Annotated in this window: 52 protein-coding genes and 3 pseudogenes (2 of these 55 cut by a window edge); 30 read left to right on the forward strand and 25 right to left on the reverse strand. The window is 68.6% G+C overall.

Annotated elements, in window-relative coordinates; translation table 11 throughout:
- Positions 1-621: the 3' portion of an ATP12 family chaperone protein gene (locus FMM06_RS09765; RefSeq protein ID WP_144237223.1), read on the forward strand. The gene continues 69 nt to the left of window position 1, outside the view; 621 of the gene's 690 nt are visible here — the last part of the coding sequence; its start codon lies off the left edge, out of view; the stop codon is at positions 619-621.
- On the opposite strand, the gene FMM06_RS09770 is transcribed toward FMM06_RS09765, so the two are convergent.
- Positions 618-1,145, reverse strand: coding sequence for a hypothetical protein (locus tag FMM06_RS09770; protein WP_144237224.1), 528 nt, complete (start codon positions 1,143-1,145; stop codon positions 618-620). The genes FMM06_RS09765 and FMM06_RS09770 overlap by 4 nt on opposite strands.
- 74 nt (positions 1,146-1,219) lie before the next feature.
- On the opposite strand from FMM06_RS09770, the gene FMM06_RS09775 reads away from it, so the two are divergent.
- The 4 genes and pseudogenes from FMM06_RS09775 to FMM06_RS09790 all read left to right on the forward strand — a co-directional run bounded on the left by FMM06_RS09775 (position 1,220) and on the right by FMM06_RS09790 (position 7,824).
- Positions 1,220-2,746: an acyl-CoA carboxylase subunit beta gene (locus FMM06_RS09775; protein WP_144237225.1), complete on the forward strand. Its 1,527-nt coding sequence runs from the start codon at positions 1,220-1,222 to the stop codon at positions 2,744-2,746.
- 195 nt (positions 2,747-2,941) lie between these two features.
- Positions 2,942-4,075: pseudogene (locus FMM06_RS17370) on the forward strand (type IIL restriction-modification enzyme MmeI); the annotation flags it as partial.
- Between the two features lie 94 nt (positions 4,076-4,169).
- On the forward strand, positions 4,170-5,789 hold the full coding sequence (locus FMM06_RS09785) for a DNA methyltransferase (RefSeq protein WP_144237227.1): 1,620 nt from the start codon (positions 4,170-4,172) through the stop codon (positions 5,787-5,789).
- Positions 5,790-5,835: 46 nt separating this feature from the next.
- Entirely contained in the window at positions 5,836-7,824 is a 1,989-nt protein-coding gene (locus FMM06_RS09790) for an acetyl-CoA carboxylase biotin carboxylase subunit (protein WP_144237228.1), read from the forward strand.
- Here FMM06_RS09790 and FMM06_RS09795 read toward each other — a convergent pair.
- Genes FMM06_RS09795 through FMM06_RS09805 form a run of 3 tightly spaced genes read right to left on the reverse strand, consistent with a single transcriptional unit; the run spans position 7,821 to position 10,770 of the window.
- Entirely contained in the window at positions 7,821-9,461 is a 1,641-nt protein-coding gene (locus FMM06_RS09795; RefSeq protein ID WP_144237229.1) for a hypothetical protein, read from the reverse strand. The two genes, FMM06_RS09790 and FMM06_RS09795, sit on opposite strands and share 4 nt — an antisense overlap.
- Positions 9,458-9,937 (reverse strand): VOC family protein, encoded by a 480-nt coding sequence (locus FMM06_RS09800; protein ID WP_144237230.1) that lies wholly within the window; start codon positions 9,935-9,937, stop codon positions 9,458-9,460. The genes FMM06_RS09795 and FMM06_RS09800 overlap by 4 nt, the downstream gene beginning before the upstream one ends.
- A gap of 17 nt (positions 9,938-9,954) precedes the next feature.
- Positions 9,955-10,770, reverse strand: a complete 816-nt coding sequence (locus tag FMM06_RS09805; RefSeq protein ID WP_144237231.1) for a LytTR family DNA-binding domain-containing protein — start codon at positions 10,768-10,770, stop codon at positions 9,955-9,957.
- Between the two features lie 108 nt (positions 10,771-10,878).
- Between FMM06_RS09805 and FMM06_RS09810 the strand changes: the two genes are divergently transcribed.
- Complete coding sequence (locus tag FMM06_RS09810; RefSeq protein WP_144237232.1) at positions 10,879-12,054, forward strand: acyltransferase family protein; 1,176 nt, start codon at positions 10,879-10,881, stop codon at positions 12,052-12,054.
- Here the strand turns inward: FMM06_RS09810 and FMM06_RS09815 are convergent.
- On the reverse strand, positions 11,975-13,063 hold the full coding sequence (locus tag FMM06_RS09815; RefSeq protein WP_144237233.1) for a bifunctional transcriptional activator/DNA repair enzyme AdaA: 1,089 nt from the start codon (positions 13,061-13,063) through the stop codon (positions 11,975-11,977). The genes FMM06_RS09810 and FMM06_RS09815 overlap by 80 nt on opposite strands.
- Positions 13,064-13,230: 167 nt before the next feature.
- Between FMM06_RS09815 and FMM06_RS09820 the strand changes: the two genes are divergently transcribed.
- Entirely contained in the window at positions 13,231-13,704 is a 474-nt protein-coding gene (locus FMM06_RS09820; RefSeq protein WP_144237234.1) for a BLUF domain-containing protein, read from the forward strand.
- Positions 13,705-13,716: 12 nt separating this feature from the next.
- Here the strand turns inward: FMM06_RS09820 and FMM06_RS09825 are convergent, their stop codons facing one another.
- A complete protein-coding gene (locus tag FMM06_RS09825) occupies positions 13,717-15,171 on the reverse strand; it encodes a Do family serine endopeptidase (RefSeq protein ID WP_144237235.1) in 1,455 nt (484 codons plus the stop codon).
- 67 nt (positions 15,172-15,238) lie between these two features.
- Here FMM06_RS09825 and FMM06_RS09830 point away from each other — a divergent pair, with 67 nt between their 5' ends.
- Entirely contained in the window at positions 15,239-15,856 is a 618-nt protein-coding gene (locus FMM06_RS09830; RefSeq protein WP_144237236.1) for a glutathione S-transferase family protein, read from the forward strand.
- On the opposite strand, the gene FMM06_RS09835 is transcribed toward FMM06_RS09830, so the two are convergent.
- Positions 15,843-16,142 carry a DUF952 domain-containing protein gene (locus tag FMM06_RS09835; protein ID WP_144237237.1) on the reverse strand — a complete coding sequence of 100 codons (300 nt, stop codon included), beginning with the start codon at positions 16,140-16,142 and terminating at the stop codon, positions 15,843-15,845. The genes FMM06_RS09830 and FMM06_RS09835 overlap by 14 nt on opposite strands.
- Positions 16,143-16,207: 65 nt before the next feature.
- On the opposite strand from FMM06_RS09835, the gene FMM06_RS09840 reads away from it, so the two are divergent.
- Positions 16,208-17,713: an acyl-CoA synthetase gene (locus FMM06_RS09840; protein WP_144237238.1), complete on the forward strand. Its 1,506-nt coding sequence runs from the start codon at positions 16,208-16,210 to the stop codon at positions 17,711-17,713.
- On the opposite strand, the gene FMM06_RS09845 is transcribed toward FMM06_RS09840, so the two are convergent.
- Both FMM06_RS09845 and FMM06_RS09850 read right to left on the reverse strand, forming a co-directional pair.
- Complete coding sequence (locus FMM06_RS09845) at positions 17,710-19,137, reverse strand: carotenoid oxygenase family protein (protein ID WP_144237239.1); 1,428 nt, start codon at positions 19,135-19,137, stop codon at positions 17,710-17,712. The two genes, FMM06_RS09840 and FMM06_RS09845, sit on opposite strands and share 4 nt — an antisense overlap.
- Positions 19,138-19,148: 11 nt before the next feature.
- A complete protein-coding gene (locus FMM06_RS09850; protein WP_144237240.1) occupies positions 19,149-19,562 on the reverse strand; it encodes a DUF2141 domain-containing protein in 414 nt (137 codons plus the stop codon).
- Between the two features lie 170 nt (positions 19,563-19,732).
- Between FMM06_RS09850 and FMM06_RS09855 the strand changes: the two genes are divergently transcribed.
- Both FMM06_RS09855 and FMM06_RS09860 read left to right on the forward strand, forming a co-directional pair.
- Positions 19,733-20,452: a LytTR family DNA-binding domain-containing protein gene (locus FMM06_RS09855; protein ID WP_207790278.1), complete on the forward strand. Its 720-nt coding sequence runs from the start codon at positions 19,733-19,735 to the stop codon at positions 20,450-20,452.
- 23 nt (positions 20,453-20,475) lie between these two features.
- A complete protein-coding gene (locus tag FMM06_RS09860; RefSeq protein WP_185965138.1) occupies positions 20,476-21,327 on the forward strand; it encodes a TraB/GumN family protein in 852 nt (283 codons plus the stop codon).
- On the opposite strand, the gene FMM06_RS09865 is transcribed toward FMM06_RS09860, so the two are convergent.
- Positions 21,305-21,934, reverse strand: coding sequence for an RBBP9/YdeN family alpha/beta hydrolase (locus FMM06_RS09865; protein WP_144237243.1), 630 nt, complete (start codon positions 21,932-21,934; stop codon positions 21,305-21,307). The genes FMM06_RS09860 and FMM06_RS09865 overlap by 23 nt on opposite strands.
- A 346-nt stretch (positions 21,935-22,280) precedes the next feature.
- Between FMM06_RS09865 and FMM06_RS09870 the strand changes: the two genes are divergently transcribed.
- Together FMM06_RS09870 and pth are read left to right on the forward strand one after the other, a co-directional pair.
- Complete coding sequence (locus FMM06_RS09870) at positions 22,281-22,937, forward strand: 50S ribosomal protein L25/general stress protein Ctc (RefSeq protein ID WP_144237244.1); 657 nt, start codon at positions 22,281-22,283, stop codon at positions 22,935-22,937.
- A 20-nt stretch (positions 22,938-22,957) separates the two neighbouring features.
- Positions 22,958-23,533 (forward strand): aminoacyl-tRNA hydrolase, encoded by a 576-nt coding sequence (gene pth, locus FMM06_RS09875; RefSeq protein ID WP_144237245.1) that lies wholly within the window; start codon positions 22,958-22,960, stop codon positions 23,531-23,533.
- On the opposite strand, the gene FMM06_RS09880 is transcribed toward pth, so the two are convergent.
- Positions 23,530-24,780: a tetratricopeptide repeat protein gene (locus FMM06_RS09880; RefSeq protein ID WP_144237246.1), complete on the reverse strand. Its 1,251-nt coding sequence runs from the start codon at positions 24,778-24,780 to the stop codon at positions 23,530-23,532. The genes pth and FMM06_RS09880 overlap by 4 nt on opposite strands.
- 114 nt (positions 24,781-24,894) lie before the next feature.
- Here FMM06_RS09880 and yaaA point away from each other — a divergent pair, with 114 nt between their 5' ends.
- Positions 24,895-25,680, forward strand: coding sequence for a peroxide stress protein YaaA (yaaA, locus tag FMM06_RS09885; RefSeq protein ID WP_144237247.1), 786 nt, complete (start codon positions 24,895-24,897; stop codon positions 25,678-25,680).
- 57 nt (positions 25,681-25,737) lie between these two features.
- On the opposite strand, the gene FMM06_RS09890 is transcribed toward yaaA, so the two are convergent.
- The 3 genes from FMM06_RS09890 to FMM06_RS09900 form a co-directional block, all read right to left on the reverse strand.
- Positions 25,738-26,088: a hypothetical protein gene (locus FMM06_RS09890; RefSeq protein WP_144237248.1), complete on the reverse strand. Its 351-nt coding sequence runs from the start codon at positions 26,086-26,088 to the stop codon at positions 25,738-25,740.
- 89 nt (positions 26,089-26,177) lie between these two features.
- Positions 26,178-28,862 (reverse strand): DNA gyrase subunit A, encoded by a 2,685-nt coding sequence (gene gyrA, locus FMM06_RS09895; RefSeq protein ID WP_268900676.1) that lies wholly within the window; start codon positions 28,860-28,862, stop codon positions 26,178-26,180.
- Between the two features lie 95 nt (positions 28,863-28,957).
- A complete protein-coding gene (locus tag FMM06_RS09900; RefSeq protein WP_144237249.1) occupies positions 28,958-29,839 on the reverse strand; it encodes a LysR family transcriptional regulator in 882 nt (293 codons plus the stop codon).
- 161 nt (positions 29,840-30,000) lie between these two features.
- Between FMM06_RS09900 and FMM06_RS09905 the strand changes: the two genes are divergently transcribed.
- The 5 genes and pseudogenes from FMM06_RS09905 (at position 30,001) to FMM06_RS16815 (ending at position 33,587) form a co-directional block, all read left to right on the forward strand.
- Complete coding sequence (locus FMM06_RS09905; RefSeq protein ID WP_144237250.1) at positions 30,001-30,483, forward strand: hypothetical protein; 483 nt, start codon at positions 30,001-30,003, stop codon at positions 30,481-30,483.
- 326 nt (positions 30,484-30,809) lie between these two features.
- Positions 30,810-31,775 (forward strand): annotated as a pseudogene (locus tag FMM06_RS17195) (phage tail protein); the annotation flags it as partial.
- 108 nt (positions 31,776-31,883) lie between these two features.
- Positions 31,884-32,039, forward strand: a pseudogene (locus FMM06_RS17415) (PEPxxWA-CTERM sorting domain-containing protein); the annotation flags it as partial.
- A gap of 45 nt (positions 32,040-32,084) precedes the next feature.
- Positions 32,085-33,404 carry a methylenetetrahydrofolate--tRNA-(uracil(54)-C(5))-methyltransferase (FADH(2)-oxidizing) TrmFO gene (gene trmFO, locus FMM06_RS09915; RefSeq protein WP_144237252.1) on the forward strand — a complete coding sequence of 440 codons (1,320 nt, stop codon included), beginning with the start codon at positions 32,085-32,087 and terminating at the stop codon, positions 33,402-33,404.
- Between the two features lie 39 nt (positions 33,405-33,443).
- The gene (locus tag FMM06_RS16815; protein ID WP_185965139.1) at positions 33,444-33,587 is read left to right on the forward strand and encodes a hypothetical protein; all 144 of its coding nucleotides are present in this window, start codon (positions 33,444-33,446) and stop codon (positions 33,585-33,587) included.
- Position 33,588: 1 nt separating this feature from the next.
- Here the strand turns inward: FMM06_RS16815 and FMM06_RS09920 are convergent, their stop codons facing one another.
- From FMM06_RS09920 to ettA, 3 genes are read right to left on the reverse strand one after another with little or no spacing between them, the layout of a single operon-like run.
- Entirely contained in the window at positions 33,589-34,068 is a 480-nt protein-coding gene (locus FMM06_RS09920) for an EF-hand domain-containing protein (RefSeq protein ID WP_144237253.1), read from the reverse strand.
- Positions 34,069-34,120: 52 nt separating this feature from the next.
- Entirely contained in the window at positions 34,121-34,747 is a 627-nt protein-coding gene (locus tag FMM06_RS09925) for a squalene/phytoene synthase family protein (RefSeq protein ID WP_185965140.1), read from the reverse strand.
- A gap of 5 nt (positions 34,748-34,752) precedes the next feature.
- The gene (ettA, locus tag FMM06_RS09930; RefSeq protein WP_144237255.1) at positions 34,753-36,429 is read right to left on the reverse strand and encodes an energy-dependent translational throttle protein EttA; all 1,677 of its coding nucleotides are present in this window, start codon (positions 36,427-36,429) and stop codon (positions 34,753-34,755) included.
- Positions 36,430-36,642: 213 nt separating this feature from the next.
- On the opposite strand from ettA, the gene FMM06_RS16820 reads away from it, so the two are divergent.
- The 8 genes from FMM06_RS16820 (at position 36,643) to FMM06_RS09965 (ending at position 45,299) form a co-directional block, all read left to right on the forward strand.
- Positions 36,643-36,810: a hypothetical protein gene (locus tag FMM06_RS16820; RefSeq protein WP_185965141.1), complete on the forward strand. Its 168-nt coding sequence runs from the start codon at positions 36,643-36,645 to the stop codon at positions 36,808-36,810.
- Between the two features lie 51 nt (positions 36,811-36,861).
- Positions 36,862-37,230 carry a winged helix-turn-helix domain-containing protein gene (locus FMM06_RS09935; protein ID WP_144237256.1) on the forward strand — a complete coding sequence of 123 codons (369 nt, stop codon included), beginning with the start codon at positions 36,862-36,864 and terminating at the stop codon, positions 37,228-37,230.
- Between the two features lie 60 nt (positions 37,231-37,290).
- Positions 37,291-38,064 carry a molybdate ABC transporter substrate-binding protein gene (modA, locus tag FMM06_RS09940; protein WP_235889263.1) on the forward strand — a complete coding sequence of 258 codons (774 nt, stop codon included), beginning with the start codon at positions 37,291-37,293 and terminating at the stop codon, positions 38,062-38,064.
- Positions 38,054-38,758 carry a molybdate ABC transporter permease subunit gene (gene modB / locus FMM06_RS09945; protein WP_235889264.1) on the forward strand — a complete coding sequence of 235 codons (705 nt, stop codon included), beginning with the start codon at positions 38,054-38,056 and terminating at the stop codon, positions 38,756-38,758. The genes modA and modB overlap by 11 nt, the downstream gene beginning before the upstream one ends.
- Entirely contained in the window at positions 38,748-39,365 is a 618-nt protein-coding gene (locus FMM06_RS09950) for a molybdenum ABC transporter ATP-binding protein (protein WP_144237257.1), read from the forward strand. Before modB ends, FMM06_RS09950 begins: the two co-directional genes overlap by 11 nt.
- Before the next feature lie 78 nt (positions 39,366-39,443).
- Positions 39,444-40,505, forward strand: coding sequence for an AI-2E family transporter (locus tag FMM06_RS09955; protein WP_144237258.1), 1,062 nt, complete (start codon positions 39,444-39,446; stop codon positions 40,503-40,505).
- Between the two features lie 272 nt (positions 40,506-40,777).
- Positions 40,778-42,844, forward strand: coding sequence for a TonB-dependent receptor (locus FMM06_RS09960; RefSeq protein WP_144237259.1), 2,067 nt, complete (start codon positions 40,778-40,780; stop codon positions 42,842-42,844).
- A gap of 124 nt (positions 42,845-42,968) precedes the next feature.
- On the forward strand, positions 42,969-45,299 hold the full coding sequence (locus FMM06_RS09965; protein WP_144237260.1) for a TonB-dependent receptor: 2,331 nt from the start codon (positions 42,969-42,971) through the stop codon (positions 45,297-45,299).
- Between the two features lie 62 nt (positions 45,300-45,361).
- On the opposite strand, the gene FMM06_RS09970 is transcribed toward FMM06_RS09965, so the two are convergent.
- The 6 genes from FMM06_RS09970 to FMM06_RS09995 are packed head-to-tail and all read right to left on the reverse strand — an operon-like array spanning position 45,362 to position 50,339.
- Positions 45,362-45,889: a nuclear transport factor 2 family protein gene (locus FMM06_RS09970; protein ID WP_144237261.1), complete on the reverse strand. Its 528-nt coding sequence runs from the start codon at positions 45,887-45,889 to the stop codon at positions 45,362-45,364.
- Positions 45,889-46,635, reverse strand: a complete 747-nt coding sequence (locus FMM06_RS09975) for an SDR family oxidoreductase (protein WP_144237262.1) — start codon at positions 46,633-46,635, stop codon at positions 45,889-45,891. Before FMM06_RS09975 ends, FMM06_RS09970 begins: the two co-directional genes overlap by 1 nt.
- Positions 46,632-47,498 (reverse strand): SDR family NAD(P)-dependent oxidoreductase, encoded by an 867-nt coding sequence (locus FMM06_RS09980; RefSeq protein WP_144237263.1) that lies wholly within the window; start codon positions 47,496-47,498, stop codon positions 46,632-46,634. The genes FMM06_RS09975 and FMM06_RS09980 overlap by 4 nt, the downstream gene beginning before the upstream one ends.
- A 37-nt stretch (positions 47,499-47,535) precedes the next feature.
- The gene (locus tag FMM06_RS09985; RefSeq protein WP_144237264.1) at positions 47,536-48,486 is read right to left on the reverse strand and encodes a winged helix-turn-helix transcriptional regulator; all 951 of its coding nucleotides are present in this window, start codon (positions 48,484-48,486) and stop codon (positions 47,536-47,538) included.
- Positions 48,487-48,507: 21 nt separating this feature from the next.
- A complete protein-coding gene (locus FMM06_RS09990; protein WP_144237265.1) occupies positions 48,508-49,818 on the reverse strand; it encodes an MFS transporter in 1,311 nt (436 codons plus the stop codon).
- A 35-nt stretch (positions 49,819-49,853) separates the two neighbouring features.
- On the reverse strand, positions 49,854-50,339 hold the full coding sequence (locus tag FMM06_RS09995; protein WP_144237266.1) for an SgcJ/EcaC family oxidoreductase: 486 nt from the start codon (positions 50,337-50,339) through the stop codon (positions 49,854-49,856).
- A gap of 143 nt (positions 50,340-50,482) precedes the next feature.
- Here FMM06_RS09995 and FMM06_RS10000 point away from each other — a divergent pair, with 143 nt between their 5' ends.
- Entirely contained in the window at positions 50,483-51,985 is a 1,503-nt protein-coding gene (locus FMM06_RS10000; RefSeq protein WP_144335430.1) for a carotenoid oxygenase family protein, read from the forward strand.
- Positions 51,986-51,995: 10 nt separating this feature from the next.
- Here the strand turns inward: FMM06_RS10000 and FMM06_RS10005 are convergent, their stop codons facing one another.
- A complete protein-coding gene (locus tag FMM06_RS10005; RefSeq protein ID WP_185965142.1) occupies positions 51,996-52,781 on the reverse strand; it encodes a metallophosphatase domain-containing protein in 786 nt (261 codons plus the stop codon).
- 97 nt (positions 52,782-52,878) lie between these two features.
- On the opposite strand from FMM06_RS10005, the gene FMM06_RS10010 reads away from it, so the two are divergent.
- Positions 52,879-53,799 (forward strand): alpha/beta hydrolase, encoded by a 921-nt coding sequence (locus FMM06_RS10010; RefSeq protein ID WP_144237268.1) that lies wholly within the window; start codon positions 52,879-52,881, stop codon positions 53,797-53,799.
- On the opposite strand, the gene FMM06_RS10015 is transcribed toward FMM06_RS10010, so the two are convergent.
- Positions 53,765-55,447: a class I adenylate-forming enzyme family protein gene (locus FMM06_RS10015; protein WP_144237269.1), complete on the reverse strand. Its 1,683-nt coding sequence runs from the start codon at positions 55,445-55,447 to the stop codon at positions 53,765-53,767. The genes FMM06_RS10010 and FMM06_RS10015 overlap by 35 nt on opposite strands.
- 91 nt (positions 55,448-55,538) lie before the next feature.
- Between FMM06_RS10015 and FMM06_RS10020 the strand changes: the two genes are divergently transcribed.
- A protein-coding gene (locus FMM06_RS10020; RefSeq protein WP_144237270.1) for an NAD(P)H-dependent amine dehydrogenase family protein crosses the window boundary here: on the forward strand, positions 55,539-55,632 show its 5' portion. Its footprint extends 947 nt past the window's final position; only the first 94 of its 1,041 coding nucleotides appear in the window; its start codon is at positions 55,539-55,541; the stop codon falls past the right edge of the window.

A 55,632-nucleotide genomic window follows, 5' to 3' on the forward strand; every position in this document is an offset into this window, starting at 1 on the left:
CGCGCGGTGCGGACCCCGGCGCGGGCACCGCTGCTGCTGCCGACCGAGGCGCTGGCGCAGGCGGTCGCGGGCGAATGGGCGGCGCAGGGTGAAGAGATCAAGCCGCTGACCATGCCGCTGACCGGCCTCTCGAACGCCGCGATCGACCGCGTCGCGCCCGACCGCGCGACCTTCGCGGCAGGTCTGGCAGCCTATGCCGAGACCGAGCTTCTCGCCTATCGCGCCGATTATCCGCCGGCGCTGATCGCCCGGCAGGCGGCGGAGTGGGACCCGCTGCTCGCCTGGGCGCGGACGCGCTACGACGTCGCGTTCACGGTGACCACGGGCATCGTCCATGTTGCGCAGCCTCCGGCCACGCTGGCGCGCATCGCCGCGGCGTTCGCGGCGCTCGACGCCTTCCGGCTGGCGGCGCTCAACCAGGCGGTGACGATCACCGGCTCGGCGGTCATCGCGATGGCGCTGAACGAGGGACAGATCGATGCCGCGTCAGCGTACGCCGTGGGGCATCTGGACGAGCTGTGGCAGGCCGAACAATGGGGCAGCGACCCGCTGGCCGAGGCCCCGCGCGCCGAGCGCCAGGCGAATCTGGCTGCGGCGGCGCGGCTGCTCGAACTCCTCTAGGCGCGCCGCCGCAGCCACCACGTCATTACCAGCCCACCGACCGCGAGGCTGGTGAAATCGGCGACCGCGAAGAACGCCGCGGTCTGCCAATTGTAGCTCCACCAGATCGGGCCGCCGAAGTGGATGAACAGCACCGCGACCCCCGCCATGCCGAAGGCCACGCCGCTGCGCGCGCCGCGCTGGACCCCGCCGAGCACTGCGCCGAGCAGCGCCGCGACGAGCAGATAATGCGCGAAACCCTTCGCCAGCGTCATCGGATCGAACACCGGGCGCCCGGCCAGCCGGACATGCACGAACGCCGTCGGCCCTGTCAGCATGCCGGCTGCATCGGCGGCGGTCAGCGGGTTGGGGATCGCGTAGAAGCCGTCGCGCGGCAGGCCGCGCAGCGCAGCCTGGATCTGCGCGCCCGTTGCGTCGCTGGCCTTGGACACCGCGGTCTCGCTCAGCGGCGTGGCATAGAAGCCGAAACCGACCAGGAACATCGCGACCGCTGCGAGTACCCAGCCCAGGATCATGCGCATCATGTCTCTCCCCCCAGAGCGCGGACATTATGCCGCAGGCGTGACAGCTTCGCCAGCCCCCTGCTAGGGATGCTGCCATGCTCAAGACCCTTGCCGAACTCGACCGCCGCCGCGACGCCGCCCGCATGGGCGGGGGCCAGAAGCGCATCGACGCGCAGCACGCCAAGGGCCGCCTGACCGCGCGCGAGCGGCTCGACGTGCTGCTCGACCCGGGCAGCTTCGAAGAGGTCGACATGTACGTCGAGCACAACTGCGTCGACTTCGGCATGGCCGAGCAGAAGATCCCCGGCGACGGCGTCGTCACCGGCAGCGGCACGATCAACGGTCGCCTCGTCTATGTCTTCAGCCAGGATTTCACCGTCTTCGGCGGCTCGCTCAGCGAGCGCCACGCCCAGAAGATCTGCAAGATCATGGACACCGCGATGAAGGTCGGCGCGCCGGTCATCGGCCTCAACGACAGCGGCGGCGCGCGCATCCAGGAGGGCGTCGCGTCACTCGGCGGCTATGCCGAGGTCTTCCAGCGCAACGTGCTGGCGAGCGGGGTCGTGCCGCAGATCAGCCTGATCATGGGCCCCTGCGCCGGCGGCGCGGTCTATTCACCTGCGATGACCGACTTCATCTTCATGGTGAAGGATTCGTCCTACATGTTCGTCACCGGCCCCGACGTCGTGAAGACGGTGACCAACGAGATCGTCACCCAGGAGGAATTGGGCGGCGCGCTGACCCACAGCACCAAGTCCGGCGTCGCCGACCTCGCGTGCGAAGACGATATCGACGCGCTGCTGCGGACGCGGACCTTCTTCGACTTCCTTCCGCTCAACAACCGCGACGGCGTGCCCTTCCGCCCGTCCGCCGACGACGGCGAGCGGCTCGAGCCAAGCCTCGACACGCTCGTCCCGGCCTCCGCCAACCAGCCGTACGACATGAAGGAACTGATCGCGAAGGTCGCCGACGAGGGCGCCTTCTTCGAGGTCCAGCCCGGCCACGCCGCCAACATTGTCATCGGCTTCGCGCGCATCGAAGGCCACACCGTCGGCATCGTCGCCAACCAGCCGATGGTGCTGGCGGGCGTCCTCGACATCAACTCGGCGAAGAAGGCGGGGCGCTTCGTGCGCTTCTGCGACGCCTTCGGCATCCCGATCGTCACCTTCGTCGACGTCCCCGGCTTCCTGCCCGGCGTGGCGCAGGAACTCGGCGGCATCATCAAGCACGGCGCCAAACTGCTCTTCGCCTATGCCGAGGCGACCGTCCCCAAGATCACCGTGATCACCCGCAAGGCCTACGGCGGCGCCTATGACGTGATGGCGTCGAAGCACCTGCGCGGCGACCTCAACTACGCCTGGCCGACCGCCGAGATCGCCGTGATGGGCGCCAAGGGCGCGGTCGAGATCATCTTCCGGGGCAAGTCACCCGAGGAGATCGCCGAGCGCACCGCCGAGTACGAGGCACGCTTTGCCAACCCCTTCGTCGCGGCCAGCATGGGCTTCATCGACGAGGTCATCATGCCCCACTCCACCCGCCGCCGGATCGCGATCGGCCTGCGCAAGCTGCGGACGAAGAAGCTGGAGAACCCCTGGAAGAAGCACGACAACATCCCGCTGTGAGGGCGGGCATTCCAGAACATATCGCTCTGGGTACGGTAGAACGGCCCGATCCGTAACGGGGCCGAAGATGAACAACTAAGCGAGTTTGACACCCGGGACGGGGTTTGGAACGCCGCGCGGGAATAGGAACCAGATGGGTTCCTATTTGTCTAGGGTGATCAGGGCGCTCGACCGCCCGTAGCTTGCTCGCTACTGATGTTCGCGGGGGGTACGCGCGTGCAGCGTTTGAGTTGGGACGTTATTCGAGCGCGCGCGGTGGCCTTTGCGCAACGCCACGCCGAAAGCCGCGACGAACACCGCCACACCCAGACCTTCTACAACGAGTTCTTCGGCATCTTCGGCATCGACCGGCTGCGCCTCGCCACCTACGAGCACCGCGTCCGCCTGCACACCGAGAAATACGGCTTCATCGACCTGTTCTGGCCCGGCGTGCTGCTCGTCGAGCAGAAAAGTTCGGGCCTCGATCTCGGCAAAGCGGGCAGCCAGGCGCTCAACTACATCGCCGGGCTGAAGGAGCCGCGCGATCACCCGCGCTATCTGCTGACCTGCGATTTCCAGACGTGGAACCTCCTCGACCTCGAAAAGGGCGGGCCGCCGCTCGTCTTCAGGCTCGCCGACCTGCCCGAGCATATCGAGGCCTTCGCCTTCATGCTGGGGCGGCGGCAGGATTTCGGCAGCCAGCCCGCGGTCAACATCGCCGCGGCCGAATTGATGGGCCGCCTCCACGATGCGCTGGCCGCGTCGGGCTATGACGGTCACGACCTCGAACGCCTGCTCGTCCGCCTGCTGTTCTGCATGTTCGCCGACGACACCGGCATCTTCGAACCCCGCGACATCTTCCTGCAGTATATCTTCGCCGACACCGCGCCCGACGGCAGCGACCTGGGCGAACGGCTTAACAAGATCTTCGACGTCCTCGACACGCCGCCCGAGCGGCGCGGCAAGCTGCTGCGCGACGAGCTGCGCCAGTTCCCGCACGTCAACGGCGCGCTGTTCGCGGGCGCGCTGCGCCCCGCCGACTTCGACCGCGACATGCGCGAGATGCTGCTCGACGCCTGCCGCTTCGACTGGAGCAAGGTCAGCCCAGCGATCTTCGGGTCGCTGTTCCAGTCGGTGATGAACCCCGGCGAGCGCCGCAAGGCAGGCGCACACTATACCAGCGAGCCCAACATCCTGAAGGTCATCGGGCCGCTGTTCCTCGACGATCTGCGTGCCGAGCTGGGCCGGCTGCTCGTCCGCGCCACGGGGCGAGAGCGCGGACTGCAGGAGTTCGTCCGCAAGCTGCGCCGCCTCAACTTCCTCGATCCGGCATGCGGCTGCGGCAATTTCCTCGTCGTCGCCTATCGCGAGCTGCGCGCCATCGAGTTGCAGGCGCTGCGTGCGCTGTATCTCGATCAGCGCGTGCTGACCGGCTTCGACGGGGATGAGCCAGGTCGACGTCGACCAGTTCCACGGCATCGAGATCGGCGAATTTCCCGCGCGCATCGCCGAGGTGTCGATGTGGATGGCCGACCACCTTGCCAACAACGCCTTCGACGCGGTGTTCGGCATGACCCCGCCGCGCATCCCGCTCAAACAGTCCGCCAACATCCGCCACGGCGACGCGCTGGAGGTCGATTGGGCCGAGGTGCTGCCCGCCGAACGGTGCAGCTATGTCATGGGCAACCCGCCGTTTATCGGCGCAAAGTTCCAGACCGAGGCGCAGCGCGCGCAGGTCCGCAGCATCGCCGGGCTGCCGGGCAGCGGCGGCACGCTCGATTATGTTTGCGCGTGGTTCCTGAAGGCCGTCGCCTATCTCGGCCGCAGCCAGGCGCGTATCGGCTTCGTCGCGACCAATTCGATCTGCCAGGGGGAGCAGGTCGCGCAGCTCTGGCCGCCGGTATTTCGCGCCGGGTGGGAGATCGCCTTCGCGCACCGAAGTTTCGTCTGGGACAGCGAGGCGCGCGGCAAGGCGCACGTCCATGTCGTCGTCGTCGGGCTCGCGCATGCCGAAGCCCAGCCTGCCGAAAAGCGCCTGTTCAGCTATCCCGACGCGAAGAAGCCCGCCGAGGAGACACGGCACGGGGCGCTGACGGCGTATTTGTTCGAGGCGCGGATCGCGAGCGCTCGCCATTTGGTCGTTACAAATGCATCCGCGCCACTAGGCAACGCGAAGCGGCTAGATATCGGCAGTCAAATCATCGACGACGGGATCATGACGTTCTTGCCGGGCGCAAAGCGCGACTTCATTGCAGCAGAGCCGCAGTCGAGACCATATTTCCGTCCACTGATCGGTGCCGACGAGTACATCAACGGGACCGAGCGATGGGTTCTGACACTCCGCGATGCACCTGCAACGCTTATTAACGCTTCCTCCCTGATTAAGGAGAGGTTGGCTGCAATCAGGGCCTTCCGTTTGAAGAGCGCTCGAAAGAGCACCCTAGCATCGGCTGAATACCCGAGCCGATTTGCTCTTGAGAATATCCCCGACGAGCCATTTCTCGTGCTGCCTCGTGTGTCGAGCGAGCGCCGGGACTATGTGCCTTTCGGCTGGCAGTTACCGCCTGCTATTCCGACCGACGCCGTGATTATCATGCTTGGCGCAGCTCCTTACGACTTCGGCGTCCTCACCAGCCGGATGCACATGGCGTGGCTCAGCCACATCGGCGGAAGGCTCAAATCAGATTTCCGCTATTCGATCGGCCTCGTCTACAACACCTTCCCTTGGCCAACCCCAACCGACGCGCAGCGCACCAAGGTCGCCGCCCTCGCCGACGCCGTGCTCGCCGCGCGGGCCTGCCATCCGACCGCGAGCCTCGCCATCCTTTACGACCCGCTGACCATGCCCGCCGACCTGCGCGCCGCGCACACTGCGCTCGACCGCGCCGTCGACCGGCTGTACCGGCCCGAGCCGTTCGCGTCGGACCGCGACCGCGTCGAGCATCTGTTCACCCGCTACGCCGCGCTCGTCGACCCGCTGCTCGCCGCTGGACCGGGGGCGAATGCGCGCACCGCGCGCCGGACGAAGGCCGCGGGCGCAAGCGCCTTGGCCCGCCGCGCTTGACGCCCCTGCCGTCGCGCGCTTCAACGGCGCGCGAGGGAGCCGCCAGTTGTTCAAGAAGATCCTGATCGCCAATCGCGGCGAGATCGCCTGCCGCGTCATGCGCACCGCGCGCGCCATGGGGATCGCCACCGTCGCGGTCTATTCGGACGCCGACGCGGGCGCGCTGCATGTCGAGATGGCCGACGAGAGCGTGCGGCTCGGACCGCCCCCGGCTGCCGAGTCCTACCTGCTTGGCGATGCAATCATCGCGGCGTGCAAGGCCACGGGCGCCGAGGCCGTGCATCCGGGTTATGGTTTTTTGAGCGAACGCGCGTCGTTTCGCGAGGCGTGCGACGCCGCCGGCATCGCCTTCATAGGGCCGCCCACCAAGGCGATCGCCGCGATGGGTGACAAGATCGAATCGAAGAAGCTGGCGAAGGCGGCGGGCGTGTCGGTCGTGCCGGGCTTCATCGGCGAGATCGACGGCACCGAGCATGCTGTCCGCATCGCCACCGAGATCGGCTACCCGGTGATGATGAAGGCGTCGGCCGGCGGCGGCGGCAAGGGCATGCGGCTCGCGTGGTCCGAGGCCGACGTGCGCGAGGGCTTCGAGGCGACCAAGCGCGAGGGGCTGGCGAGCTTCGGCGACGACCGCGTGTTCATCGAAAAGTTCGTCGAGCAGCCGCGCCACATCGAGATCCAGGTGCTCGGCGACCAGCACGGCGGGCTCGTGTACCTCGGCGAGCGCGACTGCTCGATCCAGCGGCGGCACCAGAAGGTCGTCGAGGAGGCGCCCTCCCCGTTCGTCACGCCCGAGATGCGGAAGGCGATGGGCGAGCAGGCGGTCGCGCTGGCGCGGGGCGTTGGATACTTCAGCGCGGGCACGGTCGAGTTCATCGCCGGGGCCGACCGCAGTTTCTACTTCCTCGAGATGAACACGCGTCTGCAGGTCGAGCATCCGGTGACCGAATGCATCACCGGACGCGACCTCGTCGCCGACATGATCCGCGTCGCCGCCGGAGAACCGCTGGGGTTCGCGCAGGACGACGTGAAGTTGTCCGGACATGCGATCGAGACGCGCGTCTATGCCGAGGACCCCTACCGCGGCTTCCTGCCCTCGACCGGGCGGCTGACGCGGCTGGTGCCTCCGCAAGGCGAAGGCGTTCGCGTCGACACCGGCGTCGTCGAGGGCAGCGAGATCAGCCGCTTCTACGACCCGATGATCGCCAAGCTGATCACTCACGCGCCGACCCGCGCGCAGGCGATCGCCGAGCAGGCCGCCGCACTCGACGCCTATCTGGTACGCGGGATCAGCCACAACATCGACTTCCTGGCGAGCCTTATGCACCACCCGCGCTTCGTCGCGGGCGAGGCGGTCACGACCGCCTTCATCGCCGAGGAGTATCCGGATGGGTTTCACGGCAACCCCGCCACCGACGCGACGCGCGACACCGTCGTGGCGGTTGCCGCCGTGCTCCACGCCACCGCGAGCGAGCGCGCCCAGCTGATCGACGGGCAGCTGAACGGCCACGGCGCGGCGTTCGGCACCGACTGGATCGTGCAGCTCGACGGCACCGACCATGAGGTGACGGTCGAGGATGCCGGCGGCGGCTTTGCGGTGACGATCGACGGCACCGACCATATGCTGAGCACCGAATGGCGCGTCGGGGAGCCGCTGCTGCGCGGCCGCTTCGACCGGCGCGACATCGCCGTCGGCGTCGACGCCCTGCCCGTCGGCTATCGCCTGACCACCGCCGGCGCGAGCCACGCCGTGCGCGTCCTGACCCCCCGCGCCGCCGCGCTCGCGAAGCACATGATCGCCAAGGTGCCCCCCGACCTGTCGCGCTTCCTGCTGTGCCCGATGCCCGGGCTGATCGTGAAGCTCGACGTGGCCGCAGGCGACAAGGTCGAGGCTGGCCAGCCGCTCGCCACAGTCGAGGCGATGAAGATGGAGAACATCCTGCGCGCCGAGAAATCGGCGACCGTGAAGGAAGTGCGCGTCAAGGCGGGCGAAAGCCTCGCGGTCGACGCGGTGATCCTGGAGTTCGAGGTCTAGGGCTGAGGTTTATACTCCGGCCCCAGCACCCGCTCGACATCGTCGACGGCGATCGTCCGGTCGCTCTCGTCGCGCAGCTCGGCAGGCAGGCTGGCGGGATCGACGAACGCCACGTCGAGCTGCGTGACATAGCCCGCGGGCGTCGCCGGGCCCATCGGCGTGCCGTTCCGCGTCAAGGTGCTCGTCCGCTGCAGGTCGCGCTTGTCGAGCACGACGAACGCCGGCTTGCCCGCCTCCCGCGCCAGGTCGGCGGCGCGCAGCAGTGTCATCTCCTCGGTCGCCAGCGCCGACGAGGTATCGCCGATGAACTCGATCGTCGTGCCGCGCCCGTCGGCGAGCTGCTTCTCCTTGAAGCCGCCCGCCTTGAAGAAGCCGCGGCTCTTCGAATAGCTGTTCCGGCCCGCCTGCGCGCTGCGCAGAAGACTGCCGCCCATCAGCACCTCGCCGACCCCGCCGCCGCCGCCCGTCTTGCCCTCGTAGCGGGGCAGCAGCACGAGCACGCGCAGCGGGTCGACCTCACCCGCCGGCGTGCGCGGCGGCACCGGCTGACCGCGCACCAGGGCGGCAAGGCGCAGCGTCGCATCGTCGTCGGGCAAGGGTGCGGCCGCAGCCAGCAACGACTGCGCGGCGTCCTTGCGACCGGCGGCATGCGCCTCGGCGACCTCGACCAGTTCCAGCCGCCGCGTCAGTTCGGCGATCGCACGCTCGCGGTCGTACATCTGCGCGAGCATGCCACCCATCGGCGGCAGCGCCGCGGTCTTGGTCTTCGCCTCGGCAATCCACTCCCGCCCTTGAGCGGCGTCGCCTGCCAGTGTCGCGGCGATCGCCGCCGCACCGACACGGGCGGGATCGATCGTCTTGACCGGGAAGCCGGGCATGCCGACCACGATCGAGTTGGGAAATTTGACATAGACCGTCGTCACGTCGGTGACGCTGGGCCGCACGCGGCGCCAGTCTGTCAGCGCGCCGGCATGATCGCCCGCGGCAAAGCGCAGCCGCGCGCGCCGCTCGCGGCCCTTGACGTCGATCAGCACGAGCCGCTGCGCCACCGCCACCTGCTCGGCCGTGGCACCCGGCACCTGTGCAAGCAAGGTCTCGGCGACACCCTGCACCCGCCCGCTCCACGGTCGTGCGGCGGCCGCCCGGCCGTAGAAGCGCGCGGCCTCGGGCGTCCCCAGCTTCGCGTGCGCCAGTCCGCGCAGGAAGTCGCTGGCAACCGTCGTGGTCCGCGCGACCTCGGCCGGGTCGGCAGCCGCGGGCACGACCTGCGCGACCGTGTCGAGATCCTTCAGCGCACCCGCGGCGTCGCCCGCCGCGATCCGGTGCGCCGCCTGCGCCTGGAGCAGGCTGACGCGCCGCGGCCATTCCTGGGGCGTCAGGTCGGGACTGGCGAGCGCCTTGGCGCAGGCGTCGAGCGGCGGCATCCGGGTGCCGGGCGCGAGATTGGTCCAACCGCTGCGGTTGCCGCGCAGCGCGTCGAGTGCCCCCGCTTCCTTGCCGAGTTCGAACCAGCGTTTGGTCGCCAGCAGGCCCGCCTTGGGGTCGGTGCCGAAATCGCACGCCGTCCACTCGGGATCCTCGCGCGCCGCCAGCGGGCTCGCGAGCATCAGCGCGACGAGCAATATGGCGCGCTTCATTCCGCGACGGCCGATTCCAGCGCCGCGATGTCGATCTTCACCATCGTCATCATCGCTTCCATCGCGCGCTTCGCCCGCGTGCTGTCGGGGTCGGTCATCAGCTCGTTGAGGCGGCGCGGCACGATCTGCCACGGGATGCCCCAGCGGTCGTTGAGCCAGCCGCACTGGATCTCCTTGCCGCCGTCGGCGGTCAGCGCGCTCCACAGCCGATCGGTCTCGGCCTGGTCCTCTGTTTCCACCACGACCGATGCCGCGCTCGAGAACTCGGCCATCTTGGTGCCGCCGTTGAGCCCCTGCATAGCCTGGCCGGCGAGAGTGAATTCGACCAGCACCGGATCACCAGCCTTGCCGGCCGGATAGTCGGTCGGCGAACGCCAGACGCGGTCGATGCGACTATCGGGCAGCAGCGAGCAGTAAAACGCCGCTGCAGCCTCCGCATCGCGTTCAAACCACAGGCAAACTGCAACTTTCGGCATGACGACTCTCCCCGCCGCTATTCCAGCACGGACCGGAAGCGGCGGCTACCCGAAACCATTGCACCGCTGGCCAAGGTCGCCTCGAAATCGCCCGATGGCGTGGTCCTGACACCGGTGACCGCGGCTTGCCGCACGAGCCGCGAGCGGTGGATGCGGACGAAGCCATGCCCGGACAATTCGGCCTCGACGCCGCTCAGCGTCGCGCGGTGCAGGACGGTGCCCGTGGCGGTGTGGAGCTCGACATAGTTGCCCGCTGCCTCGACCCGCTCGATGTCGCCCGGCGCGAACCATTGGACGCGCGCGCCGTCGCGGACTTCGAGGCGAAAGGGCGGCTGCGGGGCAGCGGGCGGAGCGATGCTCCAGCGGTCGCCGACGAACGCGATGACCCCGAAAACGGCGACCGACAGCAGATCCTTGCGCCATTCGTAGACGAGGTGCGTGACGCTGAAATCATAGTCGTGCGACGCGCCCAGCGCCCAGTAGGCCGCGCTCCGCGTCGCCGCGAGCCACGCGACGTGCAGCGCGCATACCGGCAGGCTGAGCGCCACGTGCGCCGCGATCGCCGCCGGCCAGCCGAGCGCGGGCGGGCGCAGGCGGCGCGACGCCGCGACGATCGGCAGCGCGGCGGCGATCCAGAACGCCGCGCTGGTCAGCTCCCACACCCAGGGCTCCCACGCGTCGAAGCCGACGCCGGAGTCGCGCAGGTCGTCGGCGACGGTCAGCGCATTGACCACCGCGAACGCCAGGGTCAGCACAGTGACGAGCGCGAGGATGCGAGGCGCAGGCAGCCGCCCGCCGCTCGTCACGCCTGCCCCGCCGCTCGTCCCCGCCATGCCCCCGGCCGTCCCTCCCGCGCCGCCGTCCGTACCGCCGCCGATGACGGCGCGTGCCCGCTTTCCCTAGCGTCGGCGCAAGCTTAGGCAAGGCGCGAGGGCGGGCCAATGACACGACGCTATGATCTCGACTGGCTGCGCATCGGCGCGTTCGGGCTGCTGATCCTCTACCACATCGGCATGGTGTTCGTGCCGTGGGAGTTCCACATCAAGACCGCGCGCCCGATGCAGTGGGTCGAGGCGCCGATGCTGCTGCTCAACGCATGGCGGCTGTCGCTGCTGTTCCTGATCTCGGGCGTCGCGTCGCGGATGATGCTGCGGAAAGGCGGAAGCTTCGGCTGGGGGCGGACCAAGCGGCTGTTCATCCCGCTGGTCGCCGGCATGGCGCTGTGGATCGCGCCGCAGGCGTGGGTCGATCTGCGGGTCAATTACAACTACCCTCACGGCTTCGTCTATTATTGGCAGCACGACAACTGGCGCTTCGACGACAGTCTCGGCATCGACACGCCGACGTGGAACCAGCTGTGGTTCGTCGCCTATCTGTGGGTCTATTCGATGGTGCTGGCGCTGGTCGCGCTGGCGCCGGCGGCGTGGCGGGAGCGTGCGCAATCCGCCTTCGACACGCTGTTCGGCGGCTGGCGGCTGATCGTGCTTCCGGTAGCGGTCTATGCCCTCACGCGCATCCTGCTCGCCGACCGCTTCCCCGAGACGCACGGCCTGGTCGACGACTGGTACGCGCACAGCATCTACGCCTTCGCCTTCTTCTTCGGTGTCGGGCTGGGCGGTACGCGTACCCTGTGGCCGCTGATCGCACGCGTTTGGAAGCCATGCGCCATCGCCGCCCTGATCGCCTGGGTCATGGTCGCGGCGGTGTTCGTGCCGCTGCCTGAGGGTGCGGAGTTGCCCCCGCTGCAGACCGCGGCAATGCGCGTCGTGCGCGCGGTGCAGGCGTGGGGGGCGATCATAGCGCTGCTGGGCTTCGCGCAGGCGTTCCTCAACCATGATCACCCATGGCGCACGACGCTCAACGAGGGCGTGTTTCCAGCGTATATCGCGCACCAGACGGTGATCCTGGTGGTGATGTACTGGCTGCTGCCCCTCGGCCTGTCGGCGCTGACGGAGTTCGCCATCCTCGTCGCCGCGACGGTCGTCGGATCGGTGCTGTTCTACCTGATCGGGCGCGAAATCCCCGGCCTGCGCCCGCTCATAGGATTGCGCGGGCTAGAGCGCCCTCGTGCTCGAGCAGCCAGCGTTTCCGCTCCACCCCGCCCGCATAGCCCGTGAGCGTGCCGTTCGCGCCGATGACGCGGTGGCACGGCACGACGATGCCGACCGGGTTCGACCCGTTCGCCAGCCCCACCGCGCGCGCTGCCCCGGGCTTGCCGAGCATCGCCGCCAGCGCGCCATAGCCTGTCGTCGTGCCCGCCGGGATCGCCCGCAGCGCCGCCCAGACGCTGCGCTGGAACTCGCTGCCCCCGGTCTTGACGGTCAGCCCGTCGAGCGCCGTCGCATCGCCGGCGAAGTAGGCGTCGAGCGCGGCAACGACTGCAGGCGGCGCAGGCCCGTCGGTCAGCGTCACCGCGCCGTAGTGGCGGCCAAGCAGCGTCCGCATCCGCGCCTCGTAATCGGCGAAATCGAGCGCGCGCAGCGCCCCCTCGGCATCGGTGACGATCAGCAGGTCGCCGACGGGGGCGGTATGGCGGGTCAGGGTCAGTTGCACGGGTGTTCCCTTCGCGATGCGGCGGCGGCGCGCGGCGGGCGTCTCGCCGTGCACCCCCGCCCAGACTTCGTTGAAACGGCGGATGCTGCCGAACCCCGCCGCGAGCGCGACCTGCGCCATCGGCATGGTGCCTTCGTCGATCAGCGGTGCGGCCGCCGCGAGCCGCTTCGCCTGCGCCACCACGACCGGCGGCGCGCCGACGTGCTGTTTGAACAGCCGCCGCACCTGCCGCTCGCCCAGCCCCAGCCGGTCGCCGAGCGCATCGACGCGGGTCTCGTCGAGCCCGCCCTTCTCGATCAGCGTCAGCGCCCGCGCGACGCTGGCCGCACTCCCCGTCCACGCCGGGCTGCCCCGCGCAGTCTCCGGCCGGCAGCGCTTGCACGCCCGGTACCCCGCCGCCACCGCATCGGCAGCGGTCGCGACGAAGCTGACATTCTTCAGGAACGGCGTCCGCGCCGGGCACACCGGCCGGCAGAAGATGCCCGTCGTCCGCACGCAGACGAAGAACCGCCCATCGGCCGCGGGATCGCGGATCAGCATCGCGGCGTAACAGGCTTGCGGGTCGGTGTGCATGGCCAAGGTTTACGCCCGCCCGCGCACGCTGTCTGGCGGTTTTCGGACGTGGCCGTAACCCGGGCCGAAGGCCGAGACTTCCTTACCCAAAATCACAAAGATGCGCTAACCTGCTGCCAAGCTACCGCGTGGCACGACCGCCCGGCGTAGACAAAGCGAGCCAATCCATGTTCGACGAACCCGGTTTTCCAGGCGGCCCTGACTTGGATGACGACGCGCCGATCCTGGATACCTTCGTCTATTGCAGTCGCGCCGCCGAAGGTGTCGACGACGTCGAGGTCGACCGCATCATCGAATGGTCCCAGCGCCGCAACGCCAAGTGCGAGATCACCGGCGTGCTGGTGTTCGGAAGCGGCGTGTTCTTTCAGTGGATCGAGGGGCCGCCCGCCGAGGTGAAGAAGCTGATCGCGAGCCTTCACGGCGATCCGCGCCACTACGACATCGTCACCCTCGACCGGAACGTGGAACAGCGCGAGCGTCTGTATCCGAACTGGGAGATGGAGCGGGTCGGACCCGACGACATCCGCGCGGTGCTGCTGGACGCGCTCGACAGCGCCGAGGACCAGAACAACATCGCTGCCCTGACGCGCATCGTGGCGCACCTCGATTCAGGGCCGCTGGACACGCTCGGGCGAACCTGACCCGGCGGCCTTTCAGCTCTGGCAGGCCAGCTGACCCCCCGTCACGCCGCAGATCGCGCGCTGGCCGCCGCGGTTGAAGCGCACGCTCGGCACGCCGGTCTGCGTGGCGCGGGCGACGTCAGCGGCGGTGCGAACCGGTTGGCCGTTGACCGCCTCGATCAGGTCGCCGGGCTTCAGGAAGCCGAAGCGCGCGGCGGGCGCGGTGCCGGCGATCTCGAACACCACGACGCCCTTTTCGGGGAGGCCCGCGCCGATCTCCTGCGCGAAGGCGGGCGACAGGTTGGCGACGGTGACGCCAGTCAGCAGATTGTCGCCGCTGATCCGCGTCAGCGCGCGCGGCGGGTTTTCGGGCGGCGAGGCGAGCGTCATCGCGAAGGTCCGCCGCTCGCCGGCGCGGAGCACGTCGACGTCGACCGCCTTGCCGACGCCTTGGACGGCGATGCGGTAGCGCAGCTGGCCGGGGTCGACGACTTCCTTGCCGTCGACCGCGACGATGATGTCGCCGGGCTTGATGCCCGCCGCCGCCGATGGCGACCCCGGGCTGACCTCAGTGACCAGAACGCCGCCGGGGCGGTCGAGGCCGATCTGCGCGGCCGACGCGGTGGTCAGCGCCTCGCCCTCGGCGCCGATCCAGCCAGTGACCATCTTGCCGTTCTTCGCAGCACCCACGAAGACCCGCACCATGTTCGCGGGGATCGCGAAGCCGACGCCCGTCGAGCCGCCCGACGGCGACGCGATCGCGGTGTTGATGCCGAGCAGGCGGCCCTGCATGTCGAGCAGCGCGCCGCCCGAATTGCCCGGATTGATCGCCGCGTCGGTCTGCAGGAAATACTGGCTGTTCGACACGCCCTGGCCGGTACGCGCGGTGGCGGACACGATGCCGTGGGTCACCGTCTGCCCGACGCCGAAGGGATCGCCGATCGCCAGCACGACATCGCCGACCTCGGCCCGGTCGCTGTCGCCGAGCGGCACTGTCGGCAGTCGCACGCCTTTGGTGTCGATCTGGAGCAGCGCGAGATCGAGCCGTGCGTCGGCGAACACCAGCTTTGCCGCGAACTCGCGCCGGTCGGCGAGTGCGACGAGGATCTGGTCGGCGCCGGCAACGACGTGGTTGTTGGTGACGATCAGCCCGTCGGGGCCGACGATGACGCCCGAGCCCAGCGACTGCTCGACGCGCGGGGCCTGCGGGCCGCCGCCGAAGAACTGCTGGTAGAAGGGGTTGACCGGGCGGCTGCGGTTGACCCGCGCCGAATAGACGTTGACCACCGCCGGCGCGGCGCGCTTCACCACCGCGCTGTAGCTGAGCAGCAGCTGGCCCTGGTTGATCGGCACGACGCGGGTCTCGGCGGGCAGGGTCTGGGCATCGACGCTGCCCTGCCCGGTCCCGGCGTTGATGCCGAACGCCAGCGCGACGCCGGCCGCCAGCCCGCCCGCTCCGATAGCCCAAGCCTTCGCCCGCGCGCGCATCGACACTCGTTCCACCTCCGCTCGTCAGTCCTTGCGAAATGGTGCTCGATGGGTGAAGCGTCAATGAATGAAGCTGTATCATTGCGCCGATGCCCGCTCGTTCCGTGCGCTGTGGACGCTCGAGGAGATGGGGCTGGCGTACGACCTCGCGCTGCTCCCCTTCCCGCCGCGCTTCCTGGCGCCCGAGTTTCTGGCGGAGAATCCGCTGGGGACGATCCCGCTGCTCGTTGACGGCGACGCGCGGCTGACCGAGTCGGCGGCGATCGCGCAGTACCTGTGCACGAAGTACGGTCCGTCGCCGCTGGCGGTGGGAGTGGAGGAGCCAGACTATGGCGCGTGGCTCAACTGGCTGCACCACGGCGAGGCGACGCTGACCTTCCCGCAGACGATCGTGCTGCGCTACCGGGTGTTCGAGCCCAAGAAGGGCCTGCAGGTCGCCGCCGACGACTATGCGCACTGGTTCGCCAAGCGGACGCTGCTGGCGGACGCCGCGCTGGCGGACCGCGAGTGGCTGTGCGCGAGGCGGTTCACCGCAGCCGACATCTCGGTCGGCTATGCGCTGATGCTCGCTGAGACGCTGGGGCTGCACGACCGGCTGTCGGAGGGGCTGCGGACGTATTGGGCACGGCTCCAGGCGCGGCCGGGGTTTGCGGCCGCCAAGGCGGCGCAGCTCAAAGCGGCGTAGCGGCCACCACCTCGTCCAGCCTCAGCGCGCGGTACAGGTGCGGGAACAGCGCGCCGCCGCGCGACGGCTCCCAGCGCAGCGCCTCGCCTAGCGCTTGCGGGTCAAGAGCCACGCGCACGACCCCCGCCTCGCCGGCGAAATACTTGACGAAAGTGCCCTCGACCTGATCCGCAGTCGACATGTGGATATAGCCGTCGCGCAGGTCGTCCGGCGACCCGGCGAACTCACCCGACGCCTCGAACGCCGCCCACTCGACGGCACGCAGCAGCTTGAAGATATGAGCCATCCGCGACGCTTACGCGCGAGCGCACGGCCGTGCTAGCGTGGCTGCAAAAATGGGGAGACCGTCCGATGCATCCGTCGATCCACGCCGCGAGCCAGCCCGAGGCGATCGCCATCCGCATGGCGGGCAGCGGCGAGACGATGACTTACGCGGCCCTCGAGGCGCGCTCCAATCAGGTCGCGCACATGCTGCGTGCGCAGGGTCTGAGGCGCGGCGACACGATCGTCCTGTGGCTCGACAACTGCCCCGACTTCTTCGCGATCTGCTGGGGCGCCCAGCGCAGTGGCCTAGTCTATGTCGCGATGTCGACCAAGCTGGGGGCCGAGGAGGCGGCGTACATCGTCGCGGACTCGGGCGCCAAGGCGGTGTTCGCCGGCGCGCGCTTCGCCGGCCTCGCTGCCGCGCTGCCGGCCACCGGGGGACAGTACGCGGTCGGCGGCGACATCCCCGGCTGGACATCCTTCGAGGCCGCCCTCGCCGCCCAGCCGACGACGCGCATCGCCGACGAATCGCCGGGTCGCGACATGCTGTACTCGAGCGGCACGACCGGGCGGTCCAAGGGCGTGCGCGGGCCGCTGCCCGAGGGGCCGATCGACGGGCCCGACGCGCTGCTCGGACTGGTCGGCGCGCTTTACGAGTTCAAGGCCGGCATGATCTATCTCAGCCCCGCGCCGCTCTATCACGCCGCGCCGCTACGCTACACGATGAGCGTCCACCGCTTCGGCGGCGAGGTGATCGTCATGGAGAAGTTCGACCCCGAACATTATCTGGCGCTAGTCGAACGGCACCGCGCCACGCACAGCCAGCTGGTGCCGACGATGTTTGTGAAAATGCTCAAGCTTCCGGAAGCTGTCCGGACAAGATACGACGTGTCGAGCCTCGCCTGCGCGATCCACGCCGCCGCGCCCTGCCCCGTCGACGTCAAGCACGCGATGCTCGACTGGTGGGGCGACGTAGTCTTCGAATACTACTCGGCGACCGAGGGCGCAGGCTTCACCGCGATCAGCCCGCAGGAATGGCGCGCCCACCCGGGGTCGGTGGGCAAGTCGCTGCTCGGCGAGATCCGCGTGCTGGGCGACGACGACCGCGTGCTCGGACCAGGCGAGACCGGCCGCATCTACTTCGCCGGGGGCCCGGGCTTCACCTACCACAACGACCCCGACAAGACCGCCAGCGTCACCGGCACGCACGGCGCGACCTTCGGCGATATCGGCCACGTAGATGCCGACGGCTATCTCTACCTGACCGACCGCGCGAGCTACATGATCATCTCGGGCGGCGTGAACGTCTATCCGCAGGAGGCCGAGAACGTCCTGACTATGCACCCCGCGGTCGCCGACGTCGCGGTGTTCGGCGTGCCGCACGAGGAGCTTGGCGAGACGGTCAAAGCGGTGGTGCAGCCGCGCGACCCCGCCGCCGCCGGGCCTGAGCTCGAGGCCGAGCTGATCGCCTTCGCCCGCGCGCGGTTGAGCCACATCAAGTGCCCGACCTCGGTCGATTTCATGGACGAGCTGCCGCGCCACGACACGGGCAAGCTGTACAAGCGGCTGCTGAAGGATCGCTACTGGGCCTAGGCGCTCACGAAGTTGCCGTGGAAGCCATAGGGCAGCGCGACATTGGCACGCCACGTCACCAGCGGTCCACGCGCGACGTTCGCAGCGTCGAGGACGTGCAGCTCGGTGGCGCGGGCGTCGAGGTTGATCGTCGTGCCGACCAGCCAGCGGTCGTGCGGCACGAACTCCTCGACGAGCTGGCGCGCGCCGAAGTCGTAAGCGTCGTCGCGCTCCTTCGCCCAGTCCCACACGCCGACGGCATGCGCGAACGGCGCGCCCTTGATGTAGCCGCCGACATGTACGGTGCGGGTCCGCGGCAGCCCGGCCTGGCGCGGGTCGCAGCGCGGAAACTCGGCCATGATACCCGACGATGTCAGCGTCGCACGGCCGCCGGGGTGGAGCGCGATCATCGTCAGCGCCGGGTGCGGCGTGTCGATATGCACGCCCGCGACCATGGCGCGCGCCGCCGTGCTGCCGAACGACGGATCGGCCTCCAGACACCCGTCGAAGCGGATCGTGCCGTCGGCCTCCTCCCACGCATCGCCGAGATGGAAGAAGGCGAAGGCCGGCAGCTCGAAGATGCGGCTGCGCGTCAGGTCGGCCTTGTCGATCACCATGACCTGCGTGCCGCGCTCGGGCCGCCACGTCAGGCTGTCGACGTACGGCAGGCCCATGCGGTCCTGCAGCCAGGGTTGCAGGACGATCACCAGATGCCGCGCGGTCGCCGTGAAATCGTGCATGTAGCTGGCACGCGGCAGCGGCACGATCTGCGACGCCTCCAGCGCGCCGCTCGCCGACAGCCGCCAGACCAGCGCCGAACGCCCCGACAGGCCGAGGTTCCAGATCCGCCCGTCGGGTTCAATGCGCGGATGCGCGAGAAAGGGCATGTGCTTCAGCTCGGGGCTGAAGCTCTTCTGGCCGAGCGTCGCGAGGGTGCGCGGATCGACCTCGGTCGCCGACCCCGCCTCCCACAGCGCGAGGAGCTTGCCGCCCGCCATCATGACGCTGGTATTGGCGGCGTTGGTGTCGTCCGAACTGCTCACCGGTACGTCGGGTCCCGCGGGCGTGCCGAAGCCGGGGACGACCATCGCGCCGCGCGCCTCCTCCAGCCGCCGCTTGGGGGTGTCGACGAAGCGCGCGGCCAGCCGCGCATCGCCGTCGTCGATCTCCCACGCGCGGATCATGCCGTCGCCGTCGAACCAGTGGCCGCTCGCGCTTCCGCCGCGGCGGAAGCGCGCCGGGCCGTTGCGGTACAGCGTGCCCTTCAGCGCGGCGGGGGCGCGCCCATGTACCCGGCGCAGGCGGCGGGTCGCGATGTCGCCGGGCACATCGGCGAGCGCGAGGCGCCAGTCGGCGGGGCCGCTGCCGGCACGCAGCGCCTCTGGGATGGCGAGCGCCGCGGTGGCGAGCCCGGCGTGCGACAGGAAGGTGCGGCGGTTGAGCATGGTGCGCGCTCCTAGCGGATCTTGATCGCGTGACGCGGGGTCGCGGCGTCGAAGTCGAACGCCGCCGCCGTCCATTTGGCAGGCCCCATGTCGCCGACCGCGTCGTTAGAGAAGGCAAAGGGCTCGAGCGGGATGCCGAACGGGTTGGTCCCCATCTTGCCGTCGCCGTCGATGTCGTGGAACGCCTTCACCGCATAGCGGCCCGGCGGCAGGTCGGCGACGATCTCGACCGAAGTGCCGGCGACCGCCACCATCTGGCTGACCAGGGGCTTGCCGCCGCGGTCGAACGCTTCCTCGCTGTCGTACACCGACATCAGGATCGCACCCTTTGGCGTCTCGATCCCCGTGAACGCGAAGGTCAGCGGCGCGGCGGCGGCGGGGGCGGCGCAGGCAAGGATGGCGGCGGCGGCGAGCAGGCGAAACATGGGACGAAGCTCCTGTGACGGTGTGGCTGGGTTGCCGACCTCCTTGTCGCCGGGCAAAGCTTGGCCGTCGCCGGGGGATGCGTGGAATGGCCGGTTCGCTGCGTGAAGTGACGGGCGATGCAGTTGGCGCTTCGCCAGTTGCACGGGGCCGGCCGAGCGCGCGGCGCGGCTTGGTCATCGCCACCGTCGCAGGCGGCTTCATGGCGCTGATCGGCGCGCTGGGGTCGGGCCAGGTGCCGCTGCTGCCGCGCCTCGCCTATTGGCTGGCGGTGATGTGGAGCGGCGCGGCGCTCGGCCACGGCGTGTCGGTCGGGATGCGCAACTGGGGCCGGCTGCAGGCGTGGCCGCTGGTCGAGGGGGCGCTGATCGCACTCGTCATCGCGCTGCCGCTGACGACGATCGTGATCGTCGCCAACCATCTGGCGTTCGGCGGCGGCTTTCCGTCACCGGCGGGCATGGCGGGGGCGTTCCTGACCGTCTTGTTGATCAGCGGGCTGATCACGGCGCTCAACTACACGACGACGCCCCCGGTGGTGCCGCTGCCCAGCGCCCAGGCCGAAGCGCCGCCCCCGCCGCCGCGCTTCCTCGACCGCCTGCCGCTGCGCCTCCGCCACGCCCGGCTGCTCGCGATCGAAGCCGAGGACCATTATCTCCGCGTCCATACCGATGCGGGGTCGGACCTCGTGCTGCTGCGCATGGTCGATGCGATCGCCGAGCTCGACGGGCTGGCCGGCGCCCGCACGCACCGGTCGTGGTGGGTCGCGCGCGACGCCGTCGTAAGCGTCGACAGCGGCGGCGGGCGGACGACGCTGACGCTGGCGGGCGGCCTCGCGGTGCCGGTCAGCCGCGGGGCACGACCCGAGCTGGCGGCGCAGGGCTGGTTCGCCTGACGCGTAGTCCCTAGATGGCGGCGATGAGAATCGTCGCGCTTGCCCTGCTCCTCGCCGCCTCCCCCGTCGCCGCCGAACCCGCGATCTGGGTGGTGCGCGACGCCGATACCGAGATCACGCTGTTCGGCACGCTGCACGAGCTGCCGACCGGGATCGACTGGCTGACCCCGCGCATCGCGGCGCGCGTCGATGCCGCCGACACTCTTGTTCTCGAGACGGTGATCCCCGAGGACCGCGACGCGATCGGCACGCTGGTGACGACGCTCGGCTATTCGCCCAAGCTGCCGCCGCTCGCCAAGCGCATCGCGCCGCGCCTGCAGGCTCCGCTCGCGGCGGTGCTGCGCGATACGCGGCTGCAGCCCGCAGCGCTCGACGGGATGGAGACCTGGCTCGCGGCGGTAACGCTGGGCGATGCCGTGCTCGCCAAGCTCGGGCTGGACGAAACCAACGGCGTCGAGGCGGTGCTGACCGCGCGGGTGCGGGCGGCACGCAAGCCGGTGACGGGGCTCGAGACCCCGGCAGAGCAGCTCGGCTATTTCGACACGCTGCCGGAGACCGACCAGCGCGCGCTGCTCGATGCGACCGTCGCCGACACCGCGACCGCGGCGGCCGACACCAACCGCCTGATCGCCTCCTGGACCAGCGGCAACACGCAGGTCATCGCCGACGGCTTCCGCGACTCGCTGCGCGCCACGCCGCGTCTCGCGCAGGTGCTGCTCGTCGATCGGAACGCGCGCTGGGCGACGTGGATCGCGGCGCGGCTGGCGCAGCCGGGCAAGGTGTTCGTCGCAGTCGGTGCGGCGCACCTCGCGGGGACCGACTCGGTGCAGGCAAAGCTCGCGGCGCAGGGCATCACGGCCGAACGGCTGCGCTGACCCCGCTGCACGGCCAGGGCGCCGCGTCGCGCAACGCGGCGGCACGAGCAAAGCGCGGATCCGGCCCGGCGGCGATCAGGTCGTCGAGCAGGGCCTGGCCGAACGGCCATGCACCGAGCTGCGACGCGGCATTGATATGGCCCAGCGCGCCCGCCTCCACGAGGCTCGCGCCCCATTGCTCGGCTAAGCAGCGCGAGCGGGCGGGCGTCGCATAGGGGTCGTTGCTGCTCGCCACGACAACGCTGCGAAACGGCAGTGCGGTGCGCGGAATGGGAGCGAAGCGCGCCAGCGCCTCGGGCACGCCGACCCGCTCGACGTCGCATGGCGCGACCAGCAGCGCGCCCGCGACGCGCGTCGTATCCGCCACCGCCGCCCAGTGTGCGACGGCGATGCAGCCGAGGCTGTGCGCCGCGATGACGACGGTCCCCGCCGCTGCCTCGACCGCGGCTGCGATGGCCCCCACCCACGCACCGGGTTCGGGGTCGTGCCAGCTGTGCTGGACGACGCGGGTGCAGTCATCGCGCGCCCATTCCCAATGCGTCTGCCAGTGGTCGGGTCCCGACCCGTTGTAGCCGGGGATGACGAGGACGCGCGGATGGTCGGACATCGTCGGCACCTTCGCGAGAAAAGGCGGGCAGGGGCCGCGCAGGCCCCCGCCCAGTCTCGTCAAGCGGGGGGAGACGCTGCTGGCCGCTTGCAGGATGCTTTTACCCCATCAGTGCAGTGGGAGTTCGGCGAGAAAAACTTTGGCGGGGTCGAATCGATCTTGCCGGAACAATCAGGTCCGCGGCACGCGCGCGGTCCGCATGGCCGGTCTCCCTATCGTGTGATGATGAGGTGCACGTCAGGCCGTTTCAAGCCTGGCTTGCCATCGGCGGCACATCCCCCTATAGGCCGCCCTCCCCGCGCCCGCATCCCTGGAGGCGCGCGGTGGTCAACTTTAGGAGCATCCCATGAGCGAAGCGATGAAACTCGCTGCCGGGTTGCGCGAACGGGCAGGCAAGGGAGCCTCTCGTGCCGTGCGACTGACCGGACGCGTACCCGCCGTGATCTACGGCGACAAGCAGGCCCCGGTGACGATCCACGTCCCCGAGAAGGAGCTGACCAAGCTTCTTCACACCGGCCATTTCATGAATTCGGTGGTCGAGCTCGAGCTCGACGGCGCAACGCACCGCACGCTGCCGCGTGACGTGCAGTTCCACGTCGTCAGCGACCGGCCGATCCATGTCGACTTCCTGCGCCTTGCCATCGGCGGCACCATCGCCGTGCAGGTGCCCGTGCACTTCACCGACGAGGACCAGTCGCCGGGCATGAAGCGCGGCGGTACGCTCAACATCGTGCGTCACGAAGTTGAGCTCAACTGCCCGTCGGATGCGATCCCCGATCAGCTGAACTTCTCGCTGGCCGGCCTCGACATCGGCGATTCGATCCACATCTCGGCAATCACGCTGCCCGAGAAGGTGACGCCGGTGATCACCGATCGCGATTTCACCATCGCGACAGTCGTCGCCCCGTCGGCGCTGCAGAGCGCGGACGCCGCCGCCGACGAAGAGACCGCTGCGGCTGCCGCCGCCGAGTCGGCTGCCGAGGCCGAAGCCAAGTCCGAGTAACGGCATTCCCGGGGCCGGCGATGCAGATCTTCGCCGGCCTCGGCAATCCGGGGGCAAGCTACGCCCTCCACCGTCACAACATCGGCTTCATGGCGGTCGATACGATCGCCGAAATGCACCGCTTCGACAAATGGCGCCTGCGTTTCCAGGGGCTGGTCGCCGAAGGGCAGATCGGCGGCGAAAAGCTGCTGCTGCTCAAGCCCGCGACCTGGATGAACGACAGCGGCCGCTCGGTCGGCGAGGCGCTGCGCTTCTACAAGCTCGGGCCCGACGCCCTGACCGTCTTCTACGATGAACTCGACCTCGCGCCGAACAAGGTGCGGGTGAAGACCGGCGGTGGTGCGGCGGGCCATAACGGCATCCGCTCGATCGACGCGCACGTCGGCGTCGACTATCGCCGGGTCCGCCTCGGCATCGGCCACCCCGGACACCGCGATCGCGTTACCGGCCATGTTCTCGGCAATTTCGCGAAGGCCGAGATGGACCCGCTCGCCGATATGCTCGGCGCGGTCGCGGCCGAGGTGTCGTGGCTGGCGGCGGGCGACGACGCGCGCTTCATGAATGAAGTCGCGCGCCGCCTCGCGCCCGCCGACTAGGCCTTCTGGCCCAGATAGACGAGCCAGTACTTGCCCAGCTGCGCACGCGGCGTGCCGGTGACCGCGTTGAACGCCGCCGTCGCGCCAGCCTTGTCGCCCGTCATCGTGAGCGCCGCGCCGAGACGCAGATTGGCGGTGGCCTGGTCGACACCCGTGCTCTTGCCGACGGCCAAGCGGTACATCTCGGCGGCCTTGGCGTAGTTGCCATAGCCGTAATAGGCGTCGCCGGTGCCCAGCGCGGTCTTGCCGTTGGGTGCCTTGGCGGCATCCTTCTCAAGACCGGGCAGCGAAGCCTGGTCGGCCTTGAGCTTGGGCGCCGCGACGCTGGCGATCTCCTTCTCGATCGGCTTGGTGCCGGTCAGCTTCTTGGCGGCGATGCCGTCGTCGAGGACCTTCTTGGCCTCGCCCGGCAGACCCTTCTCGAGCGCCGTCGATGCATATTCCTGCCAGATACGCTCGCCGCCCAGCGCACCGGCCGCGCGCATCAGGCGGAAGGTGTCGAGGTTCAGCTGGTCGTCGGCATTCACCGCGTCGCGGTAGATGTTGAGCACGTTCGACCAGTTGGTCGCGGTCGGATAATCGGTTACCAGCGCCTCCGATGCCGACCCCACGTCGGGGGTCTTGGCGTCATAGGCGAGCTGCAGGCGCGTCTGGTACCAGCTCTCCTCGGCCTTGGTGCCCGCGGCCTTGCGTGCGTCGATCGCCTTGCTGAGCGTCGCGATCGCCTGCGGGGTCTGCTTCAGGTCGCGGTAGATCAGCGCGAGGTTGAGCAGGTTGTCGGGGTTGTTCGGCTCGGCCACGATCATCTTCTCGTACATCGCGACCGCCGTCTTATAGTCACGGCGCTTGATCGCGGCGTCGGCGACGACGCGCGTGTATTTCGAGCGGTCGGCGGCCGGCAGCAACGGATTGTCGAGCGAGCTGGTCAGCGCCTCGGTCAGCAGCGCCTCGTCCTTCATCTTGTTGCCCAGCCCGAGCTTCATCTGCGCGATGAACATCTTGTCGGTATCGTTGAGCCCGCCGGCCTGCTCCGCGGCGCGCAGTGCGGCGAGCGTACCGGGCAGATCGCCCGCAGCTTCGGCCTTCTGCGCCACGACCAGTGCGGCGCGACCGTTCTTCGACAGGTTCTTCTGGTCGATCCCCGTGACGGGTGCCGCCTCCTTCTTGGCGGCGTGCGCCGGCATGGCGACGGCGGTCATGCCGCCCATCAGCAGCGCGGCGATCATCGGCTTCGTAAAACGCGTCATGTACAGCTCCCTCAGTTTTGCCGCACGGGCTAAGCCGCAGAGCAAAGCCCGTCAATCATGTGCTGCGACTGAACGCGGTTTGAACGTGACGTATCCAGCGACTAGACGGTGGCGATGATCGCAGTCCTGTCCCCGGCCAAGTCGCTCGACGAAACCAGCGTCGTGCCGCCGCTCGCCACCACCGAGCCACGTTTCGCAACCGATGCCGCGACCCTGGCGAAAGCCGCGGCGAAGCTGACGCCGCGCGCGATCGGCAAGCTGATGCACATCTCGCCGACGCTGGCGAAGCTGAATGCCGAGCGGTTTCGCGACTTCGGCGAGACGAGCCCGAGGCCGGCGCTGCTGACCTTCGACGGCGACGTCTACGCAGGGCTGCAGGGCAAGACGCTCGATGCCGAGGGAATCGCCTTCGCGCAGGACCATATCCGCATCCTCTCGGGCCTGTACGGCGTCCTGCGGCCGCTCGACGTAATGCAGCCCTACCGGCTGGAGATGGGCACCGCGCTGAAGACCGCACGGCGCAAGGACCTCTACGCCTTCTGGGGCACACGGATCGCCGAGGCGCTGGCGGAAGAGCTCGCGGGGCACGACGACCCGACGCTGATCAATCTCGCGAGCGTCGAGTATTTCGACGCGGTCGCCACCGATCGCCTGCCGGGCAGCGTCATCGCGGTCAACTTTCGTGACGAGGGAGCGGACGGCGCGCTGCGCTTCAACACCTTCGCGGGCAAGCGCGCGCGCGGTGCGATGGCGCGCTTTACCGTCGACGAGCGGCTCGACCGGCCGGCGGGGATGAAGGACTTCACCGGGATGAACTATCGCTACCGGGCCGAGGGCAGCGAGCCGGATCGCTGGCTGTTCGTACGGCCTGCGGCGTCGCTGAAGGCCCCGCGGGGCTGACGCGAAAAGGGCCGGGCATTGCTGCCCGGCCCCCTCATTCAGGCAAGCTCGAAAAGCTTACTTGTCGACGGCGTCGGCCTTCGCCTCGAGCTTGTCGGCGGCGACTTCGGCCTGGGCCTTCATCGCGTCGGCAGCGTTCGACGCATCGGTCTTCATCGCGTCGGCCTTGGCGTCGGCGTTCTCGACCATCGCATCGGCCTTCTGGCCAGCGGCATCGACGGTGGCATCGGCCTGCGCGTTGAGCGAGTCGGCGGCGGCTTCGGTGCTCGGCGCGGTCTCGGTCGTCGTCTCGGTCGTGGTCATCGTGCCGTCAGCGGCCGTCGTCGTGTCGGTCGTCGTGGCCTTCTCGCCGCAGGCAGCGAGCAGGCCGAGGCTGGCCACAGCCGCCAGAGTCAGAACAGTCTTCATCTCAAATCTCCGTCAAAAATGCGCAGTCCTCGCGCGCCCCTGCCCCTTAGCGGGCATCGCACGCCAAGCAAGCAATAAGATAACGCATATCAAGCGGTTTCGGGTGCATCCGGAACGACATCGGCCGCATCCTCGTCGCTGTCGCCGATCTTCGCCGCTGAAACGACATGCTCGCCGTCGGCGACGTCGAACAGCGTCACGCCCTGCGTGCCACGCCCCATGATGCGGATCTGCCCGACCGGCAGGCGGATCAGCTTGCCCTGGTCGGTCACCAGCATGACCTGGTCGGTATCGGTCGCCGGGAAACTGGCGAGTACGGGGCCATTTCGGTCGCTTTCGGCAATGTTGCGGATGCCCTGACCGCCGCGCCCGGTCTGGCGATATTCGAACGCGCTCGACCTTTTGCCATAGCCGTTGGCGGTGATCGTCAGGATGAACTCCTCGGCGTCGGCGAACTGCGCGGCGCGGCGTTCGGACAGCACGCGCTCGCCCTCGCCCTTCCAGGGTGCAGCCTTCAGATAGTCCTCGCGCTCCTGCGGGGTCGCGTCAAAGCCCTTGAGGATCGACATCGAGATCACCTCGTCGCCGTCGCCCAGCGTCATTCCGCGCACGCCGGTCGAGGTGCGGCTGACGAACTCGCGCACGTCGTCGACTGCAAAGCGGATCGCCTTGCCGCTGCGTGCCGCGAGGAACACGTCATCGCGCTCGTCGCACAGGGCGACGGCGATCAGCCGGTCGGCATCGCCGTCCTCGAAGCGGATCGCCAGCTTGCCGGCGCTGCCGATGCGCGCGAACGCATCCATCGCGTTGCGCCGAACATAGCCGTGCGCGGTCGCGAACATGACGTGCAGACGCGACCAGCTGTCCTCGTCCTCAGGCAGCGGCAGCACGGTGACGATCGTCTCGCCGGTCTCCAGCTTGGGCAGCAAATGGATCATCGGACGGCCCTTGGCGTTCGGCCCGCCCTCCGGAATGCGCCAGACCTTGGCGCGATAGACCTTGCCGGTCGACGAGAAGAACAGCACCGGTGCGTGCGTCGACGCGACGAACAGCTGCGCGACGGTATCCTCTTCCTTGGTCGCCATGCCCGCGCGACCCTTGCCGCCGCGGTTCTGCGCGCGGTAGGTCGCGAGCGGTACGCGCTTGATATAGCCGCCGAGGGTGACGGTCACGACCATCTCCTCGCGTTCGATCAGGTCCTCGTCGTCCATGTCGTCGCCGGCGGTCACGAGTTCGGTGCGGCGCTTGGTGACGAAGGGCTGCAGGTCGTCGAGTTCGCCGACCATGACGCGGTACAGGCGCGCGCGGTCGCGCAGGATCTCGAGCAGGTCCTCGATCGACGCCGCGAGAGTCTTTAGCTCGTCGGCGATCTCGTCGCGGCCCAGCGCGGTCAGCTTGGCGAGGCGCAGTTCGAGGATGGCGCGGACCTGCAGATCGGACAGGCGATAGGTCTCGGCGCCGTCGTCGGGCTCGCTGTCGATGATGCCCAGGTACGGCCGGATGTCGCCCATCGGCCAGTCGCGGTCGAGCAGCGCGTTGCGCGCCTCGGCCGGCGTCGCTGACTGGCGAATTGTCCGGACAACTTCGTCGAGGTTGGCGACCGCGATCATCAGGCCGAGCAACAGGTGCGCCCGCTCGCGTGCCTTGTTGAGCTCGAACTTCGACCGCCGCGTGATGACCTCCTCGCGGAAGGTCACGAACGCCGCGATGACGTCGCGCAGGTTGAGCAGCTCGGGCCGCCCGCCACGAATGGCCAGCATGTTGATCGCGAACGACGACTGCGCCGCGGTGTGGCGATAGACCTGGTTCAGCACGACCTCGTGGGTCGCGTCGCGCTTCAGGTCCATGACGATGCGCACGCCTTCGCGGCTGCTCTCGTCGCGCGTCTCGCTGACGCCCTCGATGCGCTTGTCGCGGACCGCGTGGTTGATCGCCTCGACCAGCCCGTTCTTGCCGAGCTGGTACGGAATCTCGGTCAGCACCAGCGAGCGCCGGTCGCCGCGTCCTTCCTCGACCGCCCAGCGGGCGCGCATGATGACGCTGCCGCGCCCGGTCTCGTACGCTGCGCGGATCCCCGTCGTGCCGACCAGGAAGCCGCCGGTCGGGAAGTCGGGGCCCTTGATATGCTCCATCAACCCGTCGGTATCGATCGCCGGGTTGTCGATGTAGGCGCGCACCGCATCGATGACTTCGCCCAGGTTGTGCGGCGGGATGTTGGTCGCCATGCCGACCGCGATGCCGCCCGCGCCGTTGACCAGCAGGTTCGGAAAGCGCGCCGGCAGGACCGTCGGCTCCTGCTCTTGCCCGTCGTAATTGGGCGCGAAGTCGACCGTGTCCTTGTCGATATCCGCGAGGAGCTGGTCGGCCGATTTCGCCAGCCGCGCCTCGGTATAGCGCATCGCGGCCGGCATGTCGGGGTCCATCGACCCGAAATTGCCCTGCCCGTCGACGAGCGTCAGCCGCATCGACCAATCCTGCGCCATGCGGACCAGCGCCATGTAGATCGAGCTGTCGCCGTGCGGGTGGTACTTGCCCATGACGTCGCCGACGATGCGCGCCGACTTGCGATACGGCTTGCCGGAGACATAGCCGCCTTCATAGGCACCCCACAGGATGCGGCGGTGCACGGGCTTCAAGCCGTCGCGCACGTCGGGCAGCGCGCGCGCGACAATGACGCTCATCGCATAGTCGAGGAAACTCGTGCGCATCTCGGAAACGATCGAGATGGGCTCGATATCGGGGGTCGCCGCAGGCGGCGGAGGGGTGGTTGCCAAGGGGGTTTTCTAGCCTGTAGCGCGGACGTTCCGCAGTCCCTGACTGTCTAGCCCGCGCCGCACCAAAACGCCAGTTGTTACGCCGATATGACGGCCTATTCGCCGCCCCAGCGATAGTGCTGCGCAGCCCGCGAAAACGCCGCCGCCGCGGGCGACAACTGCCGCCCCGCGACATTGACCAGGCAGACCTCGCGGTCGATCGCCGGCTCGACGAGCGGCCGGCGCAAGATGCCCGAGTGGGTCACCGAATATTCGGGCATGAAGGCGAACCCCATCCCCGCCATCACCATGCCCTGTACCCAGTCCTCGCGCTCCGACCGGAAGCCGGCGTAAAGCTCGATGCCGTTCTGGCCGCAGACGTGCATGACCGTCTCGCGCAGTTCGCACGCCAGCCGATCGACGTACGCCGCCTTGTCGGTGTCCTGCAGCCGCACGGTGTTCTGGCGCTCGAACGGGTGGCCCGGCGGCACGATGACGACATAGCGCTCGCGGTACAGCGACACGAAGCGCTGGCTCGGCAGGTGGCCGCCCGGCGCGTGCAGCACCGCCAGATCGAGTTCGCCCGCATCGAGCTGCGCCTGCAGTTCGCCGAGGTCACCCTCGTGCACGCCCAGTTCGACGCCTGGATGATCCTGCTTGAAGCGCGCCAGCAGCCCCGACAGGCGCATCGGGCCGATCGTCGTCATGATGCCGACCTTCAGCGGCACCTGGCGCAGCAGACGAAAGTCCTTGGCCGCCTGGCGCACGCTTTCGGCCTGCTCGGCCATTTGGCCGATGAAAGGCTTCAGGCGGATGCCGAGCTCGGTCAGCAGGATGCGCTTGCCCTCGCGGTGGAACAGCGGGCCGCCGAACTCATCCTCCAGCTTCTTGATCGCGACGGTCAGCGACGGCTGCGAGATGTTGCACTCCTCCGCTGCGCGCGTGAAGTTCAGATGCTCGCATGCAGCGAGGAAGTAACGAGCCTGATCGAGTTCCATGTGTGCCTCCCGTTGAACGATGGAATGGCACAGTGGCACGTCCAACCCAAGGCTGGGGCTATCGATCCATAGCAAAACGATAGTGTCGTTACAGCGGCGGGGGCTGCATCAACGGGTCATCGGCACCGGCACTTCCGCCGCCGCCACACAGGAGACCCACGATGTTCAAGCCCTTCCACATCGCCGCCATCGCCCTCGCCGCGGTCGTCGCCACCCCCGCCGCCGCGGGTATCCAGCTCAACGGCATTCAGCTCAATGGCTTCAGCCTGAACGGGCTGCAGATGAATGGGATGAAGCAGAACGGTCTGCAGCTGAACGGCTTCGTTCTCAACGGCATGCGCCAGAACGGCATGAAGCTGAACGGCCTGCTGCTCAACGGCATGAAGTCGAACGGCCTCTATTTGAACGGCATCCAGATCAACGGCCTGCGTTCCAACGGCATCGAGATCAACGGCGTCAACCTCAACGGCATGCGCGCCAACGGCCTGCAGCTCAATGGCTTCGTCGTGAACGGCCTTCTGCTCAACGGCACCCACACCGGCGTACTGCCGCAGGACGAGGCCGCCCCGCAGCGTCCGGTCACGACCTTCGAGGTCACCGCGGTCACTCTCCCTAGCGGCGAGACCGTCACGCTGACGCGCTGAACCATCGCCGCCCCGCGGGGCGGCACCACCGCTTCTCCCCTCGTCTTGCGTCCCTGTGGGGCGGGGGGAGGGGACGTGCGCGCTTCATCCATCGAACATGCAACAGGGAAACGACCATGCGACACAGTTTTCGACTTGCCGCCCTCACGGCGCTGCTGACCTCGACCGCGGCGTTCGCCGCGACCACCGGGACGACCGGCGGCGGGGTCGCGTACGACACCTACCAGCCGTCGCTCGCGCTGACCGAAATTCTGACCTACAACGGCATCTATCCCGCCGGTTCGAGCGGTGGCCTGTCCGACGGCGCGACATCCCTCGCCATCGGCATGATCCGCTCTTTCGCGGGCAGTTACGCCCCTGGCAACACCGCTGCCGATGGCCGCGCTCTGACCCCGGGCAATGCCGCGCTCGCGCAGGTGCTCGGCGGTCATTATGGCGGCGGCGCTGCCGTCCCCGACCTGCGCGGCGCGACGATCGTCGGTGCGGCGGCAGGCACCCGGGGGGCGGTCGCGGGATACGCGGTCGGCGTCGCCAGCGGCAGCGCGACGATGACTCTGGGCGCCGAGAACCTGCCCGCGCATGTTCACGGCCTGGCCGGCGGCACCACAACGGCGGTCGGCAACGGCGCGCCAATCGACAACCGTCAGCCGTCGCTGGCGATGACCTATCTGATCGCCGCCGGCGGCATCTATCCCGGCGGCGGCAGCGTGCCGGTGATGATCGGCCAGGTCCAGGCGTTCGCGGGCGATTTCGTGCCCGGCGGCTGGCGCTTCGCCGACGGCTCGCTCCTCGACATCGCGAGCCATGGCGACCTGTTCGCGGTCATCGGCACCACCTACGGCGGCGACGGCATCGTCGATTTCCGCCTGCCCGACTTGATCGGCCGCACGGTGATCGGCGCCGGCAGCGGGACCGCGCTCGGCGGGGTCTACGGAACTGCGTCGACCGTCCTTACGCTCGGCCAGCTGCCGTCGCACGGCCATGACCTGCCCGGCGGCGGCGTTACCGACGCGACCGGCGGCGCGATGCCGATCGACAATCTCCAGCCGTCGCTGGCGCTCAATTACCTCGTCACGACATCGGGAGCCTTCCCGTCGACCCGCGATGGTCTCGACGGCGACCTGCCGTATCTCGGCGAGGTTACGGCATTCGCGGGCAATTTCCTGCCGCGTGACTATGCGCTCGCCGACGGCCGCCTGCTGTCGATCGCGCAGAATACGACGCTGTTCGCGATCCTCGGCACGACCTACGGCGGCGACGGAGTCCGGAATTTCGCGCTGCCCGACCTGCGCGGCCGGACCATCGTCGGCACGTCCGCCATGCTGCCGGCGGGGACGCGACTGGGCAGCGCGACGACGACGCTCGGCGTCGCCAACTTGCCCGGGCACGAGCATGCGCTGGTCGCAGGCGTGCCCGAGCCCGGCACCTGGGCGCTGCTGATTGCTGGTTTTGGCGCGGTCGGTGCCGCGGCGCGGCGGCAGCGCACGGCGCGCTCGGGCGCGAGAAGGACGCCGTTGTTCCTGCAGTCGTGGCGCTGGCTGTCGCTCAACCCTTGAGCCGTGGACTTCACGCCTTATGCCGGGGGGTGCTAGGCCCCCGGCATGACTCCAGTTCACATTATCGGCGGCGGCCTCGCGGGTTCAGAGGCGGCCTGGCAGTGCGCCCGCATGGGCGTGCCCGTCGTCCTGCACGAAATGCGCGGCGTCGAAGGCACCGAGGCGCACCACACCGACAGCCTGGCGGAACTCGTCTGCTCGAACAGCTTCCGCTCCGACGACGCCGACCACAACGCCGTCGGGCTGCTCCACGCCGAGATGCGCGGGCTCGGCTCGCTGATCCTGCGCTGCGCCGACGCGGCGCGCGTGCCTGCGGGCTCGGCGCTGGCGGTCGACCGCGATGTCTTCGCTGCCGGCGTGACCGCGGCGATCGAGGCCGAGCCGCTGATCGAGCTGCGCCGCGAGCGCATCGACGCGCCGCCGCCCGAATGGGAGTCGGTCATCGTCGCGACGGGGCCGTTGACCGCACCTGCCCTCGCCGCCGACATCCAGTCGCGCACCGGCGAGGATGCGCTGGCCTTCTTCGACGCCATCGCGCCGGTCGTGCACTTCGACTCGATCGACCTCGACGTCGCGTGGTTCCAGTCGCGCTGGGACCGCGGAGACACGAAGGACTATCTCAACTGCCCGATGAGCCGCGAGCAGTACGGCGCCTTCATCCAGGCGCTCCTCGACGGCGACAAGGCCGACTTCAAGGAATGGGAGGCGAACACCCCCTATTTCGACGGCTGCATGCCGATCGAGCGCATGGCCGAGCTGGGGCCGAATACTCCGCGCTTCGGGCCAATGAAGCCCGTGGGCCTGCGCGATCCGCGCGTCGGCAAGGGCGTCTATGCCGTCGTCCAGCTGCGCCAGGACAACGCGAGCGGGACGCTCTGGAATATCGTCGGCTTCCAGACCAAGCTGAAGCACGGCGAGCAGGTGCGCATCTTCCGCATGATCCCGGGGCTGGAAAAGGCCGAGTTCGCGCGGCTCGGCGGGCTGCACCGCAACACCTTCATCAAGTCGCCGGTGCTGCTCGACGAGCGGCTGCGGCTGAAGTCGGAACCGCGGCTGCGCTTTGCCGGGCAGATCACCGGGTGCGAAGGCTATGTCGAGAGTGCAGCCGTCGGCCTGCTCGCCGGGCGCTTCGCGGCGGCCGAGTTGTCCGGACAAATGCTCGAACCGCCGCCGCCCGAGACGGCGATCGGCGCGCTGCTGGGGTATATCACGGGTGCGGCCACCGCCGACACGTACCAGCCGATGAACGTCAATTTCGGCCTGTTCCCGCCGCTCCCCACGCCGGTCACGCGCGCCGAGCGCAAGCCCGCGATGGTCGCCCGCGCCCGCGACGCCATGTCCGGCTGGATCGGGAACGCCGCCTAACGCGCGGGCATTATCGCAGCTGCCAATAGGAGACGCGCTATGGCCGAGAAAAAGGGCAGGGGCAGCGAGACGGCCAAGAAGGCCAACGCCAAGGCCGCCAAGGACGGCGAGTCGAACCCGCGCAAGTCGTCCGCCGCGCAGGCCGAACTCGGCAAGAAGGGCGCGGCGGCGAAGAAGAAGTAGCTCAGCCCTCGTCCTCGCGCGGTGTTTCTTCCCGCGTGGTTTCAGGTGGGCATGCAGCGCGCGCGCGACGCTTGACCGCGGTGGTCGCGAACTCCGCAGATGCGAGTTGCTTGTCGCGATCGAGGTCGGCGGTGTTGAACTTCTTGGTCGCTTTCGCCGCGTACTCGTCGAAGCTCAGGCTGCCGTTGCCGTCGAGGTCGAGCCGCGCATAGGCCTTGCGGCGGCTGGCGAGATACTCGTCGCGCGTGACGGCTCCGTCCTTGTCCTTGTCGTAGCGGTTGAAGCGCCGCGCCTCGCGGTCGGCGGGGGTGACGTCGCTGACCGGCGCGACCAGCGGATCGTCGCTCGGCACCGGCAGCGCCTCTCCGGCCACCGGCGCAGCTGCGAGTGCAGCGCCTCGCGGCGCCGAGCCGCGCGTCCAGAAATAGCCGCCTGCGACGAGCAGGATCACTGCCACCCCGACCGCCAACCACCGCTGCATGCAAACCCCCGACCGTTTCGCATCCGCAACTTAGCGCAGCTGTGCGACCCTGTCAGCGCCCCGTCAACGCAGCCCGCAACAGCACCCATTGCCGCCCCGCCGTCGCCCGTGGCTCGGGCGGCACGCCACGCGCAACGTCGCGCATCCCGAGGGCTGCGAGACCCGCCAGCCAGCGCAACTGCGCCGGCGCACGGTCGAACACGGGCGCGGCGACCTCATGCCCCGCACGCGCCGCCTCCCCCGCTGCCCAAGCCTCGCCCAGCGCCGCGCCCGACACCGCATCGCCGCCCACCAGCGTCGCCGTGACAGCGCCAATCGCCGCCCCGCGCAACTTCACATGCCCGGCGACATCCCCCGCCGCGAGCGCCAACCACCCATCCTCGAACTCGGCAAGCGTCGCCCCCGTCACGCCGCGCGGCAGCACAAGGTCGGCAAGCGCCCGCAGCACCGGCTGTGCCGGCACCTGCCCGGCATCGAGATCGACCAGGCGCTCCCGCCACCACGCCAGGCGTATCTCCCCCAGCATCGCGTCGGTCGTCGTCGCCGCGACCTTCGCCAGCTCGAGGTCGAGCGCGTGCACTGCGAACAGCGCCGGGCGCAGTGCGGCAGGCGCATATTGCGTCGCCAGCCACCGGTCGCGGTCGGCGTCCTTGACGAGGACGGCGACCGCGTCGTCCATCTCGGCTACCGCGTCAGCCGCTTGTAGGTCAGCTTGGTCGGCCGGTCGGCGGCGTCGCCCAGGCGGGCGCGCTTGTCGGCCTCGTATGCCTCGAAGTTGCCCTCGAACCATTCGACGTGGCTGTCGCCCTCGAACGCCAGGATGTGCGTCGCGAGGCGGTCGAGGAAGAAGCGGTCGTGGCTGATGACCACGGCGCAGCCGGCGAACGACTCCAAGGCCTCTTCCAGCGCACGAAGCGTCTCGACGTCGAGGTCGTTGGTCGGCTCGTCGAGCAGCAGCACGTTGCCGCCCTGCACCAGCATCTTGGCCATGTGGACGCGGTTGCGCTCACCGCCCGACAGCTGGCCGACCTTCTTCTGCTGGTCGGCACCCTTGAAGTTGAACGCGCCGACGTAGGCGCGGGTCAGCACCTCGTTCTTGCCGAAGTAGAATTTCTCGTTGCCGCCGCTGATTTCTTCCCAGACGTTCTTGTTGGGGTCGAGGTCGTCGCGCGACTGGTCGACGTAACCCAACTTGACCGTCTCGCCGATGCGGATGGTGCCGCTGTCGGGCTTGTCCTGGCCGGTGATCATGCGGAACAGCGTCGACTTGCCGGCGCCGTTGGGGCCGATCACGCCGACGATGCCGCCCGGCGGCAGGCTGAATTCCAGGTCCTCGATGAGGATGCGGTCGCCGAAGCCCTTGGTCAGATCCTTCGCCTCGATCACCGTGTTGCCAAGGCGTTCGGGGATCTGGATGAGGATCTGCGCAGTGCCGAGGCGGCGGTTGGCCTGCTTCTCGACGAGGTCGTCGAACGCCTGGATACGCGCCTTGGACTTGGTCTGGCGCGCCTTGGGGCTGGAGCGGATCCACTGCAGCTCGTCGCGGATCGCGCGCTCGCGGCTCTCGTCCTCGCGGCTCTCCTGGCTCATGCGCTTGGCCTTGGCCTCAAGCCACGCCGAGTAATTGCCCTCGAACGGGATGCCACGGCCGCGGTCGAGCTCGAGCACCCACTTCACGACATTGTCGAGGAAGTAGCGATCGTGGGTGACGAGAATGACCATGCCGGCATAGTCCTGCAGGTGCTTTTCCAGCCACGACACGCTCTCCGCATCGAGGTGGTTGGTCGGCTCGTCGAGGAGCAGGATGTCGGGCTTTTCGAGCAGCAGCTTGCACAGCGCGACACGGCGCTTCTCGCCGCCGCTGAGCTTGTCGACCGAACTCTCGGGCGGCGGCGTGCGCAGCGCCTCCATCGCCATTTCGAGCTGGTTGTCGAGCGCCCAGCCGTCGACCGCGTCGATCTTTTCCTGCAGCTCGCCCATCTCGACCATCAGCGCGTCGAAATCGGTGTCGTCGGTCGGCTCGCCCATTTCGGCGGAAATCGCGTTGAAGCGCTCGACCATGTCGGCGACGCCGCGCACGCCGTCCATGACGTTGCCGCGCACGTCCTTCGACGCGTCGAGCTGCGGCTCCTGGCTCAGATAGCCGACCTTGATGCCTTCGGCCGCCCAGGCCTCGCCCTGGAATTCCTTGTCGAGGCCGGCGATGACCTTCATGAGCGTCGACTTGCCGGCGCCGTTGGGGCCGATGATGGCGATCTTGGCGCCGGGCAGGAAGCTGAGCGTCAGGTCCTTGAACACCGGCTTGCCGCCGGGATAGGCCTTGGTCAGGCCCTTCATCACATAAGCGTATTGATAGGCCACGGGGGCGGTACTTTCGATTGCGGGTAACCGGGGGAGACGGGCTGCGTCTTAGCCGAAGCATTGCGGCACTTCAAACCTGTGTCGCGCGTACGCAGGCGCACAATTGTTTTCCGCGGCTTGGAACCGCCCCCGTGTTACCTATGTTAAGTTCCGCATACCCGATGACGGCAAAACGACGCGGTCCAGACACAAGGCAGTCCATTGGACGACCCCATGAGCAGCAAGCCAGACCCCAGCGACGCCTTCGGCGACCTCGATGCCCTGCTCGCTCAGTTCGATGCACCGGGGGCGACCGTCGACATTGCGCATGGTTATGCCGAACTCATGGCGCGGGTCGCGTCGCCCGAGTATCGCCGCCGCTGCGGGCTGATCCGCCACTAGCAACTGCCTGCGGGTTGACCTGCCGGCGACCCCGCCGCCAAGCTTGCCGCCATGACGGCGACCGGATTCAAACTACGTCTCCAGCTGCTTTGCGATGGTGAGATCGCCATCGGGCCGGGCAAGGCCGACCTGCTCGACGCAATTGCCGAGTGCGGGTCGATCTCGGCGGCGGGCCGGCGGCTCGGCTATAGTTACCGCCGCACTTGGCTGTTGATCGACACCATGAACCGCTGCTGGCGCGAGCCGCTGGTCGCGACCGTGCACGGCGGCGCAAAGGGTGGCGGGGCAAGCCTGACACCCTTGGGCGAGCGCGTCGCGGCGCAGTACCGGGCGGTGGAAGCCGCCGCGCATGACGCGGCGGTCGTGGCTGGCCGCAGGCTGGCAGACGAGTTGCTGGACCGGCCTCGGCCCAAGCGCTGACGCCGTCGACAGGCGATGTATACGCGGGCATATAGCGCTTGCGGTACAGGAGGCGCGACGATGATCGGATGGATGCGTCGCGCAACCTTTGCGCTGCTGCTGGGGATCCTCGGCGCACCTGCGATGGCACAGGCGACCGGCCCCCTCGTGCTCGCCGCCGCCAGCCTGCAGGAGGCGCTGACCGCCGCGGCCGACGCCTATGCCGCGACCGGACAGCCGCGGCCGGTGGTGTCGTTCGCCGCCTCCTCGGCGCTGGCGCGGCAGATCGAGGCGGATGCGCCCGCCGACCTGTTCGTCCCGGCGGACGAGCAATGGATGGATTATGTCGCGGCCAGGGGACTTCTGCGCCCGGGCACGCGTGCGCGGCTGCTGACCAACCGCCTCGTCCTCGTCGCGCCCGCCACACAGCCGCTGCGCCTGCGCATCTCGCGCGGGTTCGAGCTTGCCGCAGCGCTGGGGACCGGCCGGCTCGCGATGGCCGACGACAGCGTGCCCGCCGGCCGGTACGGGCGCGCCGCGCTGACCAGCCTCGGCGTCTGGGCAGCCGTCGAGCCCAAGGTGGCGCGCGCCGACAATGTCCGCACCGCGCTCGCCTTCGTCCGCCGCGGCGAGGCGCGTGCGGGGATCGTCTACGCGACCGACGCGAAGGCCGACCCCGGGGTGCGCGTCGTCGGCGTGTTCCCGGCCGCCAGCCACTCGCCGATCACCTATCCGGTCGCGATTCTTGGTCGATCGACCAACCCCGGCGCGGTGCGGTTTCGCGCCTTCCTTCTGTCGCCTCGGGGACAGGCGATCTTCGCGCACTACGGCTTCGGCAGCGGCCGTGTGGGGTGAACTGACGCCGGCCGAATGGACCGCAATCCTGTTGTCGATCAAGGTCGGCTTCTGGTCGGTCGCGGGCGGCTTGCCGGTGGCGTTCGGCCTGGCGTGGCTGCTCGCGCGGCGCAGCTTCCCGGGCAAGCTAATGCTCGACGCGGTCATTCATCTGCCGCTCGTGCTGCCGCCCGTGGTGACCGGTTACCTGCTGCTGCTGGCGTTCGGCAAGACCGGGCCGGCGGGACGCTGGCTGAACGACTGGTTCGGCGTGTCGGTGATGTTCCGCTGGACGGGCGTCGCGCTGGCTGCCGCGGTGATGGCGCTGCCGCTGATGGTGCGCGCAATGCGCCTGTCGATCGAGGCGGTCGACCGCCGGCTCGAGGTAGCGGCGCGGACCCTGGGTTCGTCGCCGTTGCGGACCTTCGCCGAGGTCACGCTGCCGCTCGCGCTGCCAGGCATCATCGCGGGCGCGGTGCTGGGCTTCGCGCGGTCGATCGGCGAGTTCGGCGCGACGATCACCTTCGTCTCCAACATCCCCGGCGAGACGCAGACCCTGCCGCTGGCGATCCACAATGCGCTCCAGCTGCCAGGCGGCGACGCCGTCGTCCTGCGGCTGTCGCTGATCTCGATCGTTCTTTCGCTCGGCGCGCTGGTCGCGTCGGAGATGCTGGCGCGCCGGTCGCTGCGGGGGCGTGTCGCGCATGTCCTTTGAGGTCGATGTGGCACGGCGGCTCGGCGACCGCGACATTGCCGTGCGCTTCACGTCACCCGCCGGGCTGACCGCGCTGTTCGGCCCGTCGGGGGCGGGCAAGACGAGCGTGCTCAACATGATCGCGGGCGTCCTGCGCCCGGACGCCGGGCGGATCGTCGTCGGCGGTCAGCTGCTGTTCGACAGCGAAGCGGGGGTCGACGTGCCGCCGGAGGCGCGCGGGACGGGCTATATCTTCCAGGATGGCCGCCTGTTTCCGCACCGCCGGGTCCGCGCCAACCTGCTCTATGGTGCACGGCGCGGCGATGGCGGGTCGAGGCTGGACGAGATCGTCGACCTGCTCGGCATCGGCGACCTCCTCGAGCGCTGGCCGGCGACCCTGTCCGGGGGCGAGGCGCAGCGCGTCGCGATCGGCCGCGCCTTGCTGTCGGGGCCGCGCTTCCTGCTGATGGACGAGCCGCTCGCCGGGCTCGACCGCGCGCGTCTCGAGCGGCTGCTGCCGGTCATCGAGCGCGTCCGCGACGCGCTGCGCCTGCCGATCCTGTACGTCAGCCACGACGCCGCCGAAGTGGCGCGATTGGCCGGGCAACGGATCGACATGGGCGACTGATCCGCTTCGCGGATCAAGTTGGCAAACCGAGCATTTTGTTGGCAAGGCTGGCATCGCGCCACCAAGGATCCACGACAGATGACGCCAGCCCCCGAGAGCAACAGCAAGCGAACCGACCTGCGCGTCTTCCGCACGACGGTCATCGTCCTCGCGACGGCGGCGGCGGCGTACCTGATCTGGATGCTCGTAGACCTGCTGCTGCTGCTGTTCGCTTGCGGCCTCGTCGCGCTGATTTTGCTGACCATCACCAAGCTGATCCGCCGCCACTGGCCGATGCCGTTCGGCGTCGGGCTGACGCTGACCGTTTTTCTGCTGATCGCCGTGATCGGCGGCACCTTGTGGTTCTTCGGCGCGACGATGACCGCGCAGTTCAACGAACTGATCCAGCGCCTGCCCGCGGCCTGGGCGGCGGTTCAGCGGCAGCTCGAGGCGTCGCCGATCGGCGCGTCGGTGATCGACCGGGCGGAGGCGCTGGCGCCCAGCGGCCAGACGATCGTCGACGGGCTGACCACGGTTCTGGCGACGGTCGGCGGCATCATCTCGGGGCTGGTCATCGTGCTGGTCGGCGGCCTCTACCTCGCCGCGCAGCCGCGGCTGTACGAGGGCGGCGCGCTCAAGCTGGTGCCGGAAAAGGTGCGGCCGCAGGCGATCGAGACCGCCGAGGCGGTGACCGCGTCGCTGAAGAACTGGCTGAAGGGTCAGGCGCTCGGCATGGTCTTCGTCGGCATCGGCACGACCATCGGCCTGCTGATCGTCGGCGTGCCGGCGGCGGTGGCGATCGGCCTCGTCGCGGGCCTCGCCGAGTTCGTGCCCTACGCGGGCTCGATCGTCGCGGGCATCCCGGCGATCATCCTGGGCTTCTCGCAGGGGACGGACACGGGTCTTTGGACGATCGCCGTGCTCGTCATCGTCCAGCAGGTGCAGGGCAATGTCGTCATGCCGCTGCTGCAGAACCAGATGGTCGAGCTGCCGCCTGCGCTGACGATCTTCGGCATCATCGCGGCGGGCATCCTGCTCGGGCCGGTCGGCGTGCTGCTCGCGACGCCGCTGACCGTCGTCGTCCTCGTGCTGGTCCGCCGCCTCTACCTCCGCGAGGGCAAGGAGGAGGTGCTGGCCGGCATGGATGGCAAGGACGCTTGAGTTCACACTAAAGTCACGCCCACGTCGCAGCGCCGCGGGTTCGCGACGTCCGAATATGAACAAGTAAGCGAATTTGACGGCCGCGATGCATTTTGCGGATCTGATTAGAGGACGGATCGAAGGCTGGTTCCGGATTCGGCTCGCAATGCTCATCCAAATATTGTACCATATAGGCTAATCGAAGTCAAGGGACCGGTTCGTAGGCGAAACGGAGTTTGACACGATATAGTATAACACGCTAGCGCCGCCGCCTTGATCTGGAGTAGCGGCATATGCGAATTTTCTGGCTGATCGGTGCGAGCCTCGGCGCGGTAGCGAGCGCGCAGGCGCAGCAGGTCGCCGACGCCGATCGCCACGATGCGATGTCGGCCGACATCGTCGTGACCGCCCCCTTCAACCGCGACCGCGCCGACCTGTTGTCGGGAGTGAGCGTGTTGCAGGGTGAGGCTCTGACCCGCGAAATCCGCTCGACGATCGGCGAGACGCTGGCGCGCCAGGCGGGTGTCAGCTCGACCGCCTTCGGCCCGAACGCGTCGCGCCCAATTCTGCGCGGCTTCCAGGGCGAGCGCATCCGCGTGCTGACCGACGGCATCGGCAGCTTCGACGTCTCCAACACCAGCGTCGACCACGCCGTCGTCGTCAATCCGCAGCTCGCCGAGCGCATCGAGGTCCTGCGCGGGCCGGCCGCGCTGCTGTATGGCTCCAGCGCCGTCGGCGGTGTTGTCAATGTCCTCGACGCGCGCATCCCGCGTCGCATGCCCGAGGAGGAAGTCCACCTCGACGTCGTCGGCACCTATGCCAGTGCCGCCGAGGAGCGCAGCGGCGGCGTGGTGCTCGACGTGCCGCTGACGCCCAAGCTCGTCGCGCATGTCGACGGCAGCTATTTCAAGTCCGACGACCTCGATATCGGCGGCTTCGTGCTGTCCAGGCCGCTCCGTGCGCAGGCGCTGGCGAGTAGCGAACCGGCGGTGCGCGACCTCGCAGCCTTGCGCGGCACGCTGCCCAATTCGGCGGCGCGCACCTTCAACTATGCGGGCGGGCTGAGCTTCATCGACGACGGCGGCACGCTCGGGTTTGCAGTCAGCCAGTACGACAGCCTGTACGGCGTTCCCGCGCGCTACGACCTGACGAGCGGCGACTTCGAAAGCGTTCGCCTCGACGTCAAGCAGACGCGGGTCGATGCGCGCGCCAGCGTCGAGCTTGGCGACGGGCTGTTCGAAAAGCTGAACGGCCGCTTCGGGTTCGCCGACTACGAGCATAGCGAGATCGATCCCGAGGGGGCAATCGGCACGACCTTCCTCAACAAGAGCTTCGAAGGCCGCCTCGAACTCGTCCAGAACCGGCGCGGCGCGTGGCGCGGTGCGAGCGGCATCCAGTATCTGTCGCGCGATTTCAACGCGATCGGCGACGAGGCGTTCATCCCCAAGAACCTGACCGAGCAGTTCGGCGTCTTCACGCTGCAGGAGTTCGATTTCGGCGCGCTCAAGGCCGAGGCTGGCGGCCGCTTCGAGCGCACCGGCATCAGCACCAACCTCAACGAGTTTCGCGGGATGCCCAACGCCTTCGACCGCAGGTTCAGCGCTTACTCGGGGTCCGTTGGGGCGAGCTACGGGCTTGCCCCGGGTGTCCGCATCGGCATCAACCTGTCGCACACCGAACGCGCGCCTTCGGCCGAGGAACTGCTTGCCAACGGCCCGCACGCCGGCACCCAGTCGTTCGAGATCGGCGATCGCAGCTTCGGCAAGGAAAAATCGAACGGTGCCGAGGTCGTGCTGCGCGCCAAGGGCGAAGGCTATAGCTTCGAGGCGTCGGCCTATTACAACCGCTTCAAGGACTATATCTACGAGGTCCAGACCGGCGCAATCGAGGACGACCTGCCCGTCTTCCAGTTCCTGAGCGGCCGCGCACGCTATTACGGCGCCGAGGTTCAGGGCCAGTTGACCGTCGCCGAATTCGGCGAAGTCGCGTTCGGCGTCGATGCACTCGCCGATTACGTCGACGCCAAGCTGCTCGACGGAGGCGGCCGCGTGCCGCGCATCCCGCCTTTCCGCGTGCTCGGCGGCGTGACGCTGTCGAGCGACCAGGGCGAACTGCGCATCGAGGCCGAACATGCCGGCCGACAGAACAAGGTGTCGGCATTCGAAACTGCCACCGGGGACTACACGCTGGTCAACGCCAGCCTGACCGCCCGCCCCTTCGATGGCCATCCGCACGTCACCGTCGCGCTCGTCGCGAGCAACCTGTTCGACGTCGACGCGCGCCGCCACGCTTCCTTCCTCAAGGACTTCGCCCCCCTGCCCGGCCGCGACGTCCGCGTGTCGCTGCGCCTCGTCTACTGACTTTCGGCTGGGCGCGGCTATGCCCGGTCGTTTCGCATGGGAGAATGGCTTGCATTATCGAACCTAATGCGCGACGGTAGTCCATCAGCCTCGTCAGAGAGCGAGCTGCGGGAGGGGATGGATCATGCGAATTCTGTTGAACTGCGCTGTCTCGGCGATCGCTCTGGTTGCCGGCAGCACTGCCGTGGCGCAAACCGCCGCTCCGGCCGAAACCGCCGCAGCAGCACCGGCCGAGGCCGCGAGCGACGGTCCCCAGCTCGACGACATCGTCGTCACCGCGCAGCGCCGCTCGACCGACCTGCAGGACACCGCCGCCGCGATCAGCGCTTTCGGCGGCGCAACGCTCGAGCAGGACCGCGTGCTGAGCTTCGAGGATCTGGCGGGCCGCGCCACCTCGCTGTCGTTCACCGCGCTGTCGCCGCTCGACCAGGAATTCAACGTCCGCGGCATCACCAACACCCGGCTCGACTCGCCGACCGCCGACCAGTCGATCGGCATCTTCTTCGACGACGTCTATGTCGGGCGTTCGGGCCTGTTCAACTTCGACCTGTACGACATCGACCGCGTCGAGGTGATCCGCGGGCCGCAGGGCGTGCTGCTCGGCCGCAACGTCGTCGGCGGTGCGATCAGCATCTACAGCGCGCTGCCCAAGGCCGAATACGGCGGCAGCCTGACCGCATCGTACGGCAACTACGACGAGAAGCTGGTCAAGGGCCATGTCACCGGCGCAATCGCCGACGGGCTCAACGGTCGCTTCGCTTTTCAGGTGCGCAACCGCGACGGTTTCAACCAGGACATCGCGCACAACGTCGATCTCGACAATGTCGACAGCGTCCAGATGCGCGGCCAGCTGCAGTACAAGCCCGAGGGCAGCGACTTCTCGGCTCGCCTGATCGCGGATTATACCAAGGATAAGTCGAACGGATTCCACACCGTCGTCGTCGATGGTCCGGGCGCTGGTGCAGGCCCGTGGAGCCAGGCCCGCGCCCGCGTCGCGGCAATCCGCGGCAGCCTGTCGCCGCGCGAGAGCCTGCCCGACTGGAACACCTACAAGGGCGACGTCGCGCCGACGCCGCAGGAGCTCGACCGTCGCGCCTATGGCATCACGCTGCAGCTCGAAAAGGGGCTCGGCGATTTCGGCACGCTGACCAGCATCACCGGCTACCGCAATGGCCGCGCCTATAGCCAGTACGACCAGACCGGCATCGGGCCGAGCAACCAGTACGGCATCAGCGTGCCGCTGCTCTTCCGCTCGCCGGTGCGCGAGAGAGAGCGCATCAACCAGCTGTCGCAGGAACTGCGGATCGTCTCGCCCGAGGTCGACGACACGGGCTTCGACTGGATCGTCGGCGTCTATGCCCAGCGCGACAAGGTCCGCAAGAACGACACTATCAGCTTCGAAATCCTGACGCCCGCGCTGCCGACGCTCAACGGCGAGTCCGCATGGGTCAACAATGGCAAGAACAAGTCTTACGCCATCTTCGGCCAGCTCGGTTACCGCTTCTCCGAGCAGTTCCGCATCGTCGGCGGCCTGCGCTACACCAAGGACCGCAAGAGCGGCACGGTCACCGGTCTCGCGGTGGAAACCGGTGACAAGTTCAGCCCGAACGACCCGGTCCCCGCTTCGCCGTTGTCGGCGACCTTCACCGAAGGCGGCGGCTACACCGCCAACTACAAGGACAGCTGGAGCCAGCTGACGCCCCAGGTTACGGCCGAGTTCAAGGTCAACCGCGATATCCTGGTCTACGGAACCTATTCGAGCGGCTACAAGGGCGGCGGTTTCGAGGACGATCCCGCCAACGCCAACGCCGCGATGTCGAGCTATGACCCGGAGACGGTCGACAGTTTCGAACTGGGCGCCAAGATCGAGGCGTTCAACCGCCGCGTGCGCCTCAACGTCGCCGCTTTCTCGATGAAGTACAAGAATCTGCAGGTAACGCAGACTTCGCAGATCTGCCTGTGCAACATCACCGACAACGCCGCGAACGCCAAGATCAAGGGTATCGAGGCCGAGCTGACCGTGGCGATCGCGACGGGCCTCAGCGCCTATGGCGGCCTGACCGCGCTCGATACCAAATATATCGACTTCACCGACTCGGTCGGCAACGTCAATGACGGCAAGTTCCTGCAGCGCACGCCACGTTACCAGTGGAACATCGGCGCCGACTTCACGACCAACCTGGGTGCGTGGGAAAACGGCTTCTCGGCGCACATCAACTATAACAAGCAGGGTAAGCTGAGCTGGCAGCCCGAGGCGATCGCCAACGAAAAGCCTTACGGCATCCTCGACGGCCGTCTGACGATCTCGCCGACCGAGAACATCTCGGTCTCGGCATGGGGTCGCAACCTGGCGAACAAGCTCTATCGCGCCAACGTCATCGCCTTCTTCGGTGACGAGGCGTCGCGACTGGGTGCCCCGCGGACCTATGGTCTGGAGCTGGCGATCAAGTTCTGATCATTCGACACGAGCAGGGGGCCGGTCGCGAGACCGGCCCCCTTTTTCGTGCCCGTCGCAGGTCAGTCGCGGGCGTAGGTCAGGTCGTCGCGGCCCTTGGCACCCATCACCATGTCGGGGTGAGCGGTGTCGAACAGTCCCATGCACCAGGTTTCGGCCGACGGCTGGTCGCGGTTCCAGTCGAACACCGCGCGCCGGTGCAGGATGCGCCACTCCCCGCCGCGCCGCACGAACTTGTCGAAGCTGCGCGCGCCGGTCAGCGTGTCCCACGGCTCGCCGTCCTTGGGGAAGCGCGCGAAGGTCAGGATATAGCTCTCGACCCACGCGGTGTCGGCGCCGTCGAAGTCGATATGCACGTTGCCGATGAAGTGCTGCATCGTCGGCTTGTTCGCGAGCATTCGCGCCGCCGCTCCCCGCAGATAGGGCACTGCCGGGCCATTGTACGCCGGGCCGTGCACCTCGATCGCATCCTCCCAGTAGCAGCCGAGCAGCAGCGCTTCGTCGCCGCGGTCGATGCCGCGGGCATAGCGCATCATGACGTCGTGGATGTCCTGCCGCGCCAGCATCGTCTCGACCGTGTTGGCATGCATTACTTCGCGACCCGGTTGAGCGCGGCGGCCATCGCCTTCTTGAGCGTCGCCGGATCGCGCGCCAGGAAGGCGCGGACCGAGACCGAGTGCGGGTCGGTGTCGTGCTCGTCGATATTGTGCGTGACCGCGGTCAGCCCGGCCTTGCCGATGGTACGCGGCGAGGATTTCTCCTGCCACGTCACGTGCGCCGCCATGCGCGTGTCGACCGACCCGACGATCAGCGCGTGGACGGTCGTGCCCTGCGGCGCGAGTTCGGCACGCAGGCAGTCGCTGGCGGCGCGCATCGCGAACTTCGACGGGCTGTAGCCGCCCATGTTGGGGACCGCGACGATGCCGCCCGCCGACAGCACGTTGACCACCGCGCCGCCGCCGTTCGCCTTCAGGATCGGGGCAAAGGCGCGGATCATCGCGACGGGTCCGAGGTAGTTGGTCTCGATCTCCTGCCGCATCGCGCCGTCGTCGGGCGCGCCGAGCAGTGTCGTGTTCACGAAGGCCCCGGCGTTGTTGATCAACAGGTCGACGTCGGTCGCCTGCGCCGCTGCCGCCGCGACCTGGTCGGGCTTGGTCACGTCGAGCTCGATGCCGACGAGGCGCGGGTTGGCAGCCGCGGCAGCCTCTGCATCGGCGAGGGTGCGCGCCGCGACATAGATCTTCTCAGCCCCCGCCTCGAGCAGTTCCTCGACGAAGCCTTGCCCGATACCGCGGTTTCCCCCGGTCACCAGCGCGGTGCAGCCCTCGATCTTCATGTCGCTCCCCTTGTTGTCTCGTCGTAGAAATCGGCGAAGGCAGCTTCGCCGCCAAGATACGATCTGGCCTCGGGCATCGCCGCCAATTCATCGGCGCGCGCCGCTATTTCGGCCGCCGGCGCGGCGCGGCTCTCCATCGCGCGCGCGGCCCGCACATGGCCGGCGCCCGCCACCCAGATTTCGCCGGTGCGGTCGGTCGCGGGATCGCACAACCACGTCAGCGCGGCGGCGGCTCCCTCGGGCGCCAGCCGCGGATCGGCGGCGCGGCCGGGCTGCGCGGTCATGTTGGTCGCGGCATAAGGCGCGATGACGTTGACCCGAACGGACGTGCGGCGAAGCTCGTCGGCGAGGCTCAACGCCCAGCCGTTGACCGCGCCCTTCGACGCCGCATAGGCCGCGCGCCCGCGCACCCCGTGCAGGCCGCCTGTCGACGAGACGAAGACGATGCGCCCCGCGGGACTCGCCAGCAGATGCGGCAGCGCCGCCTCGACCAGGCGGACGTTGGCGAAGAAGTTGGTCGCCATGACCTCGGCGACCCCGGTGTCGCCCGTGCCGACCTTCATCGGCGGCCCGGCGATCCCGGCGTTAAGTACGAGAACGTCGAGCCGCCCGAACGCCGCGAGCGCGGCCCCGACCAGCGCGTCGGCAGCCCCCTCGGCATCGACGGCATGACCGTCGACTACGGCGACCCCGCCCCGCGCCTCGATCCGTTCGATGATCGCGAGCGCCGAATGCGGTCGGTCGGAATGCATGCGATTATTGACGACGACGGCGACCCCGGCCGCGGCCAGCGCCTCGGCGAAGGCGGCACCCAGTCCGTTACCGGCCCCGGTGACGATCGCGGCGCGGCTTGGGCTCGTCATCGTCGAAATCTAGCCGGGTCGGTATGACAATGAAAGCCTAAACCGCGATCAGTTCGGGGACCGGCACGCGCTCGTGGATGGTGAAGCTGACGTCCTGCGGCTCGACCGTCTGGCGGCACTCCGAACACACGACCTGCGCGTCGAGGCGCGCCCCGCACACCTTGTGCGACAGCACCAGCGGCGGCCCCTCCGGTGACACGTAATATTTGTCGCCCCAGCGCAGCAGCATCAGCAGGACGGGGTAATATTCGACCCCCTTTCGCGTCAGGCGATACTCCTGCCGTGGCGGCGCGGTCGCGTAGATGCGCTGGCGGATGACGCCGACCGACTGCAGCCATTGCAGCCGCTCCGCCAGGATATTGGTGGCGATCGCGGTGTCGGCGCGGATCTCGTCGAAGCGCGTCACGCCGGTGAAGATCGACCGCATGATCAGGCTGGACCAGCGGTCGCCCATCAGTTGCGCCGCCTGGTCGAACAGCGAGGTCGCGCCGCCGCTCGATTCGCGCTGCTGCCGCCGCCGGCTGTACAGCGGCGCCATCCAGCCCACCCCCGGGCCTTCGGCCCAGTCGACCTGCGTCGCATCGATCGTCGCCCGGCAAGCGCCGCACGCGGGTTCGGGCACAAAGCGCTTGCCGCACGGCTTGTGAGTCAGCTCGACCGCGATCTTGCTGGTGTCGCCGCCCCACTTCAGCTCCCACGCCAGCATCATCAGCGACGTCCAGTAAACGTCGCGCCCCTTCTCGGTCAGGACATAGGCGAAGCGCGGCGGCGCCTCGCAATAGGGCCGCTTCTCGAACAGTCCGGCTACGACGAGGCGCTTCAGCCGATCCGACAGCAGCGCCTTGAGCAGGCCGGTGCGGGTGCGCAGTTCCTCGAAGCGCCGCGCGCCGAGCCAGCTCGCCTCGAGGATCAGCAGCGTCGGCGTATCCCCGACGATCTCGAGAGCGCGCCAGATCGAGCAGGTCCGGATCAGATTCTGTGGTTGCATGTGCGCTGCAGCATAGGCCGCTCAGATCGTAATGGTAGATGCTCCGTGCCCGGCCTCGGCGCGCGCGGCGTGGCGGGCGGCGATGAAGAACATGACCGCGCCGACCGCATAGCCCGCGGGCGCGACGATCGCCATCGCATAGCGGATGCCGTCGCCGCCGGGGAACAGCCAGTCGCCCAAGCCAGCGGTGACGCTGGGGCCGAAGCCGATGCCGACGAGGTTGATGACGAAGACGTACACCGCCGCGACGGTGGCGCGCATGTTGCCCGGCGACAGCTGCTGCAGCACCGCCGGTGCCGCGCTGACCACGCCCGCGGCAGCCGAGAAAAAGGCGACGAAGCCGATCGCCATCAGCCACAGTGAGTCGACCAGCGGGAACGCCAGGCCCGCCGTCGTCGCGATCCCCGTCGCCCAGCCGCAGAAGCGCATCCGAGCAGCCGGCGTACCGCCGCCGATCCGGTCCATCGCCGCGCCGTAGCCGATCATGCCGATCAGCCCGCCCGCGATCAGCACGCTGCCCGACAGATAGCCAGCCTGTGCCAGCGGCAACTCGAACCCCCGCCGCAGCATCGCGGGCAGCCACGATACCGTACCGAGCACCGCGAGGTTGACCGCCGCGACGCCCAGGAACACCGACCAGAAGAACCCGGCATGGCGCTTCAGATGCCCCGATACCTCGGAGATCGCCGCCGCCGCCGGGCGCTGCCCGCTGCTGTGGCGCGGGTCGGGGATGAACAGGAAGACGAGCGCCACCACCAGCCCCGGCAGCCCGGCGATGATGAACGCCGCCTGCCACGGCCGCACCGTGCCGAACAGCGGCAGGGTCAGCGTCTCGGCACCGGCGACCATCGACACCACCGCGCCGCCGATCATCAGCGCCAGCCCCGCGCCGACCGCCGAGCCCAGGCCGAAAACGCCCATCGCCAGCCCCAGCTTGCGCCGGTCGAAGCTGTCGGAGATGATCGAATAGGCGGCGGGCGACAGCACCGCCTCGCCCACGCCGACACCCATGCGCGCGATGAACAGCCCGGCGAAGCTCGACACCAGCCCGCAGGCGATGGTCATCGCGCTCCACACCGCGATGCCGGCCGCGACGGCGCGGGGCCGGTGGACGCGGTCGACGAGCCGCCCGAGCGGGATCGCCGCAATCGTGAAGAACGCCGCGAACGCCAGGCCCTGCAGCAGGCTGACCTCGGTATCGCTGATCTTCAGGTCGGCCTTGATGCCGTCGACCAACAGCCCGATGATCATCCGGTCGACGAACGAGACGATATACGCGACGAACAGCGCCGCGACGATACCCCACGCCACCAGCGGCCGTGGCTGCGTCACCGCCTGCGGCGGGGCGCCCGTGGCGGCGGCGACGGTCAGAAGTCCCCCTTGACGCCCATCGCCTCGAGCAGCTCCTTGCGGTCGTAATATTCGCGCCACTCGGCGACCTTGCCGTCGCGAATCTCGAGAACGCCGACCACCGGCACCGACCCCTTGTGTCCCTTGAAGGTGAAGCTGTCGGTGCGCTCCAGGAACACCGTGTTGCCCGTCACCGCGATGGTGCGCGGCGTGATCTTCATGTGGCTGGCGTTGTCGACCAGGAACTTCATGCGCGGGCGGATCGCCTCGCGGCCCTTGATCGGCGCGATCATCATCGAGTGGAGCACGCCGTCCTCGGTGAACATGTCGGCGATCTTGTCGCCGTCGCGCGCATCCCACGCGGCGATCATTTCCATCACGACGGCGACATTCGGATCCTGTGCCACAGCGCTTTCCTTCGGTTTTGTGCTATCCTTGGCCGCGATGGCGGCGGGCAGCGCGACCAGCAGCGCCGCCGCGATCGTCCAGTGCTTCGAGATCATCGCACGCGCTCCCCAAGTATCTTTATGAAAGCCGGTTGTGCAGCCGTATCGATGACGCGTCAACCGTGCTGCTGCCACGCTTGCGCAACCGGACCCTCTCCTTTACGTGTGCGTCAATCGCTGAACCGGTGAACATCGTGACCATGCAAGTCGAGAAGCTTCCGCCGATCAAATCGACGCTCCAGCCGAGCAATCACCCCTATCTGACCGGCGCGTGGACGCCGTTGTTCGAGGAAGTGAACGCCGTCGACCTCGACGTCATCGAGGGGACAATCCCGACAGACATCGACGGCATCTATCTGCGCAATACCGAGAACCAGGTCCACCAGCCGCTCGGCCGCCACCACCCGTTCGACGGCGACGGCATGATCCACCAGATCAGCTTCAAGGACGGCGTCGCGACCTACCGCAACCGCTTCATCCGCACCCGCGGCTTCGAGGCCGAGCAGATCGCCGGGGCCGCGCTGTGGGGCGGGCTGATGGACGGGCCGAACGTCTCGAAGCGCCCCGGTTTCGGAGCGCACGGCGGGCTCAAGGACACCGCCTCGACCGACGTCGTCGTCCACGCCGGCAAGGCGATCGCCACCTTCTACCAGTGCGGCGAGGGCTATGTCCTCGACCCCGAGACGCTCGAGAGCGAGGGCGTCGCGCCCTGGGTGCCCTTGGACGGCATCTCGGCGCACCCCAAGGTCGACGAGGCGACCGGCGAGCTGATGTTCTTCAACTATTCGAAGCACGCGCCCTACATGCACTACGGCGTCGTCGACGCGGCGGGCAAGCTGACCAACTATATCCCCGTGCCGCTGCCGGGGCCGCGCCTGCCGCACGACATGATCTTCAGCCAGAACTGGTCGATTCTCAACGACCTGCCGGTGTTCTGGGATCAGGAACTGCTGAAGAATCGCAACGTCCACGCGGTGCGCCTGCACGAGGACGTCCCCGCCCGCTTCGCCCTCGTGCCGCGTCACGGCAGGACCGAGGACATTCGCTGGTTCGAGGCGGCACCGACCTATGTGCTGCATTTCTTGAACGCATACGAGGAAGGCGACGAGGTCGTCGTCGACGGCTATTTCCAGACCAACCCGACGCCCAAGCCCCTCGCCGACGCCGGCGCGCACGGGCACCTGATGGCCTATCTCGACCAGCACAGCATGGAAACGCGGCTGCACCGCTGGCGCTTCAACCTGGCGGACGGGACGACGAAGGAGGAGCGGCTCGACGACCGCACGGTCGAGTTCGGGATGATCAATCAGAAGTTCTCGGGGCGGAAATACCGCTACGTCTATTCGACGCTGGCCAAGCCCGGCTGGTTCCTGTTCGAAGGCTTCGTCAAGCACGACCTCGACACCGGCGAGGCGATCGAGGTCCGGCTGAACCAGGGCCGCTACGCCTCCGAAGCCCCTTTCGCACCGCGCATCGGCGCGACCGACGAGGACGACGGCTATATCGTCAGCTTCATCATCGACGAGAATCGCGGCACGTCGGAGTGCATCCTGATCGACGCCAAGCGCTTCGCCGACGGCCCGGTCTGCCGCATCGCCCTGCCCCACAAGATCTCCAGCGGCACCCACGCGCATTGGGTCGACCGCCCCGTGCTGGCGGCGGCGCGCGCGGCGAAGATCGCGGCCTTGCAGGCTGCGGCCTAGAACGGGCGTACTATCGCGGGCGGGCGGGCAGCCAGCGTCGCGCCAGTCGTGATGCCCACGACATGGGCTGAGCCCCGGTGCCGGACGACAGGGTGAAGATCGCAGCAGGCCGCATGGCGCCGGTGTCGCCGTCGTAGGACGCCGCGTTGATGAAGAGCGTTCCGCCAACCTGCCGACGGCCGGCACCCGCGTGGACATGGCCGAAGCAATGGACGCGCGGCGCGATGCGCTGCAACTCGCCGGCGAGGGCTTCGCAGCCCAGCGACCGGCCCCGGCTGGACGTGTCGAGAACGCCCCTCGGCGGGGTGTGAGTGATCAGGATGTCGATCCCGGACGGCACCCGCGCCCAGGCATCGGCGAGACTCGACCGGTCGCGGTAGAAGGCATGGGTCCGCAGTTCCGGGACCCACGGCGCGCCGAAAATCCTGAGCCCGCGATACTCGACGATCTCGTCCATCACGAACTGCGCGTTCCGGAACGGCTGCGCGCCCCGCGTCAGTTCGGCCTCGAGCAGGCGATCGTGATTGCCGCCCGTGCAGAGGATGCGCTCGAACTTCTGCCGCCCGAACCATTCGTCCATCGCCCGGACCTGTTGCGGCGCCCGGGTCGAGAGATTGAACATGTCGCCGCAATGGATCAGCAGATCGCCGGCGGGCAGGGCGATATCGTCATGCCGCCAGTGCGTATCGCTGATGACCGTGACGCGGGTTTGCATGCGACGATCTACCAGCACACGCGAAGTTGTCGGGCAATGGGTACCCTCTGTCGTGTCGGCGACGGCGACGGCGATGACCATGCCGAATTCTCGATCGTTACTGGCGCAACGCCAGCCCAGGCCTTGTGGGTCTCGCACCGAGCCCTTACCCGTGTTCCTACAGCCGGGGGGATGACTGATGAAGCCTGTGACTAAGCGCTTGGCGTGGGGGGCGTTGATCGCCGGCATCGGCGCAGCGCTGTTCGCCGCCTATCCGTTCGCGATGTTCATGTACAGTTGGCAGACCAATGGGCCGCCCGCGCTGCATCGGCTGCCGGTTAGCGAGCCGACCGCGCAGATCCGCTACGGCTCGTCGCCGATGCAGGTCGCCGATCTGCGGATGCCCGCCGGCAAAGGGCCGTTTCCGCTGGCTGTCGTCTTTCATGGTGGCTGCTTCCTGACGAAGATCGACGATAAGGGCGGAATCGCGCCGGTAGCCGACGCCCTCACTAAGCGCGGCATCGCCACGCTCAATGTCGAGTACCGGAAACTGGGCGATGCCGGAGCCGGCTGGCCGAACACCTACCTCGATATCGCCAAGGGTGCCGACATGGTCCGCGACATCGCCCGGAAATATCCGGTCGACCTCAGCCGCGTCTCGTTCGTCGGCCACTCGTCGGGGGCACATTTCGCGCTCTGGGCTGCGTCGCGGTCCCGGCTTCCCGCGGACAGCGAAATCAGGGGGGGCAATCCGTTCAAGCCGGCGGCGGTCATCGTGATCGACGGGCCGGCCGCGCTGGCACCTTTCGTCGGGCGCGACAAGGAGGAGTGCAACGAACCCGTCATCGTGCCCTTGATCGGCGGTACTCCCGCGCAGTTTCCGCGTCGCTATGCCGAGGTCGATCCGGGCGCGCGGCTGCCACTCGGCATGCGGCAGGGCTTTGTCCCCGCCGCGCTGGCCGAGGGCATGACAGACTATATCGCCAAGGCGAAGGCGACGGGCGATACGGTCGAAGTCTATACGCCCGCCAAACCCTATCACTTCCGCATCATCAATCCGGGAAGGCCGGAGGGTCAGCAGACGCTCAAGCTGATCGAGGGACTGACGACCGGTCGCTAAGCGCCGCCAGCACCATCTCGCGCAAGTCCGCTCGCACCACCTTGTTCATCGCATTGCGCGGCAGGCGGTCGACGCAGACCAGCCGTTCGGGGGATTTGAAGATCGCCACCCCCTGGCCGCGCAGCCACGCCTTGACGTCGTCGAGGGTCGGGGTCGCGCCGTCGTGGGGGACGACGGCGACGGCGATGCGCTCGCCCAGGTCGTCGTCGGGGATGCCGACGGTGGCGGCCTCGCGGACCTGCGGCATGCCCGCCAGCAGGTCGTCTAGTTCGGCGGGCGAGATGTTGACGCCGCCACGCACGATGATCTCCTTCGACCGGCCGACGAAGCGATAGAAGCGCGACAGCTCGCCGTCGCCTGCGATCTCGAACAGGTCGCCGGTGCGGAACCAGCCGTCGGCGTCGAAGGCGGTCGCAGTCAGCTCGGGCGAGCGCCAGTAGCCGCCAAAGGTCGTGGCACCGCTGATCCGCATCTCGCCGGCGATGCCGGGCTCGGTCACCACTGAGCCATCGTCGCCGACCAGCCGGGTGCGCAGCGAGCGGCCGATGATGCCACCCCAGTCCTGCCCCTCGGCGCCGAAGCGCGGGAAGAAGCGCGCGCGGTCGGCGGTGTCGGGGACGTCGACGGCGCTCGAGACCAGCGACGCGCCCTCGTTCGACCCGAAGATGTTGGCGATGTCGATGCCATACTGCTCCTTCCACCCGCCTATCAGCCACGGCGACAGCGGTGCCGAGCCCGAGCCGATGGCGCGCATCGAACTGATGTCGACACTGGCGAGGAGCGCCGGTTGCTTGAGCAGGGCCGTCAGCACCGCGGGCGGCGCGATCGTGTAGCTGACGCCCTCGCCCGCAATCTGCCGCAGGAAGATGCCGAGGTCGAAGGGGTGGTGGAGGACGAGCTTCTTCGCCGGCAGCGCCAGCCACGGCATGACGAGCCCGCCGATCGACCCGATGTTGACCAGCGGAAACGGGTTGAGCAGCGTGTCGCCCGGCAGCATGCCGGTCGCCTGCGCGACCAGATCGCCGTTCAGCGTCCAGTGGTTGTGGTCGCGCGGCACGCCCTTGGGCCGTGCCTCGGTCCCCGAGGTCCAGCAGATCGTCAGCACCTCGGCCCCGACCGTGGGGTTGGCCGCCGTGTACGCCGCGACCGCCGCGGGGTCGCCGCCGTGCAGGTCGTCGAACAGCAGGACGGGCACGCCCAGCGTGCCCGCCAGCGCCGCATGGTCGAAGCCGCCGAAACGCGGCACGGTGACGAAAGCGCGCGGCGCGGTGCGCTCGACGACGTGCGCGAGTTCGTGTGTGCGATACTGCATGACGACCGGGGACAGGATCAGCCCGAGGCGCGCGCAGGCGAGGAAGAGCAGCACCGCGTCCACCGTGTTGGGCAGCTGAGAGACGACGATGTCGTCCTTTCGCAACCCGTGGTCGAGAAGCGCCGCCGCCAGCGCATCGACGCGCGCATCGACGGCGCGCCAGCTCAGCCGTTCGGGCTTCTTTCCGTCGAGATCGCGGCGGTTGACGGGGTCGATCAGCGTCTCGGCGTCACCGCCCGCAGCGACCGCGCGGCGCAGCATCGCATCGACGCTCTCGCCCGCCCACAGGCCGCGTGCCTCATAGTCTCGCACGCGGTCGGCAGGGGTCAGAAACATGCAGGTCGTCCTCTCGGTGTAACTTTCATAATTATACTGACACGTCCCGGCAAGTTGGCTAGCGTCGCCAAAACGGGGGGACAGGACACCGATGGCGCGCGTCGTGCAATGGGCGACCGGATCGATGGGGCGGACGGCGTTGCGCCGCATCCTCGACGATCCCGCGCATGAACTGGCAGGCGTCT

The organism is Glacieibacterium frigidum (genome assembly GCF_007097155.1).
GTDB classification, from domain to species: Bacteria; Pseudomonadota; Alphaproteobacteria; order Sphingomonadales; family Sphingomonadaceae; genus Glacieibacterium; species Glacieibacterium frigidum.

Bases quoted from the DNA above. Each gene is read 5' to 3' on its own strand.
- FMM06_RS09970 (WP_144237261.1), bottom strand. From the start codon at position 45,889: ATGCATGCCAACACGGTCGAGACGATGCTGGCGCGGCAGGACATCCAC.
- FMM06_RS09935 (WP_144237256.1), top strand. From the start codon at position 36,862: ATGACGGCGACCGGATTCAAACTACGTCTCCAGCTGCTTTGCGATGGT.
- FMM06_RS09965 (WP_144237260.1), top strand. From the start codon at position 42,969: ATGCGAATTCTGTTGAACTGCGCTGTCTCGGCGATCGCTCTGGTTGCC.
- FMM06_RS09825 (WP_144237235.1), bottom strand. From the start codon at position 15,171: ATGCGCGCGCGGGCGAAGGCTTGGGCTATCGGAGCGGGCGGGCTGGCG.
- FMM06_RS09865 (WP_144237243.1), bottom strand. From the start codon at position 21,934: ATGTCCGACCATCCGCGCGTCCTCGTCATCCCCGGCTACAACGGGTCG.
- FMM06_RS09835 (WP_144237237.1), bottom strand. From the start codon at position 16,142: ATGGCTCATATCTTCAAGCTGCTGCGTGCCGTCGAGTGGGCGGCGTTC.
- FMM06_RS09955 (WP_144237258.1), top strand. From the start codon at position 39,444: ATGACGCCAGCCCCCGAGAGCAACAGCAAGCGAACCGACCTGCGCGTC.
- FMM06_RS09845 (WP_144237239.1), bottom strand. From the start codon at position 19,137: ATGCTCAACCGCCGCACCTTCCTGTCGCACGCCGGGCTCGCCACCGCG.
- FMM06_RS09980 (WP_144237263.1), bottom strand. From the start codon at position 47,498: ATGACGAGCCCAAGCCGCGCCGCGATCGTCACCGGGGCCGGTAACGGA.
- FMM06_RS09800 (WP_144237230.1), bottom strand. From the start codon at position 9,937: ATGCCGAAAGTTGCAGTTTGCCTGTGGTTTGAACGCGATGCGGAGGCT.
- FMM06_RS10000 (WP_144335430.1), top strand. From the start codon at position 50,483: ATGCAAGTCGAGAAGCTTCCGCCGATCAAATCGACGCTCCAGCCGAGC.
- FMM06_RS09840 (WP_144237238.1), top strand. From the start codon at position 16,208: ATGCATCCGTCGATCCACGCCGCGAGCCAGCCCGAGGCGATCGCCATC.
- FMM06_RS09880 (WP_144237246.1), bottom strand. From the start codon at position 24,780: ATGACGCGTTTTACGAAGCCGATGATCGCCGCGCTGCTGATGGGCGGC.
- FMM06_RS09815 (WP_144237233.1), bottom strand. From the start codon at position 13,063: ATGCACACCGACCCGCAAGCCTGTTACGCCGCGATGCTGATCCGCGAT.
- FMM06_RS16815 (WP_185965139.1), top strand. From the start codon at position 33,444: ATGGCCGAGAAAAAGGGCAGGGGCAGCGAGACGGCCAAGAAGGCCAAC.
- FMM06_RS09810 (WP_144237232.1), top strand. From the start codon at position 10,879: ATGACACGACGCTATGATCTCGACTGGCTGCGCATCGGCGCGTTCGGG.
- FMM06_RS09830 (WP_144237236.1), top strand. From the start codon at position 15,239: ATGAAGCTGTATCATTGCGCCGATGCCCGCTCGTTCCGTGCGCTGTGG.
- FMM06_RS09925 (WP_185965140.1), bottom strand. From the start codon at position 34,747: ATGGACGACGCGGTCGCCGTCCTCGTCAAGGACGCCGACCGCGACCGG.
- FMM06_RS09775 (WP_144237225.1), top strand. From the start codon at position 1,220: ATGCTCAAGACCCTTGCCGAACTCGACCGCCGCCGCGACGCCGCCCGC.
- FMM06_RS09995 (WP_144237266.1), bottom strand. From the start codon at position 50,339: ATGATCTCGAAGCACTGGACGATCGCGGCGGCGCTGCTGGTCGCGCTG.
- FMM06_RS09795 (WP_144237229.1), bottom strand. From the start codon at position 9,461: ATGAAGCGCGCCATATTGCTCGTCGCGCTGATGCTCGCGAGCCCGCTG.
- FMM06_RS16820 (WP_185965141.1), top strand. From the start codon at position 36,643: ATGAGCAGCAAGCCAGACCCCAGCGACGCCTTCGGCGACCTCGATGCC.
- FMM06_RS09860 (WP_185965138.1), top strand. From the start codon at position 20,476: ATGAGAATCGTCGCGCTTGCCCTGCTCCTCGCCGCCTCCCCCGTCGCC.
- FMM06_RS09850 (WP_144237240.1), bottom strand. From the start codon at position 19,562: ATGTTTCGCCTGCTCGCCGCCGCCGCCATCCTTGCCTGCGCCGCCCCC.
- FMM06_RS09920 (WP_144237253.1), bottom strand. From the start codon at position 34,068: ATGCAGCGGTGGTTGGCGGTCGGGGTGGCAGTGATCCTGCTCGTCGCA.
- FMM06_RS09785 (WP_144237227.1), top strand. From the start codon at position 4,170: ATGAGCCAGGTCGACGTCGACCAGTTCCACGGCATCGAGATCGGCGAA.
- FMM06_RS09770 (WP_144237224.1), bottom strand. From the start codon at position 1,145: ATGATGCGCATGATCCTGGGCTGGGTACTCGCAGCGGTCGCGATGTTC.
- modA (WP_235889263.1), top strand. From the start codon at position 37,291: ATGATCGGATGGATGCGTCGCGCAACCTTTGCGCTGCTGCTGGGGATC.
- FMM06_RS09985 (WP_144237264.1), bottom strand. From the start codon at position 48,486: ATGCAACCACAGAATCTGATCCGGACCTGCTCGATCTGGCGCGCTCTC.
- FMM06_RS09975 (WP_144237262.1), bottom strand. From the start codon at position 46,635: ATGAAGATCGAGGGCTGCACCGCGCTGGTGACCGGGGGAAACCGCGGT.
- FMM06_RS10010 (WP_144237268.1), top strand. From the start codon at position 52,879: ATGAAGCCTGTGACTAAGCGCTTGGCGTGGGGGGCGTTGATCGCCGGC.
- pth (WP_144237245.1), top strand. From the start codon at position 22,958: ATGCAGATCTTCGCCGGCCTCGGCAATCCGGGGGCAAGCTACGCCCTC.
- FMM06_RS09890 (WP_144237248.1), bottom strand. From the start codon at position 26,088: ATGAAGACTGTTCTGACTCTGGCGGCTGTGGCCAGCCTCGGCCTGCTC.
- FMM06_RS10005 (WP_185965142.1), bottom strand. From the start codon at position 52,781: ATGGTCATCGCCGTCGCCGTCGCCGACACGACAGAGGGTACCCATTGC.
- trmFO (WP_144237252.1), top strand. From the start codon at position 32,085: ATGACTCCAGTTCACATTATCGGCGGCGGCCTCGCGGGTTCAGAGGCG.
- FMM06_RS09960 (WP_144237259.1), top strand. From the start codon at position 40,778: ATGCGAATTTTCTGGCTGATCGGTGCGAGCCTCGGCGCGGTAGCGAGC.
- yaaA (WP_144237247.1), top strand. From the start codon at position 24,895: ATGATCGCAGTCCTGTCCCCGGCCAAGTCGCTCGACGAAACCAGCGTC.
- FMM06_RS09905 (WP_144237250.1), top strand. From the start codon at position 30,001: ATGTTCAAGCCCTTCCACATCGCCGCCATCGCCCTCGCCGCGGTCGTC.
- FMM06_RS10015 (WP_144237269.1), bottom strand. From the start codon at position 55,447: ATGTTTCTGACCCCTGCCGACCGCGTGCGAGACTATGAGGCACGCGGC.
- FMM06_RS09870 (WP_144237244.1), top strand. From the start codon at position 22,281: ATGAGCGAAGCGATGAAACTCGCTGCCGGGTTGCGCGAACGGGCAGGC.
- FMM06_RS09805 (WP_144237231.1), bottom strand. From the start codon at position 10,770: ATGGCGGGGACGAGCGGCGGGGCAGGCGTGACGAGCGGCGGGCGGCTG.
- FMM06_RS09950 (WP_144237257.1), top strand. From the start codon at position 38,748: ATGTCCTTTGAGGTCGATGTGGCACGGCGGCTCGGCGACCGCGACATT.
- FMM06_RS09900 (WP_144237249.1), bottom strand. From the start codon at position 29,839: ATGGAACTCGATCAGGCTCGTTACTTCCTCGCTGCATGCGAGCATCTG.
- FMM06_RS09820 (WP_144237234.1), top strand. From the start codon at position 13,231: ATGTTCGACGAACCCGGTTTTCCAGGCGGCCCTGACTTGGATGACGAC.